General features: G+C 63.1%; 52 protein-coding genes (1 of these 52 running past the window's edge). 23 read left to right on the top strand and 29 right to left on the bottom strand.

The window, feature by feature from the left end:
- From VSR82_RS08610 to VSR82_RS08600, 3 genes are all read right to left on the bottom strand, one after another.
- A protein-coding gene (locus tag VSR82_RS08610; protein WP_368585472.1) for a hypothetical protein crosses the window boundary here: on the bottom strand, positions 1-37 show its 5' portion. The gene continues 269 nt to the left of window position 1, outside the view; the window shows 37 of its 306 coding nt (coding positions 1-37); its start codon is at positions 35-37; its stop codon lies off the left edge, out of view.
- A gap of 9 nt (positions 38-46) precedes the next feature.
- Entirely contained in the window at positions 47-1,231 is a 1,185-nt protein-coding gene (locus tag VSR82_RS08605; RefSeq protein WP_429456002.1) for an acyl-CoA dehydrogenase family protein, read from the bottom strand.
- Positions 1,232-1,314: 83 nt separating this feature from the next.
- Positions 1,315-2,457, bottom strand: coding sequence for a WD40/YVTN/BNR-like repeat-containing protein (locus VSR82_RS08600; protein ID WP_429456003.1), 1,143 nt, complete (start codon positions 2,455-2,457; stop codon positions 1,315-1,317).
- Positions 2,458-2,730: 273 nt separating this feature from the next.
- Here VSR82_RS08600 and VSR82_RS08595 point away from each other — a divergent pair, with 273 nt between their 5' ends.
- The 7 genes from VSR82_RS08595 (at position 2,731) to VSR82_RS08565 (ending at position 8,465) form a co-directional block, all read left to right on the top strand.
- Positions 2,731-3,690 (top strand): PDR/VanB family oxidoreductase, encoded by a 960-nt coding sequence (locus tag VSR82_RS08595; RefSeq protein WP_410853194.1) that lies wholly within the window; start codon positions 2,731-2,733, stop codon positions 3,688-3,690.
- A 58-nt stretch (positions 3,691-3,748) separates the two neighbouring features.
- Positions 3,749-4,762: an amidohydrolase family protein gene (locus VSR82_RS08590; protein WP_368585469.1), complete on the top strand. Its 1,014-nt coding sequence runs from the start codon at positions 3,749-3,751 to the stop codon at positions 4,760-4,762.
- Between the two features lie 28 nt (positions 4,763-4,790).
- Entirely contained in the window at positions 4,791-5,795 is a 1,005-nt protein-coding gene (locus tag VSR82_RS08585; RefSeq protein WP_368585468.1) for a DODA-type extradiol aromatic ring-opening family dioxygenase, read from the top strand.
- A 14-nt stretch (positions 5,796-5,809) separates the two neighbouring features.
- On the top strand, positions 5,810-6,472 hold the full coding sequence (locus tag VSR82_RS08580; protein ID WP_498857628.1) for an RraA family protein: 663 nt from the start codon (positions 5,810-5,812) through the stop codon (positions 6,470-6,472).
- Between the two features lie 2 nt (positions 6,473-6,474).
- Positions 6,475-7,152, top strand: coding sequence for an RraA family protein (locus VSR82_RS08575; protein ID WP_176106756.1), 678 nt, complete (start codon positions 6,475-6,477; stop codon positions 7,150-7,152).
- A complete protein-coding gene (locus VSR82_RS08570; protein WP_429456005.1) occupies positions 7,149-7,820 on the top strand; it encodes a 4-carboxy-4-hydroxy-2-oxoadipate aldolase/oxaloacetate decarboxylase in 672 nt (223 codons plus the stop codon). Before VSR82_RS08575 ends, VSR82_RS08570 begins: the two co-directional genes overlap by 4 nt.
- A 99-nt stretch (positions 7,821-7,919) precedes the next feature.
- Complete coding sequence (locus VSR82_RS08565; RefSeq protein ID WP_246391938.1) at positions 7,920-8,465, top strand: flavin reductase family protein; 546 nt, start codon at positions 7,920-7,922, stop codon at positions 8,463-8,465.
- Between the two features lie 106 nt (positions 8,466-8,571).
- Here VSR82_RS08565 and VSR82_RS08560 read toward each other — a convergent pair whose 3' ends face one another.
- From VSR82_RS08560 to VSR82_RS08550, 3 genes are all read right to left on the bottom strand, one after another.
- Entirely contained in the window at positions 8,572-9,273 is a 702-nt protein-coding gene (locus tag VSR82_RS08560) for a GntR family transcriptional regulator (protein WP_368585465.1), read from the bottom strand.
- Positions 9,274-9,798: 525 nt separating this feature from the next.
- A complete protein-coding gene (locus VSR82_RS08555) occupies positions 9,799-10,506 on the bottom strand; it encodes a dienelactone hydrolase family protein (protein ID WP_368585464.1) in 708 nt (235 codons plus the stop codon).
- A gap of 541 nt (positions 10,507-11,047) precedes the next feature.
- Positions 11,048-12,160 (bottom strand): porin, encoded by a 1,113-nt coding sequence (locus VSR82_RS08550; RefSeq protein WP_429456006.1) that lies wholly within the window; start codon positions 12,158-12,160, stop codon positions 11,048-11,050.
- Positions 12,161-12,491: 331 nt separating this feature from the next.
- On the opposite strand from VSR82_RS08550, the gene VSR82_RS08545 reads away from it, so the two are divergent.
- Positions 12,492-14,009, top strand: coding sequence for an MFS transporter (locus VSR82_RS08545; protein ID WP_498857648.1), 1,518 nt, complete (start codon positions 12,492-12,494; stop codon positions 14,007-14,009).
- Between the two features lie 143 nt (positions 14,010-14,152).
- On the opposite strand, the gene VSR82_RS08540 is transcribed toward VSR82_RS08545, so the two are convergent.
- From VSR82_RS08540 to VSR82_RS08525, 4 genes are all read right to left on the bottom strand, one after another.
- Positions 14,153-14,971 carry a peptidylprolyl isomerase gene (locus tag VSR82_RS08540; protein WP_429456007.1) on the bottom strand — a complete coding sequence of 273 codons (819 nt, stop codon included), beginning with the start codon at positions 14,969-14,971 and terminating at the stop codon, positions 14,153-14,155.
- A gap of 84 nt (positions 14,972-15,055) precedes the next feature.
- Positions 15,056-17,329, bottom strand: coding sequence for a beta-glucosidase family protein (locus VSR82_RS08535; protein ID WP_498857627.1), 2,274 nt, complete (start codon positions 17,327-17,329; stop codon positions 15,056-15,058).
- 536 nt (positions 17,330-17,865) lie between these two features.
- Positions 17,866-19,215, bottom strand: a complete 1,350-nt coding sequence (gene gudD, locus VSR82_RS08530; protein WP_429456009.1) for a glucarate dehydratase — start codon at positions 19,213-19,215, stop codon at positions 17,866-17,868.
- 130 nt (positions 19,216-19,345) lie between these two features.
- Entirely contained in the window at positions 19,346-20,677 is a 1,332-nt protein-coding gene (locus tag VSR82_RS08525) for an MFS transporter (protein ID WP_429456010.1), read from the bottom strand.
- Positions 20,678-21,094: 417 nt separating this feature from the next.
- Between VSR82_RS08525 and VSR82_RS08520 the strand changes: the two genes are divergently transcribed.
- Complete coding sequence (locus VSR82_RS08520; protein WP_429456011.1) at positions 21,095-21,805, top strand: FadR/GntR family transcriptional regulator; 711 nt, start codon at positions 21,095-21,097, stop codon at positions 21,803-21,805.
- A gap of 57 nt (positions 21,806-21,862) precedes the next feature.
- Here the strand turns inward: VSR82_RS08520 and VSR82_RS08515 are convergent, their stop codons facing one another.
- The 3 genes from VSR82_RS08515 to VSR82_RS08505 are packed head-to-tail and all read right to left on the bottom strand — an operon-like array spanning position 21,863 to position 24,858.
- Positions 21,863-22,168, bottom strand: a complete 306-nt coding sequence (locus VSR82_RS08515; RefSeq protein ID WP_368585457.1) for an AtuA-related protein — start codon at positions 22,166-22,168, stop codon at positions 21,863-21,865.
- A gap of 1 nt (position 22,169) precedes the next feature.
- Positions 22,170-23,528, bottom strand: a complete 1,359-nt coding sequence (locus tag VSR82_RS08510; RefSeq protein WP_498857626.1) for an acyclic terpene utilization AtuA family protein — start codon at positions 23,526-23,528, stop codon at positions 22,170-22,172.
- Positions 23,529-23,553: 25 nt separating this feature from the next.
- Positions 23,554-24,858 (bottom strand): CitMHS family transporter, encoded by a 1,305-nt coding sequence (locus VSR82_RS08505; protein ID WP_368585455.1) that lies wholly within the window; start codon positions 24,856-24,858, stop codon positions 23,554-23,556.
- A 98-nt stretch (positions 24,859-24,956) separates the two neighbouring features.
- On the opposite strand from VSR82_RS08505, the gene VSR82_RS08500 reads away from it, so the two are divergent.
- Both VSR82_RS08500 and VSR82_RS08495 read left to right on the top strand, forming a co-directional pair.
- Positions 24,957-25,850 (top strand): LysR family transcriptional regulator, encoded by an 894-nt coding sequence (locus VSR82_RS08500; protein WP_429456014.1) that lies wholly within the window; start codon positions 24,957-24,959, stop codon positions 25,848-25,850.
- A gap of 361 nt (positions 25,851-26,211) precedes the next feature.
- Entirely contained in the window at positions 26,212-26,439 is a 228-nt protein-coding gene (locus VSR82_RS08495; RefSeq protein WP_013092475.1) for a hypothetical protein, read from the top strand.
- A 188-nt stretch (positions 26,440-26,627) separates the two neighbouring features.
- On the opposite strand, the gene VSR82_RS08490 is transcribed toward VSR82_RS08495, so the two are convergent.
- The 8 genes from VSR82_RS08490 to VSR82_RS08455 form a co-directional block, all read right to left on the bottom strand.
- Positions 26,628-28,856, bottom strand: a complete 2,229-nt coding sequence (locus VSR82_RS08490) for an NADP-dependent isocitrate dehydrogenase (protein ID WP_429456015.1) — start codon at positions 28,854-28,856, stop codon at positions 26,628-26,630.
- A gap of 354 nt (positions 28,857-29,210) precedes the next feature.
- A complete protein-coding gene (locus tag VSR82_RS08485) occupies positions 29,211-30,095 on the bottom strand; it encodes an alpha/beta fold hydrolase (protein ID WP_429456016.1) in 885 nt (294 codons plus the stop codon).
- An 81-nt stretch (positions 30,096-30,176) separates the two neighbouring features.
- On the bottom strand, positions 30,177-31,439 hold the full coding sequence (mhpT, locus tag VSR82_RS08480; RefSeq protein WP_429457730.1) for a 3-(3-hydroxy-phenyl)propionate transporter MhpT: 1,263 nt from the start codon (positions 31,437-31,439) through the stop codon (positions 30,177-30,179).
- A gap of 101 nt (positions 31,440-31,540) precedes the next feature.
- Entirely contained in the window at positions 31,541-32,572 is a 1,032-nt protein-coding gene (dmpG, locus tag VSR82_RS08475; RefSeq protein WP_429456017.1) for a 4-hydroxy-2-oxovalerate aldolase, read from the bottom strand.
- Between the two features lie 13 nt (positions 32,573-32,585).
- Complete coding sequence (locus VSR82_RS08470) at positions 32,586-33,536, bottom strand: acetaldehyde dehydrogenase (acetylating) (RefSeq protein ID WP_429456018.1); 951 nt, start codon at positions 33,534-33,536, stop codon at positions 32,586-32,588.
- 13 nt (positions 33,537-33,549) lie between these two features.
- On the bottom strand, positions 33,550-34,359 hold the full coding sequence (locus tag VSR82_RS08465) for a 2-keto-4-pentenoate hydratase (protein ID WP_429456019.1): 810 nt from the start codon (positions 34,357-34,359) through the stop codon (positions 33,550-33,552).
- 18 nt (positions 34,360-34,377) lie between these two features.
- Positions 34,378-35,328 carry a 3-carboxyethylcatechol 2,3-dioxygenase gene (locus tag VSR82_RS08460; RefSeq protein ID WP_429456020.1) on the bottom strand — a complete coding sequence of 317 codons (951 nt, stop codon included), beginning with the start codon at positions 35,326-35,328 and terminating at the stop codon, positions 34,378-34,380.
- A 1-nt stretch (position 35,329) separates the two neighbouring features.
- The gene (locus VSR82_RS08455; protein WP_429456021.1) at positions 35,330-37,192 is read right to left on the bottom strand and encodes a bifunctional 3-(3-hydroxy-phenyl)propionate/3-hydroxycinnamic acid hydroxylase; all 1,863 of its coding nucleotides are present in this window, start codon (positions 37,190-37,192) and stop codon (positions 35,330-35,332) included.
- Positions 37,193-37,414: 222 nt separating this feature from the next.
- Between VSR82_RS08455 and VSR82_RS08450 the strand changes: the two genes are divergently transcribed.
- Positions 37,415-38,221 carry a DNA-binding transcriptional regulator gene (locus VSR82_RS08450; RefSeq protein ID WP_429456022.1) on the top strand — a complete coding sequence of 269 codons (807 nt, stop codon included), beginning with the start codon at positions 37,415-37,417 and terminating at the stop codon, positions 38,219-38,221.
- A 147-nt stretch (positions 38,222-38,368) separates the two neighbouring features.
- Here the strand turns inward: VSR82_RS08450 and VSR82_RS08445 are convergent, their stop codons facing one another.
- The 5 genes from VSR82_RS08445 to VSR82_RS08425 all read right to left on the bottom strand — a co-directional run bounded on the left by VSR82_RS08445 (position 38,369) and on the right by VSR82_RS08425 (position 43,761).
- On the bottom strand, positions 38,369-39,064 hold the full coding sequence (locus tag VSR82_RS08445; RefSeq protein ID WP_429456023.1) for a response regulator: 696 nt from the start codon (positions 39,062-39,064) through the stop codon (positions 38,369-38,371).
- Between the two features lie 31 nt (positions 39,065-39,095).
- Positions 39,096-40,478 carry a sensor histidine kinase gene (locus VSR82_RS08440; protein ID WP_429456024.1) on the bottom strand — a complete coding sequence of 461 codons (1,383 nt, stop codon included), beginning with the start codon at positions 40,476-40,478 and terminating at the stop codon, positions 39,096-39,098.
- Between the two features lie 50 nt (positions 40,479-40,528).
- The gene (locus tag VSR82_RS08435) at positions 40,529-41,569 is read right to left on the bottom strand and encodes an ABC transporter substrate-binding protein (RefSeq protein ID WP_429456025.1); all 1,041 of its coding nucleotides are present in this window, start codon (positions 41,567-41,569) and stop codon (positions 40,529-40,531) included.
- 126 nt (positions 41,570-41,695) lie between these two features.
- Positions 41,696-43,081 carry a sensor histidine kinase gene (locus tag VSR82_RS08430; RefSeq protein ID WP_498857625.1) on the bottom strand — a complete coding sequence of 462 codons (1,386 nt, stop codon included), beginning with the start codon at positions 43,079-43,081 and terminating at the stop codon, positions 41,696-41,698.
- A gap of 2 nt (positions 43,082-43,083) precedes the next feature.
- On the bottom strand, positions 43,084-43,761 hold the full coding sequence (locus tag VSR82_RS08425) for a response regulator (RefSeq protein WP_013092490.1): 678 nt from the start codon (positions 43,759-43,761) through the stop codon (positions 43,084-43,086).
- Positions 43,762-44,049: 288 nt separating this feature from the next.
- Between VSR82_RS08425 and VSR82_RS08420 the strand changes: the two genes are divergently transcribed.
- The 8 genes from VSR82_RS08420 (at position 44,050) to VSR82_RS08385 (ending at position 51,993) form a co-directional block, all read left to right on the top strand.
- Positions 44,050-45,069 carry an ABC transporter substrate-binding protein gene (locus VSR82_RS08420; protein ID WP_368582930.1) on the top strand — a complete coding sequence of 340 codons (1,020 nt, stop codon included), beginning with the start codon at positions 44,050-44,052 and terminating at the stop codon, positions 45,067-45,069.
- Between the two features lie 39 nt (positions 45,070-45,108).
- Positions 45,109-45,903 (top strand): ABC transporter ATP-binding protein, encoded by a 795-nt coding sequence (locus VSR82_RS08415; protein ID WP_026228638.1) that lies wholly within the window; start codon positions 45,109-45,111, stop codon positions 45,901-45,903.
- A 16-nt stretch (positions 45,904-45,919) separates the two neighbouring features.
- The gene (locus tag VSR82_RS08410; protein ID WP_429456027.1) at positions 45,920-46,783 is read left to right on the top strand and encodes an ABC transporter permease; all 864 of its coding nucleotides are present in this window, start codon (positions 45,920-45,922) and stop codon (positions 46,781-46,783) included.
- Between the two features lie 285 nt (positions 46,784-47,068).
- Positions 47,069-48,544, top strand: coding sequence for a tetratricopeptide repeat protein (locus VSR82_RS08405; protein ID WP_498857624.1), 1,476 nt, complete (start codon positions 47,069-47,071; stop codon positions 48,542-48,544).
- Between the two features lie 53 nt (positions 48,545-48,597).
- On the top strand, positions 48,598-49,080 hold the full coding sequence (locus VSR82_RS08400) for a glycoside hydrolase family 108 protein (RefSeq protein WP_013092495.1): 483 nt from the start codon (positions 48,598-48,600) through the stop codon (positions 49,078-49,080).
- Complete coding sequence (locus VSR82_RS08395) at positions 49,080-49,772, top strand: hypothetical protein (RefSeq protein WP_368582933.1); 693 nt, start codon at positions 49,080-49,082, stop codon at positions 49,770-49,772. Before VSR82_RS08400 ends, VSR82_RS08395 begins: the two co-directional genes overlap by 1 nt.
- A 150-nt stretch (positions 49,773-49,922) precedes the next feature.
- Positions 49,923-51,479 (top strand): alkaline phosphatase family protein, encoded by a 1,557-nt coding sequence (locus VSR82_RS08390; RefSeq protein WP_429456029.1) that lies wholly within the window; start codon positions 49,923-49,925, stop codon positions 51,477-51,479.
- 199 nt (positions 51,480-51,678) lie between these two features.
- Positions 51,679-51,993, top strand: a complete 315-nt coding sequence (locus VSR82_RS08385; RefSeq protein WP_368583207.1) for a DUF4148 domain-containing protein — start codon at positions 51,679-51,681, stop codon at positions 51,991-51,993.
- Positions 51,994-52,188: 195 nt separating this feature from the next.
- Here the strand turns inward: VSR82_RS08385 and VSR82_RS08380 are convergent, their stop codons facing one another.
- Both VSR82_RS08380 and VSR82_RS08375 read right to left on the bottom strand, forming a co-directional pair.
- Entirely contained in the window at positions 52,189-52,437 is a 249-nt protein-coding gene (locus tag VSR82_RS08380; protein WP_410851140.1) for a hypothetical protein, read from the bottom strand.
- Positions 52,438-52,535: 98 nt separating this feature from the next.
- Positions 52,536-53,588, bottom strand: coding sequence for a phytoene/squalene synthase family protein (locus tag VSR82_RS08375; protein ID WP_498857623.1), 1,053 nt, complete (start codon positions 53,586-53,588; stop codon positions 52,536-52,538).
- 214 nt (positions 53,589-53,802) lie between these two features.
- Here VSR82_RS08375 and VSR82_RS08370 point away from each other — a divergent pair, with 214 nt between their 5' ends.
- The 3 genes from VSR82_RS08370 (at position 53,803) to tehA (ending at position 56,868) form a co-directional block, all read left to right on the top strand.
- Positions 53,803-55,308: an ATPase domain-containing protein gene (locus VSR82_RS08370; RefSeq protein ID WP_429456032.1), complete on the top strand. Its 1,506-nt coding sequence runs from the start codon at positions 53,803-53,805 to the stop codon at positions 55,306-55,308.
- Positions 55,309-55,313: 5 nt separating this feature from the next.
- Positions 55,314-55,664, top strand: coding sequence for a response regulator (locus tag VSR82_RS08365; RefSeq protein WP_429456033.1), 351 nt, complete (start codon positions 55,314-55,316; stop codon positions 55,662-55,664).
- A gap of 178 nt (positions 55,665-55,842) precedes the next feature.
- Positions 55,843-56,868: a dicarboxylate transporter/tellurite-resistance protein TehA gene (gene tehA / locus VSR82_RS08360; protein ID WP_429456034.1), complete on the top strand. Its 1,026-nt coding sequence runs from the start codon at positions 55,843-55,845 to the stop codon at positions 56,866-56,868.
- A 72-nt stretch (positions 56,869-56,940) separates the two neighbouring features.
- On the opposite strand, the gene VSR82_RS08355 is transcribed toward tehA, so the two are convergent.
- Entirely contained in the window at positions 56,941-57,432 is a 492-nt protein-coding gene (locus VSR82_RS08355; protein WP_368582943.1) for a DUF4126 family protein, read from the bottom strand.
- Between the last annotated feature and the right edge of the window lie 239 nt (positions 57,433-57,671).

The raw sequence follows: 57,671 nt of genomic DNA, 5'->3' as shown, positions 1-57,671 counted from the left end.
AGTAATCCTCGATTGAATGAAGATCATCCACGTTCATTGCTAACTCCTATTTCTTAGGACCAGGGCCGAAGTTCGAAGGCGGCAGATCGAGTGCCTGACGTCCGTAACTCGTCAGTGCGCTGTCCCACGTGAATGCGAAGTGCTGCGCGGCCGAATTGACGTCGCGCCAGATGCGCTGGAGGTCCGACGCGTTGTAGATGCTGGTGCCGCCCGCGGCTTCGAACAGACTGTTGGCCGCGCGACGAGCCGTTTGCGCCGAATATGCCCAATCGCGGGAAATGCGCGACCATTCGAGCGGCGTCAACGACTTTGCGCTTTCGGCTGTGTCAATGCGGCGAGTGTCTTCGAGAATCAACGCATAGGCAGCGTCGAGATCCGCCGTCGCGTGTGCAAGACGTTCGATCGTTGCCGACTGCTCTGCCATCTGGTCAGCCGGCATTGCCTTCAGACGTGGCGCCAGACCTTCGGTGAACGATTTGATTGCCGCGCGTGCCATGCCCAGGGGCGCACCGATCAGCGAGAACGGCGTGACGTTATGGAACGGCATGCGGTAGATCGGAGCGCGCAGGGCATCGGCGCCTTCGACGCTGCCCGTCATCATTTCCTTCACGGACACCGAACGGTGTGCCGGGATGAACGCTTCGGCGACCTTGATCGTGCGGCTACCGGTGCCACGCAGGCCCGCGGTGTGCCAGTCATCGACGATCTGGATATCCGAGCGCGGGATCACGAAGAAGCGCGGTTCGGGCGGCCCGTCTTCGCGCTGCACGGCATTGCCGACGATGACCCACTCCACGTGATCGATACCGGAGCAGAAGCGCCCTTCACCGCTCACGAGTTTGTAGCCACCGTCGACTTCGGTAATCGTGCCGCCGAGGCGGAACACCGTGGCCGTCAGGGCGTGGCCTTTGCCCAGCACGTCTTGCTGTGCTTTCAACGGGAACAGGTTCAGCATCCAGCTGTGACCGGCGAGCACGCCGAACACCCAACCGGTCGAACCGCAAGCCGACGCGATTTCGGCCGTGACTTCGACGAGCGTCGTGAAGCCCAGCTCGGAACCACCAAACGACTTCGGCGTGATGATGTTGAAAAGACCCGACTCACGTAGTGCGTCGATGGTTTCTTTCGGCACCACGCGATCGCTTTCGGTCTGTTTGACACGTGAACGAATCACGTTGTGCAAACCGCGAGCGATAGCGAGGGCGTCCTCGTGACTAGCAATACGACTCAAGGCGTTCTCCTGTTAGGGCTTGCTGCGCCGCGCTCGAGGAACCGGCGCGCAGAATAGCTTTTTGTTTGGCTGCTGTGGCCGGGTCAGTGTTCGTTGCGGCCGTAACGACCTTCGACGTTCATGCGTTCCTTGGCATCGAGGAACCAGCGGTAGTGACCACCCTTCGAGATCGGCGGCACGTCTTCCGAGATCGCGTACCAGCTATCGCCGTCGTTCTCGGTCGCGTAAATCTCGCCCGTCGCGGTACCAGCGATGAGCATGATCCTGTCGCCCCAGTGATACAGACCCATGCCCTCGATGTTGCCGATGATTTCCTTGGGCAAACCATTACGCATATGGTCCCAGGTGACGCCACCATCGGTGCTCTTGAGAACCGTGGCATCCGCCGACTTCCGTGTACCCCAGTCACGCGGCGCGTTGCCCGGGCCACCGAGATACAGCACGTTTTCGTTGCGGGGATCGATGAACATCGCGTCGGGATAACCGATCAGGTCTTGACGCGTCATCAGGTGCACCCACGTCTCGCCTGCGTCTGCGCTGTAGTGCAGGCCTTCGCCGCCGCACATGAACATCTGCCTGGGGTTGGACGGACGAATCAGCACGCGGTGGTTGTCGTGGTAGAACTTGTCGTTTTCCGATTCGTAGCTACGCGGCTCGGTCCACGTCTTGCCGTCATCGACCGTCTTGAGCAGCGCGCCCTGTTCGATACAGATATAGAGCGTCTTCGGCTCGGCCGGATGGAACGCGATGTTCTTCACGTGCGCGATGTGCGGGGGCGGCGGGAACGTCCACTTGTCCTGGTCCGGCACCGTCATCATCTCGGGGATTTCGACCCACGTGGCACCCAGATCGTCGCTGCGATAAAGCGCGGACGGCTCCGTGCCCAGGAACAGAACGGTGCGGCCATCGCGCTCCTGCTGCGCCATCGTGTAGATATGCGTGCTTTTGAGCCCGTTGTTGGCTGGTTCCCACGTCAGCCCGAGGTCCTTGCTGACCGACAGACTGCCTTGGCCGTGTGCGCCCGCGAACAATAGACCCGCTTTCGGCACGTAGAGCAGCGCGCTCACGTGACGATCTTCCAGCGCCTTGCGCGTGAGATTCCACGGCGCATTGGCGTCGGCACGCTCGAACACGAGCATGCCTCGAATAGTGGCGACCAACAGCGTTGTTGCCGCACCCTCACCGTACGTGACGGTTCCACCGTTGGTGGTCAGAACTGCGATCATTTCTCCTCCCTAGGGGAATACCCCGTGTGATCTCGCCTGTTTTCCTCAGAAACGTAGTCGCTACAGCTTCCGCCAGACTCTGCGCCGAAGAGGCTTTGACTTTTTTCTGGTCAGGCCAAATAATATGCAAAAAAGAATTACGCGTCAAACGGCCGACGGAACTTTCGGTGCCCCGTGATTCTGACGTCAGAGGTTCTTAAACAAGGAAGCGTGATGTGTAATTCTTGCGCGCCGTTTGCGCGGTTCTCCGAGTTCTACGATTTTGGAGGTGACATGAGTGAACAACTAAATGAAGTGATGACCCTGCGTTTGACGGCGATCAACTATCTGGCCCGGAACACGCTGGCCTTCACATTCGAAGACCCCGAGGGCAACCTGCTGCCCGGGGCGGAACCGGGCGCTCACGTCGGAGTCGTTTTGCCGAACGGCCTGACCCGTCAGTACTCGCTATTGGAATACAGCAACAGCCTGACACAGCGTTCGTACGTGGTCGGCGTCAAACTCGATCCGCAGTCGCGCGGCGGTTCGCGCTATATGCACGAGACGATGCGGGTCGGCGATCTCATCCAGATCGAAGCACCTCGCAACAATTTCCCGCTCAATGAAGATGCCGGGCACACCGTCCTCGTCGCCGGCGGTATCGGGATTACACCTATTCTGTGTATGGCGCGTCGTCTGAAAGAGCTCGGACAGTCGCCGCGTATCTATTACTCGTGCCGTGAACGCGTCGACGTCGCATTCGCCGAGGAATTGAAAACCTTCGAAGGCGCGCTGGTTCACGTCGATGCCGAGGCCGGCACATTCCTCAACATCGCGGACGTCGTCAAGAAAGAACCGTCCACCGCTCACTTCTACTGCTGCGGTCCCGGCCCGATGCTCGAGGCGTTCGAAGCCGCGTGTGCGTCGCTGCCTCAGGAACAGGTTCACGTCGAATACTTCTCCGCGAAGCAGGAAGCCGCGCTCGATGGGAACTTCGTCATCGAATTGCGCAAGAGCGGAAAAACCCTGACGGTCCCGCAGGGCAAAACGATTCTCAACGTCGTGCGCGACGCGGGAATCCCCATTTCCTATTCCTGTGAAGAAGGCGTGTGCGGCGCGTGTGAAGTCCGCGTGCTCGAAGGCCAACCCGATCACCGCGATGCCATTCTGTCGGAGCCCGAAAAGGCTGCGAACAACACGATGATCATTTGCTGTTCTGGCTGTAAGGGCGACCGTCTCGTCCTCGATCTGTAAGTAGAACACCGGGCGACGACGTCGCCCTCATCTCACGTTAAGTCAAGGAGACAAGTAAGTGATTATCGATTGCCACGGTCACGTCAGCGCGCCCGCCGAACTCTGGGTCTACAAGGCACACATCCTCTCGCATCGCGGCGAACATGGTCGCAGGATGCCGGAAGTGACGGACGAAGAGATCCTGCACTACGCGAACAAGAAGGAAATGGCGCCGGTCGGCCACATCGACATGCTCGATCGCGTGGGCACGAACGTCCAGCTGCTGTCGCCGCGTCCGTTCCAGATGATGCACAGCCAGAAGCCGGGCAAACTCGTCCACTGGTTCACCGAAGAAACGAACAACATCATCTCGCGCACGGTCAAGCTGCTGCCCAAGCGCTTCATCGGTGTGGGCGGCCTGCCGCAAGTTGCGGGTGACCCGATCGAAACCGTGCTGCCGGAACTCGAACGCGGCGTGAAGGAACTCGGCTTCAAGGGCGTGCTGCTCAACCCGGATCCGTTCGAAAACAGCGGCAGCGAAGCTCCGGGGTTGGGTGAGCGCTACTGGTATCCGCTGTACGAAAAGCTGTGCGAACTGGACATTCCGGCGCATATCCACGCTACGGGTTCACACTCGGCTCGCTCGCCCTACACCGTTCACTTCATCAATGAAGAAACGATCGCGGTGTTCAACCTCGTCAATTCGAACGTGTTCAAGGACTTCCCGAAGCTGAAGATCATGATCTCGCACGGCGGCGGCTCGATCCCGTATCAGATCGGTCGCTTCCAGTCGGGTGCGGCACGCGCCGGCCGCAACTTCCTCGAAGGTATGCGCAACCTGTATTACGACACCGTGCTCTATTCGGAAGAGTCGCTGCGCCTGCTGATCAAGACCGTGGGTGCCGATCGCTGCCTGTTCGGCGCCGAGTGCCCGGGCGTCGGCTCGGCTATCAATCCGGATACGGGCCGCACGTTCGACGACATCAAGCCGTACATCCAGGGCTTCGACTGGCTGTCGCAGGAAGAGAAGGACAAGATCTTCTTCGGCAATGCTCGCGACTTCTTCAAGCTCGACCTCGCGGATTACGAATAATTCCCAGCGCCCACAGGACTCGAAAACCATGGCAAAAATCGTACTGGGAATGGGGACATCGCACGGTCCCATGCTCGTGACGCCGCCTGAAACCTGGGGCGCTCGTGTACCCGATGACCGACTGAGTAAGCATCACTTCGAGGGCCGTGAGTGGTCCTTCGATGAACTCGTCGGTTATCGGCGTGCCGAGAACCTCGGGGACCAGATCACGCTCGACGTATGGAAAGCCAGGCACGCCCAGTGTCTCGCGGCTATCGAAGAGATGGCGCGGGTTCTCGCCGAAGCGAAGCCGGACGTCGTTGTGATCGTCGGCAACGATCAGATGGAGATCTTCGATACCGACTGCATCCCCGCACTCAGCGTCATGTGTGGCCCGACGATCGTGAACAACATGATCAGCCACGCGAAACTTCAGACGATGCCCCCGGGCGTGCGTCACGCGATGCCTGGCTATATGCCGGATACCGCGAGTTACTCCGGCGTTCCCGAACTCGCGAAGCACATCATCAAGACCGCGATGAACGATCAGTTCGACGTCGCAGCCCTTCAGCGTCTGTCGGAAACCGAAACGCCGCACGCGTTCGGCTTTGTGTTCCGTCAGTTGATGAAGGATCAGGTGATCCCGACCGTGCCGGTGCTCGTCAACACGTTCTACCCGCCGAATCAACCGACCGTTGCCCGCTGCCACGCGTTCGGCCGCTCGATCGGTCGCGCTATCCAGTCGTGGGACACGGATGCACGCGTTGCCGTCATCGCCTCGGGCGGTCTGACGCACTTCGTGATCGACGAGCGCGTCGATCAGTTGGTCCTGAGCGCAATGAAGAACCATGATTTCTCGCCGGTCTTCGAACTCGATGAAGCGATCTTCCAGGCAGGCACGTCGGAAATCAAGAACTGGATTCCGGTCGCTGGCGTGATGGACGAAATCGGCTTCGACATGACGGTGGTCGATTACGTGCCGTGCTATCGCAGCGAAGCCGGCACCGGCAACGCGATGGGTTTCGTTTACTGGAAGTCGCCGGACCGGCAATAAGGATTAGCAAAGATATGAAAAGCAAAGACGAATACGTCCACCGCCTTCGGCGATTGGACTGCTGCGCCGTCTCGGATGCGCTGGACAAACTCGGTCTGAGCGGCGTCGTCAGCGGTGTGAGGCAGGCTTCGGGCACCAGCCGGATCGCAGGTCGCGTGATCACGATGAAACTCGGTGTTGGCGATCCGCCTCCGGGCCCGCCGCGTCACCTCGGGACCACCGCTATCGAACTCGGCGGCGCCGACGACGTGATCGTTGTCGAACAGCGCACGGGCGTCGAAGCCGGTTCGTGGGGCGGCATCCTCTCGTTGGGCGCCAAGGTTCGCGGCATCGCTGGCGTGATCGCCGACGGCCCGGTCCGTGATATCGACGAATCCCGCGAGATGGATCTGCCGGTGTTCGCGAACGCGTTCACCGCCCGCACTGCCCGCGGTCGCATCGTCGAGAAAGGCGTCAACGTTCCGGTCGAGGTCTTCGGTACCGCCGTCGAAGCTGGTGATTATGTGATCGCCGACAGCAGCGCCGTGATCTTCATCAGCGCCGCCAACGTTGCACGCGTGATCGAAACCGCCGAGTCGATCGTGGCGCGTGAAGCTCTGATGGCGAAGGCTGTACTGGCAGGTACCCCCATTCACGAAGTGATGGGCGGCAACTACGAATTCATGCTTAAGGATTAGTCATGTCCGAAATCGAACAAGACAAGAACGTCGCACGTGCGGCAAAACTCGAAACGGCGACGTTGAGCGACGCTCTCGATCGTCTGGGCCTCAACGGCCAGTGCAGCCGTATCAAGCCCCGTGATCCGTCCTTCCGCATGGCTGGCCGTGCATTCACGATCCTTTACGGCCCGGCTGCTTCTCCCGCAGGCACGGTCGGCGACTTCATCGACGACGTGCCGCCCGGCAGCGTGATCGTTCTCGACAACGGCGGTCGCACCGATGCCACCGTTTGGGGCGACATCCTGACTGAAATCGCACACCGTCGCGGCATTGCCGGCACGGTGATCGACGGCATCAACCGCGACGTCCATCTCTGCCTGTCGCTCGGTTATCCGGTGTTCTCCAAGGACAACTGGATGCGCACGGGCAAGGATCGCGTGCAAGTCGAAGCCACGAATGTGCCGGTCAACATCGGCGACGTACGTGTTGCCCCAGGTGACCTGCTGCGCGGTGATGCCGATGGCGTGATTTCGATTCCCAAAGAACACGAAGAGCGTGTGCTCGCCGCTGCGGAAGAAATCGACGCAGCAGAAAGAGCCATTCGTGCAGCAGTCGCGTCGGGCATGCGCCTCGACGAAGCGCGCAAGCAGTTCAAGTACCATCAATTGCAAACGCGCACCACCGGGAGCAAAGCATGACCGGTCCGCGCTTCAACCCGGCAGAGACGACACGCCTCGATATTCAACGTCCGAATGCCGAACTGATCAAGGCGGCTGGCAAACTGCCGTCTGCCACGCTGCATGAAGCGGCTGGAAAGATCGGTGCGCTGCCGGCTGCAATCCACCCTGTGGCACCGGGTTTCAAGCTGTGTGGCCCTGCTGTGACCGTCCATTCGCCGGGCGGCGACAACCTGTGGTTGCACCGGGCGATCTACGCAGCGCAGCCGGGTGATGTGCTGGTCGTATCGGTCAGCGAAGCGTATGAGCATGGGTACTGGGGCGAGATCATGTCAACGGCCTCAAAGGTTCGCGGGCTTGCAGGTCTCGTCATTAACGGGTGCGTTCGTGATCAGCGACTGCTGTCCGAGATCGGCTTCCCAGTTTTCGCCCGAGGACTCTGCATCCGCGGCACCGGAAAAGACTTTGGCGCACGTGGCTGGATCAACGCACCGATCCGACTCGACGACGTAACCGTTAATGCAGGTGACCTGATCGTCGGCGACGAAGATGGTGTCGTCTGCATTCCGCGCGAGCAAGTCGCAACCGCTATCGCAGCGTCGGAAGCACGCGAGGCCGCCGAAGCACAGCAGTTGAAACGGCTAGAGGCCGGCGAAAGCACGCTCAGTATCTTTGGCTGGGACCAGTAACCAGCTGAGAGGTGCGAGTCTCTCTCACGGGCGGCCGTCTTTGGGACGCCACCCGTGTTTCTTTTAGTGTCACCAAATTTTGATGACCTGGGGGCGCAATTGAGCATCGAAGAATCTGAATTTAGGCGCGCCATGCGCAGTCTCACCGGGCACGTATGTTTGATTACCACCGGTTCTGACGCTGACGGTCCACTCGCTGGCATGACAGCAACCGCCGTGACCTCGGTGAGTGCGGCGCCCCCTATCCTGCTCGTCTGCATCAATCGCGCGAATTCGTCGTTGGCACACGTGCAGGCGACCGGTCATTTCGTCGTCAATGTGCTAGCGCGCAGCGAGCAGGAATTGGCACAACGATTTTCTCGCCCGATCTCGCCTGAGGAGAAATTCCAGGCAGGCACATGGAATCGCATTAGGACCGGCGCCCCGGCGTTGGCCACGGCCATGGTGAATTTCGATTGCAGCGTCGAACGTATCGTCGAAATCGGCACGCATGCCGTAATTTTTGGCCACGTGCTGGGAACCGCCATTAATACGGACGCAAAGACGCCGCTACTGTATTCGCAGGGTTCTTACGGTGAATTTCAAACCAATAAGGCCGTCGATTTCCACGACATGCTTTGGATCTCGAACTGGGGCTCCGACTAATTTAGCAATTCGGCAGGCGTCTTCAAGTCGGCGTCGAACGACAAACACGTTGCGCGAAACGGGCTGTAGATGAAAAAAGGGGCACCGTGGGTGCCCCTTCTATCATTCAGGTCTCTCTGGCCGCAAGCACCGCCATCAATCCGCTCAAAACAATTGATCGGCCCTTTTCGTAGGTCGCGAGCAGCAAGTCCTTATCCTTACTCTGCAACGCCTTCACCAACCGCGCCTCGATATTCGCATTGCGGTGCTCAGGGTTCGCAGAGATATCCGCGGCCAATGCGCGATAGCGATCGGTCAATCGCATCAATCGCAGCACTTCGCGCTTAAGGACCTTGTTCGGTGACAGATCGAAAATCATGTCGTGGAATGCGCGGTGCTGCTCGATCCAGCCTTCGCGATTACCCGCACCGAGCAAATGCTCCAGATCCGCGAGCATTGCCTTGAGTTGCTTCATCTGCGCAGGCGTCGGCCATTCGATGGTCATCAGCAATTCGGCTTCGAGCAGTTGCCGCATCCGATATAGTTGCCGTGCCTCGTCGCTCGACAGTTGGGCGACAAAGAACCCACGATTCGGATCGTGTTCAATGATGCCTTCAGCGGCCAGCAGTTTCAGCGCCTCACGCACGGGCACTCGGCTAATTCCGAAGCGCTCGGCAAGATCGGACTGTCGTAGTTGGAAGCCGGGCGCAAGCACTCCCCGGTTGATCAGTTTGCGCGTCTCTGCCGCCACCTGAGCCGGGAAATCACTGCCGTCCAGTTCCTGAAGTTCGCCGGAAGTCACTCGGCCTAGCATCGCAATCGTATTCATTTTCGTATTATATCTCAGAATATCCCGACGCAACCGTCAACGACACGTCGTGGCCGGCCCTTGGCCACGGACGCCCGCCGCCCTGCGTGTTGCCTCGGACTCGCGAATTTCGCTTGAATATTAGGTAGGTACTTAACTGTATTAGCGGCTGCGCGACCGGTCAGACAATGTCAGCGAAGATGTCGCCCGTTCCCCACGAGAGGAATGACGCTTTCAGGTCCAGAACAGCGAAATGAACTGACACCCGTCTGCCGAGTTAAGTGCTGCTGTCCACAACTTAACCGAGGATTCCAATACCGTTTAGCATTTTATGTTGGCTTTGCTTTCAAATGCAATTCTAGATAGACGCATCCGATAAGGAACACTATGTTTGCGCAAAATCAGGCAGTCCACATCCGCCAGCTTGGCAACGCCATTCAGCACGCAGGGTTTGAAGCGCACCTCGCAAACCCGGTACAGGCTGCATAAGAAAACGGCCGCGCTGCAAATAAACAGCGCGGCCGTCCACTTCCGCCATTCACTAACTCATTTCCACAGCGTGCGGCCAAAGAACGTCAGCGTACGATCCCAGGCCTGTTGTGCCCAGACCGGATCGTATTGCGTCCTCGCAATGCGGCCCGATCCAACCGCCGTTTCGTTCGCGAACGCGTGACGCGCCAGATAACGATGAAACTCGATGTCGACCTTCGCGTCGGTGAGTTTCTTTTCGAGCGCGTCGACGGTATCGGCGGCGAAGAACTCGTCCTGCGTACCCCAGTGGCCCATCACCGGAACCTTGATCTTCGACGCATCGATATAGTCGAGCGGCGGGAAGCCATACCAGACGACGCCGGCCGCCAATTCGGGCACGTTGCACAGCGCGAGGAACGTCAACGCGCCGCCCATGCAATAGCCGGTCACGCCGACCTTCGCAGCGTGCTGCTGCAGATACTGGACCGCGCCGCGCACGTCCTGCGTTGCGGCATCGCCGAAATCGAGGCCGCTCATCAGATGGTGCGCCTCGTCCTCTTCGACCGTCGACTTGCCGCGATACAGATCGGGCACGAGCGCGAAGTAGCCGGCTTTCGCGAGGCGATCGGCGACGCCGCGAATCTGGTCGTTCAATCCCCACCATTCCTGGATCACGACGATCGCGGGCGCGCCCGCGGTTTTTTCCGGCTTCGCGAGATAGCCCTGTAGCTGCTTGCCGTCGGGACGGTTGAACGTGATCATCGAACCTGCGTGTTGGGTCATCGGTCGCTCCTCGAGTAGACGAAACCGCTAGCATAGCGCCACTACCCCGTTTCCTGTTCTATCGGAACCGTGTCAGCGCGCGGGAGTGCTCCGGTTGAATCTGCGCATTATGTAAATCCAACCATACGACGTTAAACATCCGGAAAACCTCATTAACCCATTCGCCGAAGTGCGGTTCCACAAAGTCGATTGGCGACGCTATACTCCACGCCATGCTTTCTGGATCGGCATTCGAACGAAGAGCAATCAGCGGAACGCGCTCTCAATCTTCTCGCGCTGAAAGCTAACGTTAAAGTACGACGCAGATCGACCCGCGTCGCGGCGGCCCGAAATACCGCACTGGGGCTGCTCTGCGGGTCCATGTCTCTCAGGTTCTGGCCATCATCCTCGGATGCCAGAATCTTTAGGCCGACACACTGTGTCGGCTTTTTTTTATTCGCGACGCTTTTGCAATTCCGACTCGCGCGACTCTCTCGTCAATTCGCAGTCGCATCTAAAGTGCATTCGACATATACCAATTAATCACGTATTGCGATCCGCGCTAGAAACGCTCGATCACACCGAATTGAACACCCGCCACAGGCGCACCCGGATAGGCGACCGGCAGCCCGGTCACGTTGACGCCGCGCAGCGTGAAGCTCGAGTCGTCGTGATTCGCGAGATACGCGGCGCTGAAGTAGAGCAGCAGCGTCGGCGACATGCTGTATTCGAATGCCGCGCTGAACTGGTCGGCGCTGCCACCGGGCGTCGTGTAGTCGCGCACGTGCGCATAGCCGAGCGACGCGCGCGCGTTGGTCGAGAAGCTGTATTGCGCCGACAGCGAGCCGCCCGCGCCGTGATAGACCGGCGCGCCGCCATCGCCATTGAAGAAGGACAGCCATACGCGCAGTTTGCCGAACGCGTAGTTCGCGCCGCCGAGATTCGCGCGCAGAGCGCCGGCACCGTGGGTCTGCTGGCGCGCGTACAGCAGATGCAATTGGTCGAACCGATACGACGCGGTCACGTAATAGCCGTCGATACCGTTGCCGTCCTTCTCGGACGGATCGCGCATCGCCATCATCAGCGTCGCGCTAAAGCCGGCAATGCGCGGCGACAGATACGCAAGCGCATCGTTCGCATATGGGGTGATTTTCGACAGGTTGTTGAGCCCCGAAGCGATCGTGCCGGCGCCGAACGCGTCGAGATCGCCCTTGAACGGAATATAGATCGGCGAATACTGACGGCCGAAGCGCAGTTCGCCCCAGCCGCCGCTCGCGCCGATCCATGCCTGGCGATTGAAGATCGAGCCGGGCACCTGCAGGCTGCCGTCGGTCGAGCTGAAGCCGTTTTCCAGCGTGAACACGATCGCGTTGCCGCCGCCGAGCGGCTCTGCGCCGTGCAGCCCGACGCGCGAACCGCGATATGCGCCCGAGTCCATGCGCGCGACCCATCCCGAACCGGGGTCGGTGACTTCGACGCTCGTGTCGATCACGCCATACAGCGAGACGAAGCCGGCGTTGATTCCGGAAGCGGAGGCGGCGCCGGTGCCGGTATCGATGTCGGTGACGGCGCCTGCGCCGTGCGCGTAGAGCAGCAGCGCGCCACTTAACCAGGCCGCTGTCACGCCGCCCCTGGTCGTCAAGGCTTCGCGGACTGTGTTCGGCAGGCAAGCCATGACGTGACGCAGGATGAGTCCTCCTCAAACACATCGATCGGATATTCCGCGAGCGAACTTACCACGTTCGGGCGAGAGCATGCGCGCGGCAGCGTCGGTCGCAGTGTGGTTTTCGCGCGATGAACGGCTTTGACTAGGGGAAAACCCGTATAATCCTCAAGACGTCAGACAACTTGCGTACAATCGCCGGGTGCCTGACCGCGATACGCCGTGCAGCGTCCACCCCGAACCGCCTTCTGCCCGATCCGTGAATTCCACCGCCCCCGCCGCCAGTTCCGCCTCCGCCGCTCCCGCCGCCCCCGCCCTGCCGTTTCGCCACGCGCTTTACGCGATGCTCGGCATCGGTCTCGTCAATATGCTGGTCGCACTCGACCAGACCGTCGTCAGCACCGCGCTGCCGTCGATCGTCGCCGAGTTGCATGGCTTCGAATATTTCGCGTGGATCGCGAGCGCGTACCTGCTCGCGTCCGTCGTCACGGTGCCGGTGTTCGGGCGGCTCGGCGACTACTTCGGCCGCAAGCGCTTCGTGATCGCCGCGGTGATCACATTCACGGTCGCGTCGGTGTTGTGCGGCCTCGCCAACAGCATGCTGTTTCTCGCGATCGCGCGCGGACTGCAAGGCATCGGCGGCGGCATGATGGTCGGCACCGCGTTCGCGTCGATTCCCGATCTGTTCCCCGACCCGCGTACCCGTGTGCGCTGGCAGGTCGTGCTGGCCGCGACCTACGGCATCGGCACGGCGACGGGCCCGTCGCTCGGCGGCTGGATGAGCGAGCACCTCGGCTGGCGCTCGACGTTTCTCATCAATCTGCCGGTCGGCGCGGCCGCGCTCTATTTCGTCTGGATCCATCTGCCGAACTTCCGGCGGCCGCAGGACGGCGAAGTCAAGATCGACTGGCTCGGCGCTGGGCTCGTCGCGGGCGTGCTCGGCGGGTTGCAGGCCTTCATCGAAGCGGTGCCGAAGAGTGGCCTCACGGTGGGCAATCTCGTGCTCGGTGCGTGCGTGATGATCGGCGCGGTCGCGCTCTTCAAGTGCGAAAAGCGCGCCACGCATCCGATCATTCCGCTCGATCTGTTCAAGGACGCGCAGCTCGTCACGCTATTCACGCTATTCACGCTCGGCATGCTGTCCGGCTTCGTGATGTTCTCGCTGATCTTCTTCGCGCCTTTGCTGCTGCAAGGCGGCTTCGGTCTGTCGCCGCAGCAGGCCGGCTTGCTCGCGACGCCGATCGCCGCGTGCATCGCGCTCGGCAGTCTGCTGAACACGCGCATCGTGATTCACATGAAGAAGCCCACGCGCATTCTGACCATCGGTTTCGGGCTGCTGATGTTCGCGTCGATCGCGCTCGCTTTCGCGAATCCGGATACGCCGCGCTTGCGCATCGTGCTGCCGATGGGCGCCGTCGGCATCGGCCTCGGCTTCATCCTGAACAATCTGAACGTGTTCGGCCAGGAGATCGCCGGACGCGAGCGCTTCGGCATCACGACCGCGCTGCTGCAATCGACCCGTATGGTCGGCGGCATGCTCGGCACCAGCATCGTCGCGACGGTCGTGCAGCATCACTATCGCGACGTCGTCACGCGCACGATGAGCGTGCTCGGCGAGCCGGCCTCATCGCAATGGCGGCCGCGTTTCGTGGATCTGCGCATCCTGATCGACGATGCGTCGCGCACGCAGCTGATCGCGGACATGAAGACGTCGGGACTCGATACGCTCGCGCTGATCGATAGCGCGCGCGATGCGCTCGTGCAGTCCATTCATATGGGCGTGTGGCTGACGGCGGTGGCATCGCTCGCGGCCGCGCTGCTGGTGCAACGGATCTCGCACGTGGTGTTTCGCAAGAGCTGAGTGCGGGAATATCAGCGGCAAATAAAAAAAGCTCCCCGATCCGAATGAAAGGCCGGGGAGCGAATGGGTTGGACGAAGAGACCCGACGTCGTCACATCAGGCTCGCAATCGCATCCCAAGGATGACGAACGTGATTTGGCCGCTTACTGAATGGTGGCTTTCGCTCTAAGATCCTTCACCATCCTGTCGACGAGTTCCGCTTGCGCCTGCTGGTACAGCATCGGCTTCATGTCTTCGAACGACGGAACCTGCAAAGGGCGAGTGTCATCGACTTCGATCACATGAAAACCGTATCCGGTCTTGACCGGCGTGCGCGTGTATTCGCCCTTGTGCAAGTGCGAAACCGCGTCAGCAAACGGTTTGACCACCTTGCTCGAAGTTATCCAGCCCAGATCTCCGCCGTTGTATCGAGTGTCGGCATCGATCGATTCCTTTGCGAGGTCGCCGAATGACGCTCCCTTGTTCAGCTTCGCAATGATGTCTTTTGCCTGACCTTCATCCTTGACGAGGATATGGCGGACTTTATATTGCGCGCTTCCGCCCTTTGCTTTCATATCGTTGTACATCGCCTTCAATTGATCGTCGCTGACAGGATTCTTTTTCAGAAAGTCCTGCATGTACGCTCTGACGATCTCGATCTCCCACGTCGCCTGCGCCTGCGAGAGAATCCTTTGCCGCGCGGCCTCGGCACGTGCCGCGACTTCCGGGTTGCGGTCGAAGCCAGTTTTCTGCGCCTGCTGGAACAGAACTTCGCGCCGGATCAATTCGTCCCGGACATGGTCGGTCAATTGTGGGGAATCAGAAAATCCTTGCGCATGCGCCTGTCCGACGTACAAATCGGCGTCGGCTTGAGAAACCGGTTTGCCATTGACCGTGACAAAGGGCTTCTCTGTCGCACTCGTCGCCAGCGAGAGCGTTGCACCGAGCACAAGTGCCAACATCCGTAGTGATAGTACTTTCATTAAGCGGACCACTTTGGTTGGTGTGTGTAACGCCAGGTCCGATCAGGGATCGAATCTGATCAGACTCTGGCGCTTTATTCGACTTTATTTGGTAATAGTTCCGGCGAGAGTCAGGCTGCGCGACGAGTTCCCGATATACACCGAGTAGGAACCAGTCGGCGTCGTCCACTGCTGCGCATCCTTACTCCAGGTGCTGAGCGGATGATTCGGCGCGGCGGGATCGATCGTGATCGACACCGTCTGCGTTGCGCCCGCATTCAGACTGACCTTCTGGAATCCCACCAGACGCCTGGGCGGCTCTCCCGCCGACGTCGGCAGCGCAACGTACACCTGCGGAACTTCGGCGCCCGCGACGGAACCCGTATTCTTCACGACCGCGCTAACCGTGTAAGTGCCGTTTGCTCCGGTACTGACGGTCGGATTGGTAATCGTGAAGGTCGTGTACGAAAGTCCATAACCGAACGGGAATGCCGGAGTCTTGCCCATCGCGTCGTACCAGCGGTAGCCGACATTGAGCGCTTCGGAGTAGATGACCGTCGCGCTTCCGTTGATCGACACACCCGGGTATTGGTAAGCCGTAATCGAATCCATGAAGCCCTGGCCGACCTGCGGGAACGTCACAGGTAGCTTGCCGGACGGATTCGCGACACCCCACAGCAGATCCGCCACGATATGCCCGTCTTCCTGACCGGGGAACCACGTTTCGAGAATCGCGCTCGCGGCGGATGTCCCGCCGGTGAGGATCGACGAATCGAGCGCTTCGGCGGCGCTGTCCTTCAGAACGAGCACGGTGTTGCTGTTTGCCGCGACGATGGTCTGCAGCAACGCGAGCGTGTTGCTGTTCTTTGCGGTACTCGAGGTAGTGATCGAGCTCGACTTTGGCGAATACCAGTCGAGCGTATTCAGGTACTTGCCGGTGTCGAGCGTCAGGCCCGTCGAGTCGGTAAAGGTCGCCTGGTCAGCACCTTCCTCCGACATGGAGCCGGCCATGAAGATCACCGCGTCGGCGCCGGTCGCCGCTGACGTGACGTCGGAGATGGTGGCGGCCGCGCCGTCGATCGTGCCGGTCGAATTGTTGTCGTCGACGAGCGCCAGATGAACCTGAGCACCGGTATTGCCGAGGTTCGCAAGCGTGTCCTTGATGCCCTGCACCGGCGTCACGGTGTACAAGGCGACGACGTCGGAGCTGCCGCCGCCCGAACCCATCGGGTGGCCGACCGAGCTGCCGCCGGCAACCGCTTGCTGCGCATAGACCTGTGTCGTCTTGCCGACCACGAGGACGTTTCGGACCGTCTTCTTCAGCGGCAAAGTCCCGTTGTTTTGCAGCAGCACGGCCGACTGTTCACCGATCTGCTTCGCGACCGCACCGTCAGCCGTCGCGTTGATCGCGGTCTGAGCAATAGGCCGATCGAAGATGCCCGCGCGGAACATCTGCGTGTATCGGCGCAGCAGCGCATTGTCGATATCCGAGGTCTGAATCTGTTCCGAAGCCAAAGCTGCATTCAGGTTTGCCGGCGACCAGTTCTGTGGCAGCGGCATTTCGTTGTCCATGCCTGCCAGAAGCGTCGGCGCGGTACTGTGCGCCGCAAAGAAGTCCGACTGCACGTAGCCCTTGAAGCCCCATTGCCCGCGAAGCACATCGGACAGGATGTGCTTCTGCTCGCACATCGAAAAACCGTTCACCGAGTTGTACGAACACATGACGGCGCCGACGTTGCCTGCCTTCACCGCCATTTCGAACGGCAGCATATAGAGTTCGTGCAACGTCTGGTCGTCGATGCTTTCCTGAATCGTCATGCGATTCGTTTCCTGCTCATTCGCCACGAGGTGCTTCGCCATTGCGATCATGCCGTGGGCTTGCACGGCCTGGATTTCGGCGACACCCATCGTGCCGGTGAGATAGGGGTCCTCGCCCATGTACTCGAAGTTGCGTCCGCCCACCGGCAATCTTGCCAAGTTCATACCGGGTGCTTCGAACACGTGCAGAGCCAGGTTTCTTCCTTCGACGCCGACCACGTTGCCAAACTGGGTCGCGACGGAAGGATCGAACGAAGCCGCCATCGCGATGGCTGAAGGCAGAGCGGTCGCCTTGGCGGAGCTGGAATCCGTATAGGCGGCAAAGCCCGATACGGACGGAGAAACGCAGTCGTTCTGGCCGATACCCACCGGCCCATTGGTGATGCGCAAGGTCGGAATAGCGTACTTCGTCAGGCCGAGAATGTGCCGCGCACCGTAGCACTGCGGCAATTCAGGCAGGATGCCGGGATTCGAACCGGCCAATTGCTCTTCCTTATCGGCAAGCGCCATGGCTGGGACAAGCAATGCCGCGCGTGCTTCGGGAGACAGTGACGTATTCATCCATGGCATGGTGGATGTCTGCGTCGGGGCTGCCGTTGAAGCCGCCGTTGTGTTCGGACTGTCACTGCCACCGCACGCCGCCAGAATGAATACGAAACTTGCGGCAGCGGCTGTTCTCCTCTGAGTGAATTTCACAGACATGTCTTTCCTCAATTGTTATATGCACAAACGCGAGACGCGCATCGGTCGTTTTAATGTGAAGGACTGCGATTCGATTTATTGCCAGTTTTCCGCTTGCTGCTGCTCCGGGCCCGAGTCTAAAAGACGTGCAAGCCTGGCTGGAAACTTCTCGTCCCCGACGCTCACCTCAACGTGGACATGATTCGCTCTCCAGTGAAGCCATCGTAATGATTTAATCGTCATCAGACGACTAGGGTTTACGTTACGCCAATGAAAACAAACACTTATACTGCATGCACGGACGTCTGATGAGTGAAGAGAAGCGAACGAGAAAGGCCACGGCCGGAAAACAAAAAAGCCTGGCGGACCGCACCGTTGGTGCAGGCCGCCAGGCTTTCGATTGAGTTAAATCGTCGTTAACGCACGAGACACGGACGCTTGTTATCGAACTTCCAGTTCGGAATCAGATATTGCATGGCAACGCCGTCGTCGCGCGCGCCGAGGCCGTGCTGCTGATACAGCGCGTGCGCCTTTTCGAGTTCGTCCATATCGAGCTCGATGCCGAGACCCGGCTTCTGCGGCACCTTGACCTTGCCGCCGACGATCTGCAGCGCATCGCGCGTCAGGAACTGACCGTCCTGCCAGATCCAGTGCGTATCGATCGCGGTGATCTTGCCCGGCGCCGCGGCCGCGACGTGCGTGAACATCGCGAGCGAAATGTCGAAGTGGTTGTTCGAATGCGAACCCCACGTGAGGCCCCAGTCGTTGCACATCTGCGCGACGCGCACCGAGCCCTGCATGGTCCAGAAATGCGGATCGGCGAGCGGAATGTCGACCGATTGCAGCTGGATCGCGTGACCCATCTGGCGCCAGTCGGTCGCGATCATGTTGGTCGCTGTCGGCAGGCCGGTCGCGCGGCGGAACTCGGCCATCACTTCGCGGCCCGAATAGCCGTTCTCCGCGCCGCACGGATCTTCCGCATAAGCGAGCACGTCGTGCTTGTCACGGCACAGGCGCACCGCTTCGGCGAGCGACCACGCGCCGTTCGGGTCGAGCGTCACGCGCGCTTCGGGGAAGCGCTCGGCCAGCGCCGTCACCGCTTCGATTTCCGCGTCGCCTTGCAGCACGCCGCCCTTCAGCTTGAAGTCGTTGAAACCGTAGCGCGCCTTCGCGGCCTCGGCGAGACGCACGACCGTTTCCGGCGTCATCGCTTCTTCGGTGCGCACACGCTCCCAGTCATCGCGCGCACCCGAGTTGTTCGCGTACGGCAAATCGGTCTTGTTGCGATCGCCGATATAGAACAGATAGCCGAGCATTTCCACCTCGTCGCGCTGCTGGCCTTCGCCGAGCAGTGCCGCGACGGGCACGCCGAGATGCTGACCGAGCAGGTCGAGCAGCGCCGCTTCGAGCGCGGTGACCGCGTGAATCGTCGTGCGCAGGTCGAAGGTCTGCAGGCCGCGGCCGCCCGCGTCGCGATCGGCGAATTGCGTGCGCACCTTGTTCAGGATCGCCTGCAGATTTCCGATCGACTGACCGACCACGAACGGCCGCGCGTCGTCGATCGTCTTGCGGATGTTCTCGCCGCCCGGCACTTCGCCGACACCAGTATGGCCCGCACTGTCGCGCAGGATCACGACGTTGCGCGTGAAGAACGGACCATGCGCGCCGCTCAGATTCATCAGCATGCTGTCGCGGCCAGCGACGGGCACGACGCGCAGTTCGGTGACGACCGGCGTGGCGTTCGATTCGGTAGGTTTGGTGGACATGGGGAAAGCACCTGTGTGATGAAGTAAGCCGGCCGGCGGAAGCCGCCGCGCGCTGCGTGAGCGTTCGACCGGACCGGATGAAAACGCGAATACAGAAGAACTGACGGCCGCATACGAGCCGTCAGTGTAGTCAATGCGCGTTGCCGCGCAACGACTCGGGCGAAGGCTCGCGATTGCCGGGCTTGTTGCGCGTCAGGAAGCCGGCCGCTGCCGCGAGCAGCGACGCGACGCCGAGGCCGTACAAGCCGCCCGTGATCGAGCCCGTGTGCTGCTGCAGATAGCCGAACGTGGCCGGCGCGAAGAAGCCGCCGAGGTTGCCGAGCGAGTTGATCAGCGCAAGCACGCCGGCGGCGACGCGCGCGTCGAGGTAGCCCTGCGGAATCGGCCAGAACAGCGAAGACGCGGCCTTGAAGCCGATCGCCGAGAAACAGATCGCGACGAACGAGAACACCGGGTTGCCCGACGTCGACGCAAACAGGCCAACCGCGGCGATGACGAGCGCGACCGCGAGCCAGCCCTGTTGATGACGCCATTTCGCCGACACCACAGCGAAGCCATACATCGCGACCATCGCGATCAGCCACGGAATCGCGTTGAACATGCCGACCTCGAAGTCGGACAGGCCGCCCATCTTGCGGATGATCGTCGGCAGCCAGAAAGTGGCCGCGTAGATCGTCAGTTGGATCGCGAAGTACAGGAAGCAGAACAGCGCGATCTGCGGGTCCTTCAGCAGCTTCACCGTCGGCAGATGCGCGCCGCCCTGCGCTTCGCGTTCAGCCTGTTCGGCCGCGATCGATCGTTCGAGCACGCGCTGCTGTTCGGCGGTGAGCCAGTGTGCGTCGCGGATGTGCGACTTCAGCAGCAACCAGCTGACGACGCACAGCACGATCGAGAACCCGCCTTCGATCAGGAACATCCACTGCCAGCCCTGCAGGCCGAGGCCGCGAATCGACAGCAGCGAACCGGTGATCGGACCGGACAGCACCGACGCGAGCGCCGAACCCGACAGAAAGATCGCCATCGCCTTGCCGCGCTCTTTTTGCGGCAGCCACTGCGTGAAGTAAAAGACGACGCCGGGAAAGAAGCCCGCCTCGGCGACGCCGAGCAGGAACCGCAGCACGTAAAACGACGTGTCGTTCCAGACGAACGCCATCGCGCCCGCCACCAGCCCCCACGTGCCCATGATGCGCGTGAGCCACGCGCGCGCGCCGAACTTCTGCATCAGCACGTTCGACGGCACTTCGAACAGCGCGTAGCCGATGAAGAACAGCCCGCTGCCGAGCCCGTAGGCCGCCGCGCCGATGCCGAGATCGGTCTTCATGTGCGCGTTGACGAAGCCGATGTTCACGCGGTCGATGTAGTTCGCGATGAACATGATCAGGAAAAGCGGCAACACGTTGCGCTTCACCTTCGCGACCGCTGATTGCAGCGGGTCGAGCGCGGTAGTGAGAACTGATGTCAAGTTTTGTCTCCCCTGTGGGCCATGTGGCCTGGTGGAACGCAGCGCGACGCAACGGTTCGATACGAGACCCGCCGATGCGCCTGATACGTTGTCTGACGACAGTCTACCGCGTTATTTTTCCCAGATCCAGTTGGGTGTTTACCCTGCGCGCGTTGATTGATTCCCTTGGGATATCGGCCGATTCAGGGCTTTAAAGGCTACAACCACTTCTGAAATCTAGCTCGGACTAAGACGTCCGATGTCTTTAAATGGCGGCTCCCTACCAGCAGCTCATGCGCTTGCGCAACCGCCCGCCTCATCCTCGCTCCACCCCGCGTCCGGCGCGGAAAAAATAGCCCGCACCGAGGCCGCCGAACCCGGCAGAATCGAGTACAGTCCTGTGCAATACTCTGTTGGATCAGTCAACCAGCCACAAAAATGAGCAGCCTAACTGAAAAGGTGGTGGCCACCCTTTCCGATGAAATTCGCCGCGGGGCGCTGAGGCCAGGCGATCGCATCCCCACCGAAGTCGCGATGATGAAGCAGTTGTCCGTGAGCCGCTCCGTGGTGCGCGAGGCGATTTCGCGTCTTCAGGCAGCGAGGATCGTCGAGACACGCCACGGCATCGGCACGTTCGTGCTCGCGCCCGCCGCGGAAAAGCCGATGCAGCTTCCCGCCGCCGATCTCACCAGCATGCTCGACGTAATGGCGATCATCGAGTTCCGGATCGACGTCGAAGCGGCCGCGGCCGCGCTCGCGGCATCGCGGCGCACCGAGCAGAACCTGAAGCAGATTCGCATCGCGCTCGACCGCTTCGAGTCGGAACTCGAGCGCGGCAGCACCGACACGCTCGCGCACGACATCGAGTTCCATCTGCAGATCGCACGCGCGAGCGGCAACCGCTACTTCTTCGACGTGCTGAGCCAACTCGGCCGCTCGGTCAGCCCGCGCACGCGGCTCGGTTCGGCCGAGATCGCCGAGCTCGACCATATCGAGATACTGCGCAGCGTGCTCGGCGAGCACTTGATGATCTATCGCGCGATCGAGCGTCAGGACGCCGACGACGCGCGCGCCGCGATGCGCATGCATCTGAGCAACAGCCGCGAACGTCTGCGCCGCGCGCATGACTTGACGAAGGCTGGCGTGTGACCGCATGCGGGGCCGATCGACCGCCCCGCAATACGACACACCGCCAGCAGCACCCGCTCACTCCCCCACGTCCAGATCCATCAACGCCGAACTCAGCGATTTGCCATGCGCATCGAGCGCGAGCGAACGCGTAACGCCGCCGCCGAGCGCATCGCCGAGCACGAAGTTGAACGCGGCAAGGCCCGGCAACTCGTGCCGCACCACGTCACCGCGCACCACATCCCGCAGATGCGCGCTGACGCGCTGGGGCGTCAACACATCGCGTAACCGCTCGTAGTGCCGCGCGTCGTAGCAGATCACCGAGATGTTGAGCGTATTGCCCTTGTCGCCGGTGCGCGAATGAGCCAGTTCACGGAGTTTCATCTCAAGCCTCCACTAGCGAGAAAGCCGGCGTCGCATGCTCGCGCGGCAGCAGCACCGATTGCACGGCGACCACCTCGCGCGCCGCCTTCGTCACTCCGCCCCCGCCCGCCGGTCCGTTCGTGTACAGCGTCTCGACCTCGTTGCCGATGCGCACCGCTTCCGCGAGCGACGCCGTGCGCCCCGCCACCCGCGCGCGCACTTCGTACGGCTCGCCATGGCCAGCCGCGACCGTCTCGCCATGCAGTGCGTTCACGCCGATGAGATCGAAGCGCAGTTCGCGCGCCTCTACACCGGTCAGCGCGAGCCGTTCTCGCACGATATCGAGAGCGAGCCGCGCCCGCGCCAGCGCGCCCGGTCCGCCGTACGAAATCTGCCCTTCGCCGATATAGCCGTCGAAATACGCAACCGACACTTTCAGCGTCGCGGTGCGCTCCGTGCCGCCACCGCCAGTGACGCGCACACGGTCCGGGGCTTCCTGTTCGACGCGCACCTGCGAGAAATCGGCGACCACGTCGGGTTGCAGATAGCGACGAGGATCGTGAATCTCGTACAGCAACTGCTCCTTGCACGTCGCTTCGGTCACGAGCCCGCCACTTCGCGCGAGCTTCGTGATCGCCACCGAACCGTCCCGCGCAACTTCGGCGATCGGAAAGCCGAGCCGCGCGAGATTCGGCACGTCCTTGAAGCCGGGGTCTGCGAAATAGCCGCCGGTGATCTGCCCTGCGCATTCGAGCAGATGGCCGATTACCGTCGCCTGGCCGAGCATCGGCCAGTCGTCCATGCGCCAGCCGAATTCGTGGACCAGCGGCGCGACGAACAGCGACGGATCGGCGACGCGCCCGGTCAGTACGATCTGCGCGCCGGCCGCGAGCGCGTCGACGATGCCGCTCGCGCCGAGATACGCATTCGCCGATATCAGCCGGTCCTCGTACGCGGCCACCGCGTCGCCCGATTCGACGAAATGGAACTCGCCCGCACGCACGACGTCGAGCACGTCGTCGCCGGTGACGGCGGCAATCCTCAGCCCGCCGAGACCGAGCTCGCGCGCGATCTGTGCGGTCCTGCGCGCCGCCGCGCGAGGATTGGCCGCGCCCATGTTCGACACGATACGCACGCCGTTGCGCGCCGCGACGGGCAGCACCGCGCGCATGCGCGCTTCGAGCAGCGGGTCGTAGCCGAGCTCCGCGTCCTTGCTGCGCGCCTGCTGCGCGATCGCGATCGTGCGTTCGGCGAGGCATTCGAAGACCAGATAGTCGAGCTGGCCGTGTTCCGCGAGTTCGAGCGCGGGTTCGATGCGGTCGCCCGAGTAGCCCGCGCCCGCGCCGATGCGCACGACGCGTTCAGATTCAATGGCTGTCATGGTGCTGCCGTCCGTTCAATGAAACTCACAGTGGAAAGATCCCGAGCGCGACGCACGCGATCGTCATCACGACCGACGCGCCGAACAGCAGGGGAAACGTGAATCTTTGATGATCGGCCAGCTCGATGCCGCATAGGCCGACCACGAGGAACGTCGCGGGCGTGAGCGGGCTGACCGGAAAACCGGTGGTCATTTGTCCGAGCAACGCGGCCTGTCCGACGTGCACTGCTGGCACGCCGAGCTGGCCCGCCACTTCCGCGATCACCGGCAGTACGCCGAAATAAAATGAATCGGGATCGAACAGCATGCTGAGCGGCATCGACAGCAGGCCGAGCACGATCGGAATATGGCTCGCCATCGCCGGCGGCACGAAGCCGACCGCCGCCTGCGCCATCGCCTTCAGCATCCCGCTGCCCTGCATCACGCCGGTGAACACGCCGGCCGCGAGCAAGATGCCGGCCATCATCAGCGCGGCGCGCGCATGCGCGTCGATCCGTTTGCGCTGCATGTCGACGTTCGGATAGTTGACCATCAACGCGATGCACAGGCCCACCATGAACATGACGGCCGGCGGAATCTTCTCGCCCATCACGACCATCGTGCCCAGCACGACAAGCGTCAACACGATGTTGAACCAGAAGTTTTGCGGGCGGCGCAGCGCCTGTTGTTCTGGCGTCAGTTCGCGTTGCGGCATCGGCACGGAACCGCTCGCGGCAGTGAGGCCGAGGCGCTTTTCCTCGCGCCGCCCGAGCCAGTACGCCATCGAGAACACGAATACGAGGCCGATCGCCTGCACCGGAATCAGCGGATTGAATAGCGCCGAAATCGGCAGATGCAACGACGCCGACGCGCGAATCATCGGCCCTGTCCACGGCAGGAAGTTGATGCCGGCCGCCATCGATACCGCCGCGGCGAGCACGCGCCGGTCCATCTTCAGGCGATCGTAAAGCGGCAGCATCGCGGGAATCGTGACGAGGAAACAGACGGCGCCGGAGCCGTCGAGGTGGATCAGCAGCGCGAGCAGCGTGGTGCCCATCACGATACGCGTGGGCCGCGTGCCGACCGCGCGCAGGATACGCTCGATGATCGGGTCGAGCGTGCCGGCGTCAGTGATCGTGCCGAAGTACAGGATCGCGAATACGAACATGCAGACGACCGGCGCGAGGCTTTTCAGACCGTCGACCACGAACTTGCTGGTCTGCAGGCCGAAGCCGCCGAGCAGCGAGGCCGCGAGCGGCACGATGATCAACGCGACGAGCGGCGACATGCGTTTGGACAGGATCGCGCCGAGCAGCACGACGATGGTAGCCAGCCCCAGCAATGGCAGCATGAGCTTGTCTCCAGGTTGTTTTTTAGTGTGATCGAGCGTAAGTTCTGCACAGCAATAAAACAATTGAAATGAATTGATTGCAGCAATCACAAATCATCATGGATCTGAATCTGCGGGACATCCGCGCGTTTATCGCGGTCGCCCAAACGGGCAGCTTCACGCGCGCGGCCGCGCGGCTGCATCTGTCGCAACCGGCGTTGACGGTGCAGATTCGCCGGCTCGAGGAAACGGTCGGCCTGCGCCTGTTCGATCGCAACAGCCGCAATGTCGCGCTGACGCCGACCGGCCGGGAGCTGCTGCCCGTGCTGCAGAAATCGCTGCACGACATGGAGCACGTGCTACTCGATGCACGCGCGCTCGGCGAAGGCGCGAGCGGTACGGTGCGCATCGCCTGCCTGCCGACCTTCGCGGCGAGCGTGCTGCCCGAGCTCGTGCAGGCGCTGAGAAAAGCCGTGCCGCGCGTCGGCTTCGAGGTGCGCGACGTCGTCGCGAGCATGGTCAACACGCTGGTGCGCAACGAGGAAGTCGATATCGGGCTGACCGGCGGCGAGCTGAACGACAGCGGGCTCGAGGTGCTGCACGAGGGTATCGACCGGCTCGTCGCCGTGTTGCCGAAGCAGCACGCACTCGCGCGGCGGCGCCGGCCCGTCACGCTCGGCGATCTGGCCAACGAGCCGCTCGTGCTGACCGCGCAGGGCACGAGCGTACGTGCGGTGGTCGACAGCGCGTTCGCCGACGCGCAATGTGAGCCGCGCATCGCCTGCGAGCCGACCTACATGATGAGCGCGGTCGCGATGGCGCGCGCCGGGCTCGGCATCACGATCCTGCCGGCGTCGGCGCGCGAGGTGCGCGCTGAGCCCGAGTTGGTCGCGCGGCCGATCGACGAAGCCGCGTTCACGCGCCGCGTCGCGCTGATCCGAAAGCGCGGCCGAACCTTGCCGCCGGTGACCGAGACCTTCGTCGCGATGTTGATCGAGCGGATCGACGCGTGACAGGGGCGCATGGCGTCGATTTATACGTCGCGAGAGCCCTAATTTTCACGATCTGAAACGATGCCGCGCGTCGTAAAAAACCATGGTGCGCGGCACAAAGCGGGCATTTCACGATGTCCGGCAGCGTTGCACATCGCAAAATGAAACGCCTAAGCCATTGTTTTTGCGAGAATATTTTTAATATAAAGAACGGTTTGACGCCCGCTTGCGAGCCGACTCGCTGACGTAGACTCTTTCACAAGAGCATGCGCTTCACGCAGTCGGATTCGAGGGGCCTCACGACATGGCCACCCAAATCCCAGAGATTGCGCAGAAGCCGTCACGAATCGCGGCTTTTTTATTGGTAACTGGGAGACTAAAAATGAAAGGCTTTCGCTTTGGTTCGACGCAGGGAGCGTTCTACATTCTGCCGGGTCAGGACGGCTGGGAAGCCACCTACGGCAACGAAACGCTCGGAGAATTCTCGAGCCCGCAACAGGCCGCCGACGACCTCGCGCGCGGCCTGAGCTGCGAGCATCTGTCCGAGCTCGACACGTCGACGCTCGAAATTCCGGAGAAACTCGCTGATTGGGAAATCGTTCACGTATAAGGACGGATATGACCGACGGCGACGTAGCAGTGAAAGCAGAAACGACAATGGCGCCCGAAGGCGCCATTGTCGTATTTGCGGTCCTGCTTGCGGCTTTGTGCGCGGTTGCGCTGCGTACTTACCGCGTGGCTTTCCGGTGCAGCGCAGTTGCGGCCGCGATGCTTACCGCATCAGCAGCCCGCGCGGCTTCAAGCCACCGAATCGACGATCGCGTTCAGCGTCGCGCTCGGGCGCATCGCCTTGCTGGTCAGCTCGACGTTCGGACGGTAGTAGCCGCCGATATCCACCGGCTTGCCCTGCGCCGCGCCGAGTTCCGCGACGATCTTCGCCTCGTTGTCGGCCATCGCCTTCGCGACGCCCGCGAACTGCGCCTGCAGCGCCGCGTCGTCGGTTTGCGCGGCCAGTGCTTCGGCCCAGTACATCGCGAGGTAGAAGTGGCTGCCGCGATTGTCGATGCCGCCGACCTTGCGCGCCGGCGACTTGTCGTTGTCGAGGAACTTGCCGGTCGCCTGATCGAGCGTCTTCGCGAGAACCTGCGCCTTCGGGTTGTGATACGCGGTGCTCAGATGTTCGAGCGATGCCGCCAGCGCCAGGAATTCACCGAGCGAATCCCAGCGCAGGAAGCCTTCTTCGACCAGCTGCTGCACGTGCTTCGGCGCCGAACCGCCCGCGCCGGTTTCGAACATGCCGCCACCGGCCATCAGCGGAACGATCGACAGCATCTTCGCGCTGGTGCCCAGTTCCATGATCGGGAACAGGTCGGTCAGGTAGTCGCGCAGCACGTTGCCGGTGACCGAGATCGTGTCCTTGCCCGCGCGGATGCGCTCGACCGAGAACTTCGTCGCATCGACCGGCGTCATCACGCGGATGTCGAGACCATTGGTGTCGTGATCCTTCAGGTACTGTTCGACCTTCTTGATGATCTGCGCATCGTGCGCGCGCACCGGGTCGAGCCAGAACACTGCCGGCGTGTTGGTCGCGCGGGCGCGGTTCACCGCGAGCTTGACCCAGTCGCGGATCGGCGCGTCCTTGGTCTGGCACATACGGAAGATGTCGCCTTCCTCGACCGGCTGCTCCAGCAGCACCGCGCCGGCTTCGTCGGTCACGCGGACCACGCCGTTCGCCGCGATCTGGAACGTCTTGTCGTGTGAACCGTATTCTTCCGCGGCTTGCGCCATCAGGCCGACGTTCGGCACCGTGCCCATCGTGACCGGATCGAACGCGCCGTGCTTCTTGCAGTCTTCGATCACAGCCTGGTACACGCCGGCGTAGCAACGGTCCGGAATCACCGCCTTCGCGTCGTGCAGCGCGCCGTCGGCGCCCCACATCTTGCCCGACTCGCGGATCATCGCCGGCATCGACGCGTCGACGATCACGTCGCTCGGCACGTGCAGGCTCGTGATGCCCTTGTCCGAGTTGACCATCGCGAGCGGCGGACGCTGTTCGTACTGCGCCTTGATGTCGGCTTCGATCGCCGCGGCCGTTTCAGCCGGCAGATCCTTCAGACGCGCGTACAGGTCGCCGATACCGTTGTTCGGGTTGAAGCCGACCTTGGCCAGCGCTTCCGCGTGCTTCGCGAGCACGTCCTTGTAGAACACCGACACCACGTGGCCGAAGATGATCGGGTCCGAGACCTTCATCATCGTGGCCTTCAGGTGCACCGAGAACAGCACGCCGTTCGCCTTCGCGTCGGCGATCTGCGCTTCGATGAAGCTGCGCAGCGCCTTCTTGCTCAGCACCGACGCGTCGATGATTTCGCCTGCCAGCACCGGCGTTTTCGCCTTCAGGACCGTGGTCGTGCCGTCCGCGGCGGCCAGCTCGATCTTCACGCTACCGGCTTGCGCGATCAGCGTCGACTTTTCGCTGCCGTAGAAATCGCCGCCGCTCATGTGCGAGACGTGCGACTTCGAGTCCGCGCTCCATGCGCCCATCTTGTGCGGATGCTTGCGCGCGTAGTTCTTCACCGACAGCGGCGCGCGGCGGTCCGAGTTGCCTTCGCGCAGCACCGGGTTCACCGCGCTGCCCTTGATCTTGTCGTAGCGGGCCTTGACGTCCTTCTCGGCGTCGGTCGTCGCGACGTCCGGGTACGACGGCAGCTTGTAGCCCTGATCGCGCAACTCGGCGATCGCGGCCTTCAGTTGCGGCACCGACGCGCTGATGTTCGGCAGCTTGATGATGTTCGCTTCCGGGCGCGTGGTGAGTCCACCGAGCTCCGCCAGATCGTCGGAAGCCTTCTGTTCTGCGCTCAGGTAGTCGGGAAATGCGGCAATGATCCGGCCGGCGAGCGAGATGTCACGCGTTTCGACGAGCACGTCGGACGAGCGCGTGAACGCCTTGACGATCGGCAGCAGCGAGTACGTCGCCAGTGCGGGCGCTTCGTCGGTCAGGGTGTAGATGATCTTCGGCGGTGTGGACATGATTAATGCTTTGCTAGGAAGTGATAGACAGAGCGTTGGCAGTCGAGGCCAGCGCAAATCGCGGCGCGATGGCGACGGCGCCGGTTCGGCACGACGCAACCCCGCGACCTTCGTTTTGCGATACGACCGAGAGTATATGCGCGTTTTCCACTAAATGTGGGTAAACAAACAGGTCGCAAGACCCTGCCGAAAAGGGTCGAGCCCCGACTGGCAAGGGTTTGCGGCCGATTAACCCGGTCTTAAGACAGATATCTTATAGATGACTTGCGACGTATTATTTTTGGCTAAATGCGAATGGATCGCATTAGCCCGCCGCCGCAACGGCGCGCCAGTCGCCCGCAACAACAACCCGCCTTACCCCTCGCGCCCGAGGAACTCGACCACCATCCGGTTGAACTTGTCCGCATGCTCCCACTGCGCCCAATGCCCGCAGCGGCCGAACACATGCAGATCGGCGTTCGGCATCCCGGCAACGAGTCGCAGGCCGACGTCCATCGGCACGAAGCGATCGTCGCGGCCCCAGATCACCAGCGTCGGCGCGGCCACTTCGCCGAGGCGCGGCCCGTAGTCGTTGAACTGCTTCGGATTCGCGGCGAGGCTCGCGACGAAGTTCTCGAGATGGTCGCGCCGTGCCAGCATATTCGCGAGACGCGCCTGCATCAGATCCTCGGTCAACGCCTTCGTGTCGAACACGAAGACGCTCATCATGCGCTGCAGGTTCTCGATGGTCGGGTTACGGTACAGGCCTTGCAGCAGCTTGATGCCTTCGGTCGGCATCGGCACGAACTGGCTCGGGCCGCCGGTGCCGCCGCCCATCAGCACGAGCTTGCCGACGCGCTTCGGTTCCAAGAGCGCGAACGCGACCGCGCTATGCCCGCCCATCGAGTTGCCGATGAGATGCGCGCGTTCGATATCGAGCGCATCGAGCAACGCCTTCAGGCAGCGCGCGTTGAGTTCCGAGCGCGAACCCTTGCAGACGATCGGATCGCTCTTGCCCCACCCGAGGCAGTCCATCAGGATCACGCGATAGCCCGCCGCGACGAGCGGCTCGACGTTGCGATTGAAGTTGGCCCAGCCGGTCGCACCCGGTCCCGAGCCGTGCAGCATCACGACCGTTTCCGCGCCCTGCTCCACGTCGTTGTAGTGCAGTTGCACCTCGCGGCCATCTTCAGTGATCCGGACGAATTTGCTGGTCGCTTCTTCACTGATCGCCACTGCTTGTGTATTTGTATTGCTCATGTCGGATTCCTGTGTTTCACGAGTTGAGTGACTGCGGGCCGCCGCTGACGGCAAGCCCGCTCCATATTTCAGGCCGCAAAACTACTGCGCGGCCGCCGCGGTATATCGAAGTGTCGAGCGATTCACGACGAGCCACGCACCGATCGCGGCGACTGCGATCAGCGGAATGCTCGCGCCGAGCAGCACGCTCGCGCCCTGACCGATCGCGAGCAGTTGCCCCGCGATCAACGGTCCGAGGATCGAGCCGAGACGGCCAACCGCCACGGCCGCGCCGACGCCGGTGCCACGCACTTCGGTCGGGTACAGGCTGCTTGCCAGCGCATACAGCACCGACTGGCCGCCGACCAGGAACAGGCCCGCGAGCAGACCGCCCCACGCCATCGACGCGCCGCCGTTCGCGCTCAGCAACGCACCGAGCGCAACGACGATGCCGACATACATGCCCGCGACCGTGCGGCGCCGGCCCATCCGGTCCATCATGCCGGCGATCACGATCGCGCCGATGCCGCCGCCGATGTTGAACATCATCTGCACGACACCCGACTGCACGCGCGTCAGACCGCGCGTCAATACGAGCGACGGCAGCCAGTTGATCAGGAAATACAGCACGATCAGCGTGCCGAGATAGCTGATCCACAACGCGATCGTCGTGCCCGCGCGCCCTTCCTGCCACAGCGCGCGCGTCACGCTGGCGGCCGCATCGCGGCGCGCGCCCGTGGTTGCGCGCGCCGCGACGAACTGCGCCGACTCGCGCATGAACAGCGCAAGCAGCGGCAGCACCAGCAACGGCCCGAACCCGCCGACGTAGAAGATATGCCGCCAGCCCGCATCGCCCGGGCTGATGATGCCGACCACCGCCGCGAGCGCCGCGCCGAACGGCATGCCGCAATACATCGCGCCGACCGCGGTGTTGCGCTGATGCGGCGGCGCCGCTTCCGAGCACAGCGCGATCAGATTCGGCATCGCCGCACCGAGACCGAGGCCAGTCAGAAAGCGCGCGGCGAGCAGGCTGTTCAGATCCCATACCTGCGCGGTCGCGAGCGAAAAGAGGCCGAACAGCGCGACCGACCACATCAGCACGCGCTTGCGCCCGAGCCGGTCGGCGAGACGTCCGCCGATCGCGGCTCCGGGCAGCAGCCCGAGTGCGCCGATGCTGAACGCCCAGCCCATCTGCGCGACCGCGAGATGAAATTCGCGCGCCATGCGCGGTGCGGCGAGGCCGGTCGATTGCAGGTCGACGCCTTCGAGCAGCGCGACGATCAGGCAGAGCCCGATCGTCAGCGCGCCGCTGGCAAGAGGTTTCGTCGACTGCGTTGTTGGTGTTGCTCGTGTTGACTGCCGCATGAATGTCTCCAATGTTGAATCAGCATCGCTCTTGCGGCGACCTTGCTGGATGAAATGAACGCTGCGCGCGCGGCATGCGGCGCCGCCGAGCAGCGTCTGGGTCATGAAGCCACTGCGTCGGTTGCGCGTGCGCGCTTCAGATCCAGTGCGACGTCGACGATCATGTCTTCCTGACCGCCGACCATGCGGCGCTTGCCCAGTTCGACCAGAATGTCGACGGTCTTCAGGCCGTACTTGTTCGCGGCCACTTCCGAATGACGCAGGAAGCTCGAATACACACCCGCATAACCGAGCGCGAGCGTTTCGCGATCGACGCGCACCGGGCGGTCCTGCAGCGGACGCACGATGTCATCGGCGGCGTCCATCAGCGTGTAGAGATCGGTGCCGTGATTCCAGCCCATGCGCTCCGCTGCCGCGATGAACACTTCGAGTGGCGCATTGCCCGCGCCCGCGCCCATTCCCGCAAGTGAGGCGTCGATCCGGTCGCAACCTTCTTCCACTGCGACGATCGAGTTCGCCACGCCCAGCGACAGGTTGTGGTGCGCGTGCATGCCCGTTTGCGTTTCGGGTTTCAGCACGGCCTTCACCGCGCGGAAGCGGTCGCGCACGTCGTTCATCGTCAGCGCGCCGCCCGAATCGACCACGTAAATGCAGGTCGCGCCGTAGCTTTCCATCTTCTTCGCTTCGACTGCCAGGTTCTCCGGCGTGCTCATGTGGCTCATCATCAGGAAGCCGACGGTGTCCATGCCGAGTTCGCGTGCGTATTCGATGTGCTGCTTCGAGATATCGGCTTCGGTGCAGTGGGTCGCCACGCGCACCACGCGTGCGCCCGCGCGGTACGCAGCCTTCAGGTCGTGGATCGTGCCGATGCCGGGCAGCAGCAGCGTCGCGATCTGTGCGTGCTCGACGACGTCGGCGACCGCTTCGATCCATTCAAGGTCGCTATGCGCGCCGAAGCCGTAGTTGAAGCTCGACCCTTGCAGGCCGTCGCCGTGCGCCACTTCAATCGAATCGACTTTCGCCTTGTCCAATGCGCGCGCGATGTCCTGCACGTTCTGGATCGAGTACTGGTGACGAATCGCGTGGCTGCCGTCGCGCAGCGTCACGTCGGAGATATAGAGTTTTTTGTCCATGCGGGAAGTCTCCTTAAGCCTCTGATGCCTGCACGAGCGCCTGCGCCATGCGCTCGGCGGTCGCGAGCGCGGCCGAAGTCATGATGTCGAGATTGCCGGCATAGGCAGGGAGGTAGTGCGCGGCGCCTTCCACTTCGAGAAACACCGAGCTCTTCAAACCGCTGAACATGCCGAGGCCCGGAATATTGAGCGGCGCGTTCGCCGGGATTACATCGAACTGCACCTTCTGCTTCAGGCGATAGCCGGGCACGTACGCGTGAACCTTCGCGACCATCTCCTCGATCGACTGCTCGAGCTTGTCGAGGTCGGCCATTTCCGACAGCGTATAGACGGTGTCGCGCATCATCACCGGCGGTTCGGCCGGATTGAGCACGATGATCGCCTTGCCTTTCGCCGCGCCGCCGACCACTTCGATCGCCTTCGAGGTCGTCTCGGTGAATTCGTCGATATTCGCGCGCGTGCCGGGACCGGCCGACTTGCTGCTGATCGACGCGACGATCTCCGCGTAGTGGACCTTGGCGACGCGCGACACGGCCGCGACCATCGGAATGGTCGCCTGACCACCGCACGTCACCATGTTCACGTTGGGTGCGTCGATATGCGCGTCGAGATTGACGACCGGCACGCAGTACGGCCCGATTGCGGCCGGCGTCAGGTCGATCAGGCGAATGCCAGGCTTGCGAGCACGCAGGAACGCATCGTTCTTCACGTGCGCGCCGGCCGAAGTCGCGTCGAACACGAAATCGATGTCTTCGAACACCGGCAGACGCGTCAGACCTTCGACACCTTCATGCGTGGTCGCGACGCCAAGCCGCGCGGCGCGCGCGAGACCGTCGGAGTTCGGATCGATGCCGACCATCGCCGCCATCTCCAGATGCCGGCCGTTGCGCATGATCTTGATCATCAGATCCGTGCCGATATTGCCGGAGCCGATGATCGCGACTTTCAGTTTTTCGGAAGCCATATTGAGTCCTGATTCAAGCGGTAAACGTCGCGCGGACGCTGCCGAGACCGTCGATCTGCGCGCTGAAGCTGCCCGGCTGCTTGACCGCGACCATCGGGCCCAAAGCGCCCGTCATCAGCACGTCGCCGGCACGCAGCGGCGTGCCGAGCCGGACCATGCGATCCGCGAGCCAGGCAGCGGCATTCAGCGGATTGCCGAGACACGCGGCGCCATTGCCGCGCGACAGGACTTCGGCATCGTTCGACAGCGTCATCGCGCAGGCCGCGAGATCGATATCGCGCAGCAACACCGGGCGGCTGCCGAGCACGAAGCGCGCGCTCGACGCGTTGTCCGCGACCGTATCGACGAAGCGGATGTTCCAGCCTTCGATGCGGCTGTCCACCACTTCGATCGCCGCGACCGCATACGCGGTTGCGCGCATCAGATCGGCATACGTGTGGCGCTCGTGCAGCAGATCGTGCTCGAGCACGAGCGCGATCTCCGCCTCGACTTTCGGCTGAATCAGTTCGCAGAATGGAATCGGCTGGCTGTCGCCATACGCCATCGATGCGAACAGCGCGCCAAAATCCGGCTGATCGACACCGAGTTGACGCTGCACCGCCGGCGACGTGAGTCCGATCTTGCGGCCGACGATGCGCTCTCCCGCCGCGACGCGCGCAGCCACGTTGGCCTGCTGCACCGCGTACGCGAGTTGCTCGGTGTCGGCGGGGTTCGAAAGTTCGGTGAAACGCGCGTCGTCGCGCAACGGCGCGATGGTCACGCGCGCACGTTCCGATTCGCGCAGGCGCAGGGCCAGCGCGTCGACATTGCTTTGAGTGCTCATAGCGGGTTCCTGATTGAGTTAGACGTGGGCCGTCACGGGTCGCGCGTGCATTGCGCCGAAGCCCGCGATCCATTCGGGGATCGGACGGTAGTAATCGAGCGACGCGCGATACGGTCCGCTCGCGTTCAGTGCGCCGAACGCGGCGATCCACGTGCGGATTTCATGCGCGGACTTCCCGCCATCGCGCGTGATTGCGTTGTTGGTCAGGCCGTCGAGCGCGGCCAGCTCGCCGTCCTCGAGCAGCTTCAGGAACGCGCGGTCCCATTCGGGATTGAGCGGATGCAGATGGCTGTCGCCCGCGGTGAACGCGCGCGCCGCCGCGATCGTGCGTGCCTGCCGCGCCGCGCGCGACTCGGCCGACGGATTGCGGCCCGCGATCAGACGCTCGGCGACTTCGTCGCTCGCACCCGCGAGCTCCGGCACCGGCGGTTCGTGCGAAATGCCGCCCGAGCCGATCACGAGCACGCGTTGGTTCGAGCGTGCGAGCGCGCGGCCCAACGCATCGCCGAGCAGACGCGCGCGGCGGCATGAAGCCATCGGCGCGGCCACCGAATTGATGAACACCGGCACGACCGGATATCGATCGAGTCCGCCGGTCAGAATCTCCAGCGCTTGCGCGCAACCGTGATCGACCTGCATGCGGTAGGAGACCGCGACATCGACATCGCTCGCGAGCACCGCTTCGGCCAGTTCGAGCGCGGTATCGGCGGGCACGTTCAGCGGACCAGCGAGGCTCTTGAAATCGCCGACCGCGCTCGCCGATGCGCCGATGCAGAACGGCGGCATCACGTCATAGAAGAAACCGTTGTAATGATCGGGCGCGAACACGACGACCAGTTGAGGATCGAACTCGACGACGCGCGCACGCGCCGCCGCATGCACACGCTCGACTTCGGCGACGACTTCGGGCGCGGGATCGTAATAGCCGTGCAACGGCGTGTGCGACAGGCATTCGAGCAGCATCGGCATGTCAGGCTCCGGCGGTTGCAGCGGTTGCGAGAGTGGCACCGGCATCGCGCGCGAACGCTGCTTCGGTGCAGGCATCCGTCACATCAGCACGCGTTGCCGCGGCGAGATGCAGCTTCTGCGCGAGTTCGACGACCAGTTGCGACACCTGCTGCGGCGAGCCCATGCCCGCGACGAAACGATCCGGACGCAACAGCACGACCGATTCCGGCACTCGCGTGAACCAGTCCTTCAGCCGCGTGTTCACATCGCCGATCGCGATCACGTCTTCTGGCACGTCGTCATGGAAAGACAGTTGCGTGTCCGGCTTCGCGACCACGAAGCAGCCGCCGAGCCGCTGCCAGATCGCGCGCGCTTCATCAGACAAACCAAACGTCGGTTCCGCGCCCCAGCCGACGATCGCGAACCGGTTGCCGAGCACATCGTCGAGTCGCACGATCTCGCCGCTCGCCGTACGCACGCGCGGCTGAATGAACATGCGGCCGACCGGCGAATGACAATGCGGGGCGCGTCCATACACGAGACGGCCGAGCCGCGACTCGCGCTTCTCGCTCATCAGACCGAGCAGGCGGCCCGGCGCGGAATGGCCCGAGCGTTCGAGCACGCGCGCGAGCCAGCCACGCTTGCGCGGCGTGTGCGCGAGCAACACGACGCCGCTTTCATAGCGCGGCATCGGCTTGAAACGCATTTCGACGAAGTAGCGCTTGACCGCCGGAAACCAGTTGAACGTACGCACGAACGCGTCGCGGAACTTGATGCCGAAGCGGCTCGTCGGCGCGAAGATGTCGCCCGCCACTTCGGAGAGGTGGATCATCGAGCGCGCATGCGAACGGCGCTCGGCGGTATAGGTATCGAGCAGCGCATCGCCGGCGACTCCCTTGACCACCATCGCGAGTTTCCAGCCGAGGTTGCTCGCGTCGCGAATGCCGCTGTTGTAGCCCTGGCCCTGCCACACCGGCATGATGTGCGCGGCGTCGCCGGCCAGCAGCACGCGGTTCACGCGAAAGCTGCTCGCAAGGCGTGCGTTGTGCGTATAGACGCGCTTGCGGATGTAGTCGACCTTGTCCGGCTCGGCGACGACCTTGCGGATCAGCGCGGCCATGTTCTCCGGCTTCGACAGCTCTTCCTCGGTCTCACCGGGCATCACCATGAATTCGAAGCGTCGAATGCCGTGCGGCAGCGCGGCCGACACATACGGGCGCCGTGGATCGCAGTGCATGTACACGTGCGGCGAGCCGATCGGGTCGTTGCGTACGTCGACGACGATCCACTGATTCGGCTTCGTGCGGCCCTCGAACGGCACGTCGAGCGTGCGGCGCACGAAGCTGTTGCCGCCGTCCGCGGCGACCATGTACGACGCGCGGATCGTGCGGCGGCCGCTCTGCGCGTGTTGCGCTTCGATCGTGACGCCGCTGCCGTCCTGCGTGAACGAGTTGACGGTGTGACCGAACAGCGCCTCGACGTGCGGGAAGCGTTGCAGACCGTCGTACAGCACGCGATCGGCCAGCGGTTGGATGAACGCATTGCGGCGCGACCAGCCGAATTCGTCGGTGCGCGGTTCGATCGATGCGAAGCAGTGACCGTTGCTGGTGACGAAACGCATCCAGTGATCGGGAGTGGTGTGCGGCAGCAACGCATCGGCGAGGCCGACGGACTGGAACACGCGCAGTGCTTCGTCATCGAGGCCAATTGCGCGCGGATAGTCGATGATCCTGTCGAGCTTTTCGATCAGCACGACGCGTACGCCTTGCAGGCCGAGATAATTGGCGATCATCAAACCGACCGGGCCGGCGCCGATGATCGCGACGTCGGTGGTGACGGTTCCGCTGTGGCCTTGCGCGGCCACCGGGTCGAGCGGTTGGGGCATGTTGTCTCCGTATGTCGACCGAAGTGACCAGGTCGAGCTATTCACGGAGCGCGGCGGCGGGAACCAGCGGTAACCACGGCGAAAAAAGTCGCCTGCGGGCAACAGCTCGCGTCTCCATGAATTCGTTGATTTGTTGGCAGTCTAGGACTGGCCACTTACCCGCTCAACAAAATCTGGAAAATGTGCATAGAATGCACATAGTTGATTTTATTGAGGTTTTAAGTGACCAAATACACGAATGTGCGAGGTCTGTCGCGCGGCTTGCAGGTGCTGCAAGCACTCAACTCGATGGACAGCGGCCGCGCGACCAGCCAGCAGATCAGCGAGCTGACCGGCCTGCATCGCACCACCGCGCGGCGGCTTCTGGAGACGTTGATGGAAGAAGGCTTCGTGCGGCGCAGCGCGTCGGACGACAGCTTCCGGCTTACGCTGAAAGTGCGCGCACTGAGCGAAGGCTTCACGGACGACGAACGCATCGCGACCATCGCGCCGCCGGTCATGGGGCGTCTGCTGCAACGCGTTGCGTGGCCTTCCGATCTGACCACGCCCGACGGCGACGCGATGATCATCCGCGAGACCACCCACCGCTTCAGTACGCTGTCGTTTCATCGCGCGATGGTCGGCCGCCGCTTGCCGATGCTGCTGACCGCGGCGGGCCGCGCGTACTTCGCGATGTGCCCCGATGAAGAGCGCGAGGACATTCTCGATCTGCTGCGCGCGGGTGCGGGCGGCGAGGAGCAGAAGGCGCTCGCGTCGAACGACGCGTTGATCCGCAATCTCGTAAGACGCGTGCGCGCGGATGGGTTCGGTTCGAATCACGGCGACTGGGTGGACCAGGGGAAGATCGGCGCGGTCGCCGTCGCGATCGTGTTCGAGGAGCGAGTGCTCGCGAGCTTGAACGTGGTGTTTCTGTCGCGCGCGGTGTCGCTCGCGGAAGCGAAGCGGCGCTACGTGCCCGAGTTGCAAACGGCCGCGCGTGAGATGGTCGGGGAACTCGCGGCGCAGAGCAACGCGAGAGCCAAACCGTAACAGCCACTTACGGCCACGAGCAGTTCATCATCGGCAGGTTCGACGAGCGGTGCGACGTCGTCGTCATACACCGTCAGCATCAGCAGCGCGGCGCGCGCACTGCTCGCCGAAGCCAGCGAAACCTCGGTTCAAGAACGCGCTGTCGTCTCAGCCAGACACAAACGCCTCGCGCGGCTCTTCTTCGCGCAAGATATAGCCGAGTCCGCGCAGCGTCATGATCTTCGCCGTCGATGCCGCGAGATGCTTGCGCAGCCGGTGAATATAGATATCGATCGCGTCGGCGCTCGGCTCTTCGTCGAGCGTGAAGATCTTGTCCATCAGCGTGGCTTTGGAGACGGTCTTGCCCTGCTTCAGAATCAGCGCTTCGAGGATCGCGTGTTCGCGGCGGCGCAACGGCAGGCGTTCGTCCCGCAGCACGAATTCGCGCGAATCGAACAGATAACGCAGATCGCCGCATTCGGTCGACTGCCCTCTGTCTCCCGCGGCCTGACGGCGAATCAGCGCCTTGATGCGCGCCACCAGTTCGCGCGCATCGAAGGGCTTGACGACATAGTCGTCGGCACCGGCCGAAAAGCAGGCCACCTTGTCGTCGGTCGAGCCATTCGCGGTCAGCATCAGCACCGGCACGTTGTCGCGCTTGCGGCGCAACCTCGCGAGCACCTCCTTGCCGCTCATGCCGGGCAGGCGCAGATCGAGCAGCACCGCGTCATAGCATTGCAGACCGAGCAGCGTCTCCGCGCATTCGCCGTTTTGCGCCCAGTCGATCGCGAATTGCTCGACTTGCATCAGGTTCATCACCCAGCGCGCGAGGTCCGCGTCGTCTTCCACGAGCAGCAGTTTCATCGTTGTCCTCTCATTGGTGAGTCGCGCGAGCTCAGGTTGCGCCGAGCCATAAGCGCATCTCGACGGTCGCGACGAGGCCCGCGCCGCCTGCGTTCGATTCGAGCGTCACGCTGCCGCCCTGGCGATGCGCAATCTCGCGCACGATCGGCAAGCCCAGACCAGTCCCTTCCGCATGACTCGACGCACGATAGAAGCGCTCGAAAACGCGCTCGCGCGCATCGGCCTTGATGCCGGGTCCGTTGTCGATTACGCGCACGATCGCCATCGCGTCGCGCCGCTGCGTCTGCACCGTGACGCGCCCGCCCGCCTGCGTATAGCGCAGCGCGTTGTCGACCAGATTGGTCACGAGGGCCGCGGTCAATGCTTCGTCGCCGGTCACGTACAGGCCGTCTTCCAGCTCCGCGCCCAGATCGATTTCTCGCGACTGCGCAAACGCGATCAGTTCCTCCAGCACGCCCGCGATCAACGCGCTCAGATCGATCCGCTCCGGCACGCTCAGCGGCGCCGCCGACTCGGCCTGTGCCAGCAACAACAGCTTGTTGGTCAGCGTGGTCAGCTTGCGGCTGCTCTTGTGCATGCCCGCGAGCGCTTCGTCGAGCCGGGCGTCGCGGCTATCGCGTTGCCGCGCGAACTGGATCTGCGCGACCAGGAGCGCGAGCGGCGTGCGCAGCTGATGTGCTGCATCGGAGATGAATTGACGCTGCGTCGCGGCCTGCTGGCCCATTCGCGCGATGCACTGGTTGATCGCATCGACGATCGGCCTCAGCTCGACGTGCAGACGCGCGACGCGAATCGGTTCGAGTTGCGACGCATTGCGATCGGCGACGTCGTCCTTCACCTTCATCAGCGGCAGCAGTTCGAAGGTCAGGCCGAGGTAGACGAACACCATCGCCAGCACCAGCGTCAGGACTTCGCCGGACAATTGCGGCCGCAGCAGACGCCACACCATCGCGTCGCGCGAGCCCTCCGTCTTCGCGACCGCGACGATCACTTCCTCGGTATGTCCCGAGTCGTATAGCTGCCGCGCGTAGGCGACCGCGCGCGCCGCGCGGCCGTCGGTGAAATGGGTGGCATAAAGCGTGGGCTTGTCGCTCACATGCGGCGGCAGCGGCAACTCCGGGATGCCCGCGAGCAGACGATGGCCGCTCGCCTCGACGCGATAGAAAACCGTGTCCTGTTCCGGCGATTCGAACAGTTCGAGCGCGGCCGGCGGAATCTGGATCGACACCGAACCGTTGTCCCAGTCGACATCCTCGCCGATGATCCGCATCGACGACAGCAGCGCATGGTCCTGCACCAGGTCCGCGGTGTTCTGCGCGAACCGGTATGAAATGACGACCGAAATGGAGACGAACGCCGCCAGCGGCAACAGCAGCCACCACAACAAGCGTCCGCGCAAACTGCCTGAAAACACGATGTGCCGATCCTCTTGTGCTCGATGCGACCCACGCGGTCAGCCCGCTTTCAAGGCTTGACCTCAGAGACGAACTGGTTGGTGAAGGTGCGCGACAGATCGATATACCGCCCCTTCACCGCCGGATTGAAACTCGACAGTACCTTCAGCACCGTCTGCGGACCGTCGGGGGGCATCTTGCCGTCGACGGTGTACATCGGCAGCGAAGCCTGCAACGCGCTGATATACAGCGCCTTGTCGTTGCCGATGTCTTCTTTTGGCATCTGCGCGGCGATCTGTTCCGCGCTGTGGGTATGCATATAGCGCAGTGTCCTGACGAATGCGCGCGCGAGTTTCGCGGCTTCGTCCGGATGCGCGTCGAGCCACGTGCTTTGCACGTAGAGGCTCGACGCCGGATACATGCCGCCGAGCGCGGCGCGCGTGCCGTCGACGTTGCGCATATCGACGAGTACTTTGGCGTCGCCCGCCTTCAATAGCTGCGTGACGGTCGGCTCGGTCGTCATACCCGCGTGAATGCGTCCTTCCCGCATCGCCGCGATGAAACTGCTGTCCGCGCCGACCGGCAGCAGCGTGTATTGCGTGGACGGCACGCCCGCGCGCTGTGCGAGGTATTGCGTGAGGAAGCTCGTCGACGAACCGAGCCCGGTCACGCCGAGCGTCTTGCCGCGCACGTCGGCCATGCTGCGGATCGAAGCGGCCGATTTCGCCGCGACCAGTTGCACTTCGCCCGGCACCTGGCTGAACACGACGATCGTCTTCACTTCCTTGCCGCGTGTCTGCAGATCGATCGTGTGATCGTAAAAGCCGACCACGCCCTGCACCGCGCCGGCGAGCATTTCGTTTTCGCCCTCTATTCCAGTCGGCTGCGACAGCAGTTCGACGTCGAGCCCTTCCGCCTTGAAATAGCCGAGCTGTTCGGCAAGACGCGCCGGCAGATAGATGAGCTTGTTGGTGCCGCCCACCATGATCGCGAGTTTCTCCGGCTCGGCGGCTTGCGCAGGTGTCGCCACCCTCGCGAGCGCGCACCATGCGAGCGACGCCGCCACGGCGGCATAGGCCGCGCGCGAAAAACGCGTCGGGGAAAGCTTCATTTGCGAGTGTCTCCGTTATCTTGCTCCAGGCGCCGCGCGGGTCGCCCGCCCGTGATTCTGAAGGGGCGAACCCTTCCCGATGCTTTCAGGGCCGTATCTGTTGCGTGAACCTCGGGTTTATCCCGATCACTGCGGCGTCGCGCGCGGAAACGTCACGGCGATATCCACGCCCTTGCCGCCCTCGCCCGCCTTCAGCGCGATCTCGCCGTGATGCGCGTCCGCGATTTCGCGCACGATCGCCAGACCGAGGCCCGTGCCTTCCGTATCCGTCGACGCGCGAAAGAACGGCTCGAACACGCGGCTGCGCGCTTCGGCCGGAATGCCCGGGCCGTTGTCGGTCACCCTGACCGTCACCGTATTGGCCTCGGTAGCCGCACTCACGGCGACCGTCACATGGCCACCGCTGCCCGTATAGCGAATCGCGTTCTCGGCGAGATTCGCGATCAGTGCCTGCAACATGCCGCGATGTCCGAGCACCGGCGCCACGCCGTGCAATTCCGCGCCAAGATCGATTTCACGCGCCTGCGCGAGCAGCCCGAGATCTTCGACGACCTCCATTGCGAGCGGCACCAGATCGACGCGTTCCATCGCCAGTTGCGAGTTGTCGGCGGCCTCGGCCTGCGCGAGCAACAGCAGCTTGTTGGTGAGACCGACCATCGAACGATTGCTTCTATGCATCGCGGCAAGCGCTTCGTCGAGCGCGGGATTGAGGCCTTCCTGCTGCCGCGCGAATTGCAGTTGCGTGCCGAGCAGCGTAAGCGGCGTGCGCAACTGATGCGCGGCATCCGCGATGAAGCGCCGCTGCGCCGCCACCTGCACGCCTAGCCGCGCGATGCACTGATTGATCGCATCGACGATGGGCCGCAGTTCCGAATGCAGACGCTCGACGCGGATCGGTTCGAGCTGCATCGGATCGCGGTCGGCCACTTCGTCTTTCACCTTCATCAACGGGCGCAGCTCGAACGTGAGCCCGATGCAAACGAGTGCGACTGCCAGCGCGATCATTTCGAGCTGGCGCACGAGTTGCGGCCGCCACAGTTGTTGCGTCATCGCGTCGCGCGAGCGCACGGTCTTGCCGACCGTCACGCGTACGGGGCGCGTCGCGCCGTTGTCGTACATGAACCGCACGATGTCGACCGCGCGCACCTGCTGGCCGTGCAACTCGGTGTAGTACGAATCCGGCACGTCGGGCGCGCGCAGCGGTCGCGGCGGGAAATCAGGCGTACCGGCGAGCAGCCGCCCATCGTCGACACGCACGCTGTAGAAGACCTGGTCGCGATAGGGCGACGCGAAGATCTCGAGCGCCGCGGGCGGCACATCGACACGCAGAAAGCCGTCGCTCCATTCGACCTCGCCCGCGATCATTCGCGCCGACGCGACCAGCTGGTTGTCCTGCACCAGATTCGCGGTGTGCCGCGCGTTGTCGTACTCGGTCTTGCCGGTCACGAACACATAGAGCGCGAGCGGCACCAGCAGCCACCACAGCAGGCGTATGCGCAGACTATTGGACATCGTTACTGGTCGTCTTCCCGCTTGCGCAGCAGATAGCCGAGCCCGCGCAGCGTGACGATCGCGGCCGAGCTGCCATCGAGCTTCTTGCGCAGACGGGAAATGTAGATTTCGACCGCGTCTTCGCTCGGCTCGTCGGCGAGCGTGAAGATCGCATCGACGAGCGCGGGCTTCGTCACCGTCTTGCCCAGGCGCAGGATCAGCGCTTCGAGCACCGAACGCTCGCGCGGCGTCACGTTCAGCGGCGCGCCCTTCAGCGTGAACTGCCGTGTGTCGATGTCGAACGACAGGTCGCCGCACACCACCTCGCTCGCTTTGGACGGCGACTGCCGCCGGATCGCCACCTTGATGCGCGCGATCAGCTCGCGCACTTCGAACGGCTTCACCAGGTAGTCGTCGGCGCCGGCGCCGAGCAGTTCCACCTTCTCGTCGATCGAGCCGCTCGCGGTCAGGATCAGCACCGGCGTCGCGTCGCCGCGCTGACGCAGCCGGCGCAGCACGTTCTTGCCGGACAGCTTCGGCAGGTTCAGGTCGAGCAGGATCACGTCGTAGTGATTGGTGCGCAGCAGGCGGTCGGCTTCGTCGCCGTCCTGCACGGCGTCGAGCGCGAAGGCTTCCTGCTCCAGCATCTTCGCGAGCCAGTGTGCAAGCGTGGGGTTGTCTTCGATCAGCAGCAGCTTCATGGCGGGAACGGCAAAAGTCAGGTCGTCGATTGTGCCTTAAAACAAGGGGTCTGCGCGCGTGAAGTGTGGTTTACAGCATACGTCCAGTGGCTGCCGCGAGTGCGGCGGCGATTCGCGCGAAATTTCGGCGCGGCGTCGGCGCGGCGTCGGCGCGTCGTCGGGTTAACACCCATGTTTTGCGCCAAACCCCGAAAGCTGGCAGAAGGTTTCGCGTTTCTATAATCGCTGCCATTCACCCAGAAAAGCGCCGCGCCCCGATTGCGGCGACCCACCTAAGGAGACTGCTTCATGCGTACCTTGCGCCAGATTGCCGTTGTGTCAGGAGTTGCGTTCGCCCTTGCCGCCGCTTCGGCCGCCGCTCACGCCGAGAAGATCACGATCATGGTCGGCGGCGCCACCAAGATCATCTATCTGCCGGCCAAGCTCACCGAGCAGCTCGGCTACTTCAAGGACGAAGGCCTCGACGTCGAGATCCTGTCGCAGCCGGCCGGTGTCGATGCGGAGAACGAACTGCTCGCGGGCGCGGTGCAAGGCGTGGTCGGCTTCTACGATCACACGATCGATCTGCAGAGCAAGGGCAAGGAAGTGCAGGCGCTGGTCGTCTTCGGCCAGGTGCCGGGCGAAGTCGAAATGGTCTCGACCAAGGCGGCCGATACGCTGAAGAGCATGGCCGACGTCAAAGGCAAGACGCTCGGCGTGACCGGCCTCGGTTCGTCGACGAGCTTCCTCACGCAGTACCTCGCGCAGCGCGCAGGCGTGCCGTCGACGCAATACACGATGTTGCCGGTCGGCGCGGACAACAGCTTCATCGCCGCCGTCAAGCAAAGCCGCATCGACGCCGGCATGACCACGGAGCCGACCGTCTCGCAACTGCTGAAGACCGGCGACGCGAAGGTGCTGGTCGATATGCGCACCGTGGAAGGCACGCGCGCCGCGCTAGGCGGCACCTACCCCGCGTCGAGCTTCTACGTGCAGCGCGCGTGGGCCGAATCGCACAAGGACGACGCGGCGAAGCTGTCGCACGCGTTCGCGAAGACGCTGAACTTCATCGCGACGCATAGCGCCGAGGACATCGCCGCGAAAATGCCGAAGGACTACTACGGCAACAACAAGGACCTGTACGTGGGCGCGCTGAAGGCGTCGCTGCCGATGTTCACGAAGGACGGCAAGATGCCCGCAGACGGCCCGGACACGGTGCTGAAGGTGCTGTCCGCATTCAATCCGTCGGTGAAGGGCAAGCATATCGACCTCGCCAAGACCTACACCAACGACTTCCTGTCGGCGCCGGTCAAGACCGCGTCGAAGTAACGCTTCATTCATATTCACAGAACTGCGAGGCACCCGCCGATGAATCAACCTATGTCACGCGAGACGCCAGCGATCGAAATGCGCAACGTGTCGTGCCGTTTCATTTCCCCGGACGGCAAGGCCACGATCGCGCTGCGCGACTTCAGCATGTCGGTGGCACGCGGCGAGTTCGTCGCGGTGGTCGGCCCGACCGGCTGCGGCAAGTCCACCACGCTCAGCATGATCACCGGCTTGCTGAAGCCGACCACCGGCGAAGTGCGCGTGATGGGCGCGCCGGTGGACGGCATCGATCCGCGCATCGGCTTCGTGTTCCAGGCCGATGCGGTGTTTCCGTGGCGCTCGGTGCTCGACAACGTCGCGGCGGGTCCGCTCTATCGTGGCCGTTCGAAATCGGCCGCCTACGACGAAGCGAACGAATGGCTGCGCCGCGTGGGCCTCGACAAGTTCGGCAAGCACTATCCGCATCAACTGTCCGGCGGCATGCGCAAGCGCGTCGCGCTTGCGCAGACCTTCATCAACAAGCCGGAAATCCTGCTGATGGACGAGCCGTTCTCGGCCCTCGACATGCAGACGCGCACGTTGATGCAGGACGAGCTGCTGCAATTGTGGGGCGGCGTCGGCTCGGTCGTGTTCGTCACGCACGACCTCGAGGAAGCGATTGCGCTCGCCGACCGCGTGTTCGTGCTGACCGCGCGCCCCGCTACGCTGAAGAAAGTCTACGAAATCGATCTGCCGCGACCGCGTGTCACGTCGGAGATCCGCTACGACTCACGTTTCATCGAAATTTCGCGCGATATCTGGCATGACCTGCGCGAAGAAGTGCAGATCGGTTAATCAAGGAACGGCAAACATGTCTACACCCTCTCAACAGATGATGCCCGCGGGCATCGACGCCGCGTCGCTCGCCCACGTCGAGCGTATCGCGCAGAAGAAGATCCGCCAGCGCCACGTTCTGGTGATTTCGCTGCGCATTCTGGTGCTCGTGGTCGTGCTCGGCGGCTGGGAGCTGTCCGCGCGCCTGAAGTGGATCGACCCGTTCTTCTTCTCGATGCCGAGCGCTATCTTCGAACAGATCGTCGACTGGTTCGTGAACGGCACGTCGCAAGGGCCGCTGCTCACGCAGGTGTGGGTCACGCTCGAAGAGACAGGCCTCGGCTTCATCATCGGTTCGGTCGCGGGCATCGTCTGCGGCATCGTGCTGGGCCGCAACAAGCTGCTCTCCGACGTGTTCAGCCTCTACATCAAGATCGCCAACTCGATTCCGCGCGTCGTGCTCGGCTCGGTGTTCGTGATCGCGCTCGGGCTCGGCATGGCGTCGAAAGTCGCGCTCGCGGTCGTGATGGTGTTCTTCGTCGTGTTCGCCAACGCGTTCCAGGGCGTGCGCGAAGCGGACCGCTACATGATCGCGAATGCGCAGATCCTCGGCGCGTCGCGCCGTCAGGTGACGACCTCGGTCGTGATTCCGTCGGCGCTCAGCTGGATTCTCGCGAGCCTGCACGTGAGCTTCGGCTTCGCGCTGGTCGGCGCGGTGGTCGGCGAGTTTCTCGGCTCGAAGCAGGGCATCGGCTTGCTGATCTCCACCGCGCAGGGCGCGTTCAATGCGAGCGGCGTGTTCGCGGCGATGATCGTGCTGGCGGTGGTCGCGCTTGCCGCCGACTACCTGTTGACCGCGGTCGAGCATCGATTGTTGAAATGGCGGCCGAGTTCGGTTTAAGCCACCGCTGCGCAAGTCCTCAAATAGTAGTTCGCTTCACCAATGCCGCTCGGTCTTCTGGACTGAGCGGCATTTTTGTTTGCCAACCTGCATCCTGTCTCCCGCCGGCAAACTGTTTTTGCCGATAGGTTGGCCAGCCCGCGACACTTCTTTCTTTCAATCCCTTTAGCGGAAGCCAACAGCCGCCTGCCAGCCCGTTCCCTGCGGCATGGCACGCTCAATGCATACCCACCGCGCAAGTCGGGCGATCGCCAACATTGATCGCCGATCGAAGCGAGGTGGGTCATGTCGAGTGCACAGGGTCAACGTCGGTCGATGAACGGGTTCAGCGGTGCGGTCCTGCGCGCCAACGCCGCGAATCGCCGCCATCGTCATCATCCCAGCGGATTCGTGCTGTTCGGCTTGCATACCGCCAGTGTGATCGGTCGCGGGCCGAAGCGCCTCTGGCCCTATGTGTTGCCGTGGTTGGTCATCTTGCTGACGATCGGTTCCATCTGCCTCGTCGCGCGCGGCGTGCTCACGCGTCAATTGCTGGTGCCGCCGGTGGAGACGCCGCAAACGTTGACCGAGCGCGGCTATTCGTCGAACTTTCTGGCCGAGCGGATCATGTCGGCGATGAAGGAAATCGGGCGGGACGCCGAATCGATCCCGCACGACACGATGACCAGCAACGACGCGCAGCAGGACATCCAGATCCCGGGTCAGGAGATGTCGTATGCGACGACGGTGCGCTTCATCAAAGGCGTGCTTCAGCGCGAAGATGTCGCCGTGCACGTCGGCATCACGAAGACCAACAACAGCGCGGATTCATATATCGCGCACGTGCAGATAGAACACGGCCCGTTCAACGGCCGCGAAAGCACGGTGCCGTTCGAAGGGCGCGACCTCGAAAAGTTCGTGCACGACATCGCCATCACGGCGATGCGCCTCGCCGAACCCAACATCCTCGCCAGTCATCTGTTCACCCAGGTGCAGAAGACCAAATGTTCGCTCGCGCAATGCGACTATCGCGAGATCGTCGGGATCTATGACGAAGTCCTCGCGCTGCCCTCATCCGAGCAGGCCCAATGGGCAGTCGCGGGCAAGGCGTGGTTGCTCGACAGTCAGCAGCGCTCGAAAGAAGCCGAGCAGCAGATCCGCGAAGCATTGACGCAGTACAAAGACTCGGCGGTGCTGCGCGCGAGTCTCGGCATCGCGCTCGAACAGCAGAACCGCATCGACGATGCGCTCAAGGAACTGCGAGCCGGCGCGAACGAAAAGTCGCGCACCGCTGAAAACCTGCGGCTGCTCGGCGATGTGCTGTTGCATACGAACCGGCACGACCGCGAAGCGCTCGACGCATTCAGGCGGGCCGCCGAGATGAACCCGGAATCCGTCGACACGCTGCACGACTGGGCCGAGGCGCTCGTGAAGACCGGCCACTACGACGAAGCAATCGACAAGCTCTCGCGCGCCGTCGCGTTGCGGCCCGATCTCGCGCCGTCCTATGCGGAATGGGGCCGCGCGCTGGAACACAAAGGCGCTCTGCGCGAGGCCGCGCGCAAGTATGCACAGGCATTGCAGCTCGACGCCGGCACGCTGTCGGCGCGCGAACGCGAGCTGGCGCTCTCGACGGACGCATCGCCCGACGAAGCCGACACCCGGACATCGAGGCCTGAGCCGCGCGTCAAGCCCGTTTCGAATCCGATGACGTCGTACTCGCTGCGAGCCTCGCTCGACACGGTACGCGACGCCGTAGGACAGGCGATGCGAGCGGCCTGAGCCGCACGCATCGCCATTTGAGTTGGCAACACAGCCGAACAGGAGACAGTTCGATGGACAGTTTCGAAGATGCATTCAAAGCCTTGATCGGAAACGAAGGCGGGTACAGCTTCAATCCGGCCGATCCGGGCGGCGAAACGATGTGGGGTGTAACGGCGCGCGTCGCGCGCAGCGAGGGCTATAACGGCGCGATGAAAGACCTGCCGCTCGAAACCGCCCATCAGATCGCCAAGCGCAGGTACTGGGACCCGTTGCATCTCGACGAACTCGATCCGCGCGTGGCCTTCCAGATTTTCGATGCGAACTACAACGGCGGCCTCGTCGTGCTGTGGATGCAGAAAGCGTCCGGCGCGAAGGAAGACGGCAAGTTCGGCCCCGACACGCTCGATGCGGTCAAGAACGCCGATCCGATGAAGTTCGTGATGCGCTTCGCCGCGTATCGTCTGCGGTACCTGCGCAACCTGCATTCGTGGCCGAGTTTCAGCCGCGGCTGGACCGAACGCATGGCAGCCAATCTTCTCCTGGGAGCAGCATGATGGACTGGACCAAAGTAGCGACGAACATCAGCAGCACCGCCCCGCTTCTCGCCGGGCTCGTGGGGGGTCCGGTCGGCCTCGGCGTGAGCGCCGCCGCCGCGATCATCTCGCACGCGCTCGGCACGCCGAGCGACCCGGCCTTCGTGGAACCCGCGTTGAACGACCCCGGCGCACTCGAAAAACTTCGCCAGGCCGAAACCGCGAACTCGCTGCAATTGCAGCAGTTGATGGTGACGGCCGCGCAGTCGAGCCTCGCGCACGACGCCGAGATGGCCCGCATCGCCACCAGCGACACCGCGAACGCACGCGCGATGGGTGTCGCCAATCGCGACTGGGTCCCGAAGGTGCTCGCGATGGCCGTCACCACCGGCTTCTTCGGCATTCTGCTGCTGATGGCGTTTCAGCCGCTGCCGGGCACCAACAAGGATCTCGTCAACGTGATCGTCGGTGCGCTGGGAACCGCATGGATCAGCATCATCGGCTATTACTTCGGCACGTCGGTCGGCTCGATGCGCAAGACCGAGCTGCTCGCGAAGCCGAGCGTGCCGATCACGGCCGATAGCGCGTTGACCTTGCGCGAACCGGCATCACAGCCGGGAGCGCATGCACCGGCGGCGGTCGCGCCGTCCGGCGACCACTTCCCGTCGTTCGCGCCGGGCGGGCAAGGTCCGATCTTCTCTGGCGGCAGTTGAGTCGATGCGAGGCTGAACCAATCATGCACGCGACGAGATGCGCCGAGCGTCGCGTGCAGGTCCGTTGCAAACCAGCGCTCTTTCGCCGGTCCGCGTTTTGCGCTAAGTTGGCAACGCGAAATCCATCCTGTCCCGAGTGGAGCGATAAAGATGAGTGACGTCGAGCCGAACGCGCAGAACGATCCGATCGAACACGTCGTGCTGCTGCTGATGGAAAATCACTCGTTCGACCAGATGCTCGGCTGCCTCGACGCCGTGCACGACAAACTGGACGGCGTGCGCAACGCGGCCGGCAAATCGAACGCCGACGGTCAAGGCCATACCTTCTATCCGCGTGCGACGCGCGAGCGGCAGATGAAGCACGATCCGAATCACGAGCACAAGGCCGTGATGGATCAGATCGCCGCCGACAACAGCGGCTTCGTGCGTTCGTTCGTCAACGACTATCCGAAGAGCAGCCTGGTCGCGCGGCAAGACGTGATGGGCTATTACCCGCTCGGCTTTCTGCCCGCGCTGCACACGCTCGGTTCGCAATTCACCGTGTGCGACCGGTGGTTCTCTTCATTGCCGGGGCCGACGTGGCCGAACCGTTTTTTCGCGCTCACGGGTACGTCGAAAGGCGAGATCGACATGCCTTCGGGACTCGACGGACTCAATCCACGCTGGTACACCGAGCAGGATCAGGACACGATTTTCGATCGCTTGAACGGCGCGCGCAAAACATGGAGCGTCTATTTCTACGACTTCCCCGCGTCACTGCTGCTGAAGAACCAGCGACGCGCTGAAAACCTCGCGAATTACCGCTCTTTCGACAAGTTCTTCGAAGACGCAGCGGGACCCGCCAGCCAATTCCCGCAATTCGTGCTGATCGAGCCGAAGTACTTCGGCGAAGCGCAGAACGACGATCATCCGCCGCACAACATCATGAAAGCGGAGAAACTGATCGCCGATACCTACAATGCGCTGCGCTCGAATCAGGCGCTGTGGGAGCGCACGTTATTGGTGGTCCTCTACGATGAGCACGGCGGCTTCTACGACCACGTATCGCCGCCGGCCGACGCAGTCGCACCCGACGGCCATACCACGAGCTTCGATTTCAAACGACTCGGCGTGCGTGTTCCCGCGATCCTCGTGTCGCCGTGGTGCGAAGCCGGGGTATGCAACGAACGATTCGATCATTGCAGCCTGTTGAAGTACCTGTGCGACAAGTGGCAAATGCCGCCGCTCGGCGAGCGCACCGCGGCATCCGCGAACCTCGGTGTGGCGATTCGCCATGACGGCGGCGCGCGCGCCGATACGCCGCCGTTTATTCGCGTGCCCAATCAATCGCTGATTGCCGAGCACGTCGAACTGGAGCGCAAATCGTCGAATGGCAATCAGCATGGCCTGCATCATTTCGCCGACTTTCTGCACGCGGAACTGGACCGGCTCGCCGCCGACGCGGTCGAGGCGGCCGCGCAACTGGCGCGCACCGGCAATGCCTGGGTGCGCTTCAAGAGCGCGTTGGGCTCGCTGATGATGAGTCTCGGCCAGTGGCTCAGCAAAGACTTCTACGACGCACGCGACCAGCGTGATGCGCGCACGAGCCAGGCGTTCACGCGCTTGCGGCAATCGGTGCGTGCCGCGACGCCGGGCAGCGCGCGAAACGATCCGCCGCCACCGGCAACGGCAACGCCCTCGCCCGTCAGTCCTGTGTCGGAGAAGTAGCACTCCGCACCGCGGCGGCGACGCAACGAAAGCCTACGCGTTAACCCTGAAAGTTCCGCACTTTTGTATCAAATCTCGCAACAAACATTACCTGCATCGTGACTTACTCTGCCAAGTTCACCAAATTACAATGCAATCACTGACTACGAACAAGCAAGTTCGCAGCAAGACAAAAAACCCTGAACTGGAGGTAAGTATCATGAAATCGCTGATTCAAGCCGTTGTCATCGCTGTCGCTGTCGCCGCTCCGGTCGCTGCTTTCGCGCAAGCCAACCAGCCCGTGACCCGCGCTCAAGTGCGCGCCGAGCTGGTCCAGCTGGAAAAGGCCGGCTATCAACCCGGTCTCGCCGACCCGCACTACCCGGCTGACATCCAGGCTGCGCAAGCCCGCGTCGACGCGCAAAACGGCGTCGGCCAAGCCGCTACCGGCTTCGGAGGTGTAGTGAGCGGTACGACCCAAACGAGCCGTGCGGCTCCGATGAGTGGCCCGAAGTCGGTCTACTTCGGTCAGTAAGCGATAGCGCGTCCTTGCGACGCGCGCCCCGATTCAAATGAACTGGCCCGCTGCTCGGGTATCTCCGAGCGCGGGCCAGTTCATATGTGTTACCTCCGTCATCGGGCTCCCGATGACTTCGCCCGGGCCTTCACGGTCTGGGCGCTTTTTCGCGGCGCTATGCGTGCGCCGCGACGAATCCTCAGCTGCCGGCGCTCACTCGCGTGCGATCAGATCGCCGACCTGGCCACGCCCGGTCACGAGGCAACTCGACAGGAAGCTCTCGCTCTGCGCGCTCGCGCCAGCGTCGCCAAAGCCCTTTTTCAACGCTTGCGATTTGACGAGCGCCGCGCCCTGGTGACACGTAATCGTGCCGACCTCCCCCGCCTGCGCACGCATCAACGCCCGATCCGCCATCAGATAGCCAAGCAAAAGCACCAACGCAATATTGAACGCTTGTCGCATGGGTTCGTCTCCTTTTCGAAAAGACTAACGCGAAGCGCGAATGCAGTGGCTTAGGGCTTTCCCGATTGTTGACGTTTCAATGATCCAGAATAAATCGTTTATGCCTGCAGCCGAGCCTCGATCCGCGCGATGCGGCTATTGATCGCATTGCGCACCAAAGCATTCGACGGCACCAGCAGCAGCGACGACGCGATGATCCGATATACGTCACCGCGCGTCACCTTCGACACTTTCGCCGGATCGAGCCACGCGTCGTTATCCGCGAGCAGCAGCAAAGTGTCGAGGCCGATCAGGATCGGCCACAGGCAGGCGAGCCGCAAGCGCACCGCGCTCGCCGGAATCGCGAGCATATAGTCGAGCGCCGCGCGGAAATGATCGAGCGTCTTGCGCAGGAGTTCGACGAGCAGCGGCCGCGCGCGCATCGAATTGGCCGGTTGCAGCAGATCGCGCGCGCTTAGAGCGTGACGCTCGAACATGCTCTGCGGCAGATAGCAGCGGCCGATGCGCAAGTCTTTTCCGCAATCGCGCAGCACGTTGGTCATCTGCAGTGCCTTGCCGAAACGCACGCCACGCTGCGTCATCGTGTCGGGCGGTTCCTTCAGCGTGCCCGGCATGTGCGCGTAAGTCATCGTGGTCCAGAACTCGCCGACGCAGCCCGCGACCAGATACGTATAGCGATCGAGTTCGTCGTATTCGCGCAGCGCCGCGATCTGGCCGGAGCGTTCGTCGGGGAACGTGCGCAAATCGAATTCCATGCCTTCGGTCAGCGTCGTGACGATTGCGCGCACCGCGTGGCGGTCGGACTCGCTCAGTTGCGCGAGCACGTCGAGCGCGGGGTTCAACGATTCGAGCAGCAGCTTTTCATCCGACTGCGTCTGCTGACCCGCGACTTCGGCGGCGATGCGCTTGAACGGCGCGCTATCGACGGTCACGCCATTGACCTGATCGCGCAACGCAAGCAGCAATTCGAGGCGTTGGCCCGGCGCGATCAGCGAGGTGTCGGCGATGGTATCGGCGGCGCGCGCGAGCAAATATGCAAGGCCGATTGGATCGCGCATGCCGATGGGCAGCACGCGCAGCGTCAGATAGAAGGAGCGTGAAACGCCTTTAAGGAGCGGGCCGAGAAGAAAGGCCCGGGTCGAATTCGGCATGGGTTGGACTGGTTGGCAAATAGGCGGGTGAAAGCCCGCGGGAATCAGGCGCTGCCGAATTGTATACGTGCTCCCCGTCATGTCGCGTGCAAGGGGCTCTCAGGCCGTGAGGCGTCGCCGCTCGCAAGCGGGAACGGCGATTGCTGCCTCGACGGGGTTCAGCACAGGACCGTCACGACCAGCCGTCGCTTGCACTTTGAAAGACCCTTCGACAATGACTACCGACGCATCCAACACCTCTCGCCTGTCTGACGCGGCCCGGCCTAACCCGGCCCGACGCAATGTCGAAACCGGCGTGCCTGGTTTCGACGAAATCCTCGGCGGCGGTCTGGTGAGCGGCGGCGTCTATCTGCTGGAGGGCATGGCTGGCGCCGGCAAGACGATCCTGTCGAGCCAGATCGGCTTTCACCGGGTACGGCAAGGCGAGAAAGTGCTGTACATGACGCTGATCGCCGAATCGCACGACAAGCTGCTCGGTCACCTGAAAGGCCTGAGCTTCTTCGACGAAACCGCGGTCGCGCAGCAGATGCTGTTCGTGTCCGGCTATCACGAGCTGATGCAGGACGGCCTCGACGGTTTCCTGAAGCTGATCGCGTCGAGCATCTACGACTACCGGCCGAGCCTGATGATCATCGACGGCTTTCGCAGCGCACGCGAATTCAGCGAAACCGAGCTGTCGCTGTCGAAGTTCATCCACGAGCTGAACGCGCTGGTCGCCGCGATGGACTGCACGACGCTGCTGCTCGCGCCGCTGTCGGGTAACGAGCCGCATCCCGAGCACACGCTGGTGGATGGTCTGATCGAGCTGAACCGCTATCACGACGGCATGCGCCGCGCGCGCGAGATCGAAGTGCACAAGATGCGCGCGCGCGATCACCGGATGGGCAAGCACTTCTTTCGCATCGCCGGCAGCGGGCTGCTGATGTTCCCGCGCCTCGAAGCACACTGCGCGCAGCAACCGGGCCCCGTCGATCTGAAAGCACGGCTCGGCTTCGGCTTGCCGCATCTGGACAACCTGCTCGGCGGCGGCTTCGCGCAAGGCTCGACGACCACGCTGATCGGCCCGTCGGGCGTCGGCAAGACGCTGCTGTGCCTGCAGTTCCTCGCGGCCGGGCTCGCACGCGGCGAACGCTGCGTGTATCTCGGCTTCTACGAGGGTCCGCAGCGGCTCGTCGGCAAAGCCGAAGCGGTGTCGATTCCGCTTGCCGATGCGTGGCAGGACGGCCGTCTGATCGTGCATTGGCAGCCGGCGATCGAACTCGCCATCGACGAAATCGCGGCGAAAGCGCTCGCCACCGTCAAGCAGACCGGCGCGACGCGCATCGTGATCGACGGCGTCGAGGGCTTTCGCGATTCGGCGTTGCGCACCGAGCGCTTCGGCCTGTTCCTCAATGCACTGCTGCATCAGTTGCGCGAAGCGGCCGTCACGACGCTCATCACCGAGGAACTGCCGCTGTACAGCGAGCCGGGCCACGCGAAGGCCGTGCGGGTGTCGGCGCTGACCGAAAACCTCGTGCTGCTGCGCTACGCCGAGACAGAAGGAGGACTGCGGCGCATGATTTCGGTGGTCAAGCAACGCGAAAGCGCGCACGACACGTCACTGCGCGAACTGTCGATTTCGTCGCAAGGACTCGACGTGATCGAGGGCTCGCCCGGCGCCGCCGGTATCCAATCGACGCCGGGCCTGTCGGCCACGCTGCAATCGCGGCGAAAAACCTAGCCGCCATGAAAACCATTCTGGTGGTGGACGACGAGTTCGACATCCTCACGGTGTGGCGGCTGCTGCTGGAACGACACGGCTATGCGGTGCGGACCGCGTCGAACGGCGCCGTCGCGCTCGAACTGGTCCGCTCGAGCCGGCCCGGCATCATCGTGTCCGATTGCATGATGCCGGTCATGTCGGGCGTCCAGTTGTGCGCGGCGCTGTATGAGGACCCGGAGTTGCGCGACATTCCGATCATCCTGTGCAGCGCCGCGTCGGACATTCCGGTGCAGCCCAATCCGCATATCGCCTACGCGCGCAAGCCGCTTTCGTTCGACCAGCTGCTGGCGATGCTGGTGCGCATGGGCGGTTGACGGCAGGCTCCCCTGCCTGCCTTCTCTCCCTCTTTTCCCGCTAAAAACACAGCTTGAGACGCTCGCGCCATTTGTCGAGCGTTTGCAGCGTTCTGCGAATCTCCGAGGCCTTTTACAGTACGCCATCGATCGCGCATAGCCAGCAACGCGCAGCGCGACGCAACTTCCGGAGGTCGTCATGAACAGCAATCGTGGGGCGGTTCCCGCTGGCTTCTTCAGTATCGCGGTGGGCTCGTTGGCGCTTGCCAACCTGTGGCGCGTGGCAATCCGCCTGTGGCATTTGCCGGCCATAGCGGGCAGCGTGGTGACGGTGGCGGCGCTCGCCGTCTGGGTCGTGATTCTGTTCGCCTATGCGCACAAGTGGTTCGCGCAGACCGCCGACGCGCGCGCCGAACTGGACCATCCGGTGCAGTCGTCGTTCGTCGCGCTCGCGCCGATCTCGACGCTGCTCGCCGCGCAACTGCTGCAGCCGTACGCGCACACCCTCGCGCTGACGCTATACGGCGTCGCGGCGGTCGCGCAACTGGGGCTCGGTGTCTATCTACATGGCCGGCTGTGGCAAGGCGGCCGCAAGCCCGAACTGACCACGCCGGCGATCTATCTGCCGACGGTCGGTGCGGGTTTCGTCGCGGCGACGAGCTCGGCCGCATTCGGCTTCCATCAACTGGGCGAGCTGTTTTTCGGCGGCGGCATGCTGGCGTGGCTCGCGCTCGAATCGATGATCCTGCATCGCGCCGCGGTGCATGAACCGCTGCCCGAAGCGCTGCGCCCGACCCTCGGCGTGCAACTGGCGCCGCCGGTCGTCGGTGGTGTCGCGTATCTGAGCCTCACGAGCGGCACGCCTGATGTGTTCGCCTTCGCGCTGCTCGGCTACGGCCTGTTTCAAGCGCTGATGCTGCTGCGTTTGCTGCCGTGGATTCGCCAGCAGGCGTTCGTGCCCGGCTACTGGGCGTTCAGCTTCGGCGTAGCGGCATTGCCGACGATGGCGCTGCGTCTGGTCGAACGCGGCGCGACCGGTCCGATCGAGTTCGCGGCGCCGGTCCTGTTCCTGGTGGCAAACGCGATCATCGCGATTCTGGTGGTGAAGACGCTTCAGCTGCTCGTGCAAGGCAAGCTGATCCCGCCGGTGGCGGCAGGTTCGACGGCGGCGACGGCACCGGTCAAGCAAGTCGCGCCGGCCGCGCGAATCGCCCGGGCTCAATAAGCGGCAGGCAGCGACCGAACACGGCGGCGACGCGCAGAGCGTGCCGCCGCGTTCGCGTTTGTGCGTGGAGTATCAGAAGCCGTGCATCGACACGACGATCAACGCAGCGGCGAGAATCGCCACCACGTCCTCGATCAGCGCCGCGGGTGCATCGCGTCCGAACATGTTCGCGAGCGAACTACGCACCTTCGCGCCGCCGAGCGTGCCGATCACCGCGCCTACCGCACCGACCACCGCGCCCAGCACCCCGACGATCATGCCGCCCGCAAGGCCGCCATGCGCGCCGCTGATCGCCGCGCCGCTCAGCGCACCGAGCACGACGCGCGCGCCGAACTGCAGCGGCACCTTGCGGCTCGGCGTTTCGGGCAATTGATCCGTGATCAGTTCGATGACCGCCAGCACGGTGAAGATATACGGCGTGGCCGCGGCACCGAGGAACGCGAGCGACGTGCCTTGCAGCGGCAGCCATCCCAGGCGCGCTGCCCAGCTGACGGCGGTGGGGGCGATCATCGCGCGAAGGCCGGCGACGACGCCGATGAGCAAGGCCAGAACATACACGGACATAGCGGACTCCCGATCGAGGGCACTGATGCAAGGTTGTACGAGCCGACGGCTTACCTGGACGAACGTCGGCAGAACATGTCGAGCATTCCATCTGGACAGTCAACTTCTCACTACCTACATCGAGGCAACCCGCGGCGGCCATTCACCGTTGCTCACAGTTGCCGGCCCTTGATTGCCGACGCGGCGCCGCGCGCCTCGCGCGGCGCCGGGCGTGCGATTGCCCCCGTCGATGTGGCCCT

This window comes from Burkholderia sp. JPY481, assembly GCF_038900515.1.
Lineage (GTDB): Bacteria > Pseudomonadota > Gammaproteobacteria > Burkholderiales > Burkholderiaceae > Paraburkholderia > Paraburkholderia youngii.
Note: the sequence above shows the minus strand (reverse complement) of the source record. Positions and strands in the feature narration are given on the sequence as shown.

Coding starts and splice junctions, on each gene's coding strand:
- VSR82_RS08430 (WP_498857625.1), bottom strand. CDS start 43,081: ATGTCCAATAGTCTGCGCATACGCCTGCTGTGGTGGCTGCTGGTGCCG.
- VSR82_RS08505 (WP_368585455.1), bottom strand. CDS start 24,858: ATGCTGCCATTGCTGGGGCTGGCTACCATCGTCGTGCTGCTCGGCGCG.
- VSR82_RS08555 (WP_368585464.1), bottom strand. CDS start 10,506: ATGACCCAACACGCAGGTTCGATGATCACGTTCAACCGTCCCGACGGC.
- VSR82_RS08490 (WP_429456015.1), bottom strand. CDS start 28,856: ATGTCCACACCGCCGAAGATCATCTACACCCTGACCGACGAAGCGCCC.
- VSR82_RS08355 (WP_368582943.1), bottom strand. CDS start 57,432: ATGTCCGTGTATGTTCTGGCCTTGCTCATCGGCGTCGTCGCCGGCCTT.
- VSR82_RS08460 (WP_429456020.1), bottom strand. CDS start 35,328: ATGCCGATGCTGCTCGAATGCCTGTCGCACACGCCGTTGCACGGCTAT.
- VSR82_RS08535 (WP_498857627.1), bottom strand. CDS start 17,329: ATGAATACGTCACTGTCTCCCGAAGCACGCGCGGCATTGCTTGTCCCA.
- VSR82_RS08520 (WP_429456011.1), top strand. CDS start 21,095: ATGAGCAGCCTAACTGAAAAGGTGGTGGCCACCCTTTCCGATGAAATT.
- VSR82_RS08560 (WP_368585465.1), bottom strand. CDS start 9,273: ATGAATACGATTGCGATGCTAGGCCGAGTGACTTCCGGCGAACTTCAG.
- VSR82_RS08405 (WP_498857624.1), top strand. CDS start 47,069: ATGTCGAGTGCACAGGGTCAACGTCGGTCGATGAACGGGTTCAGCGGT.
- mhpT (WP_429457730.1), bottom strand. CDS start 31,439: ATGCGGCAGTCAACACGAGCAACACCAACAACGCAGTCGACGAAACCT.
- VSR82_RS08470 (WP_429456018.1), bottom strand. CDS start 33,536: ATGGCTTCCGAAAAACTGAAAGTCGCGATCATCGGCTCCGGCAATATC.
- VSR82_RS08395 (WP_368582933.1), top strand. CDS start 49,080: ATGGACTGGACCAAAGTAGCGACGAACATCAGCAGCACCGCCCCGCTT.
- VSR82_RS08575 (WP_176106756.1), top strand. CDS start 6,475: ATGTCCGAAATCGAACAAGACAAGAACGTCGCACGTGCGGCAAAACTC.
- VSR82_RS08390 (WP_429456029.1), top strand. CDS start 49,923: ATGAGTGACGTCGAGCCGAACGCGCAGAACGATCCGATCGAACACGTC.
- VSR82_RS08400 (WP_013092495.1), top strand. CDS start 48,598: ATGGACAGTTTCGAAGATGCATTCAAAGCCTTGATCGGAAACGAAGGC.
- VSR82_RS08385 (WP_368583207.1), top strand. CDS start 51,679: ATGAAATCGCTGATTCAAGCCGTTGTCATCGCTGTCGCTGTCGCCGCT.
- VSR82_RS08570 (WP_429456005.1), top strand. CDS start 7,149: ATGACCGGTCCGCGCTTCAACCCGGCAGAGACGACACGCCTCGATATT.
- gudD (WP_429456009.1), bottom strand. CDS start 19,215: ATGTCCACCAAACCTACCGAATCGAACGCCACGCCGGTCGTCACCGAA.
- VSR82_RS08595 (WP_410853194.1), top strand. CDS start 2,731: ATGAGTGAACAACTAAATGAAGTGATGACCCTGCGTTTGACGGCGATC.
- VSR82_RS08425 (WP_013092490.1), bottom strand. CDS start 43,761: ATGAAGCTGCTGCTGATCGAAGACAACCCCACGCTTGCACACTGGCTC.
- VSR82_RS08410 (WP_429456027.1), top strand. CDS start 45,920: ATGTCTACACCCTCTCAACAGATGATGCCCGCGGGCATCGACGCCGCG.
- VSR82_RS08435 (WP_429456025.1), bottom strand. CDS start 41,569: ATGAAGCTTTCCCCGACGCGTTTTTCGCGCGCGGCCTATGCCGCCGTG.
- VSR82_RS08580 (WP_498857628.1), top strand. CDS start 5,810: ATGAAAAGCAAAGACGAATACGTCCACCGCCTTCGGCGATTGGACTGC.
- VSR82_RS08600 (WP_429456003.1), bottom strand. CDS start 2,457: ATGATCGCAGTTCTGACCACCAACGGTGGAACCGTCACGTACGGTGAG.
- VSR82_RS08455 (WP_429456021.1), bottom strand. CDS start 37,192: ATGCCCCAACCGCTCGACCCGGTGGCCGCGCAAGGCCACAGCGGAACC.
- VSR82_RS08540 (WP_429456007.1), bottom strand. CDS start 14,971: ATGAAAGTACTATCACTACGGATGTTGGCACTTGTGCTCGGTGCAACG.
- tehA (WP_429456034.1), top strand. CDS start 55,843: ATGAACAGCAATCGTGGGGCGGTTCCCGCTGGCTTCTTCAGTATCGCG.
- VSR82_RS08485 (WP_429456016.1), bottom strand. CDS start 30,095: ATGAGCAATACAAATACACAAGCAGTGGCGATCAGTGAAGAAGCGACC.
- VSR82_RS08550 (WP_429456006.1), bottom strand. CDS start 12,160: ATGGCTTGCCTGCCGAACACAGTCCGCGAAGCCTTGACGACCAGGGGC.
- dmpG (WP_429456017.1), bottom strand. CDS start 32,572: ATGGACAAAAAACTCTATATCTCCGACGTGACGCTGCGCGACGGCAGC.
- VSR82_RS08420 (WP_368582930.1), top strand. CDS start 44,050: ATGCGTACCTTGCGCCAGATTGCCGTTGTGTCAGGAGTTGCGTTCGCC.
- VSR82_RS08510 (WP_498857626.1), bottom strand. CDS start 23,528: ATGACAGCCATTGAATCTGAACGCGTCGTGCGCATCGGCGCGGGCGCG.
- VSR82_RS08415 (WP_026228638.1), top strand. CDS start 45,109: ATGAATCAACCTATGTCACGCGAGACGCCAGCGATCGAAATGCGCAAC.
- VSR82_RS08445 (WP_429456023.1), bottom strand. CDS start 39,064: ATGAAACTGCTGCTCGTGGAAGACGACGCGGACCTCGCGCGCTGGGTG.
- VSR82_RS08515 (WP_368585457.1), bottom strand. CDS start 22,168: ATGAAACTCCGTGAACTGGCTCATTCGCGCACCGGCGACAAGGGCAAT.
- VSR82_RS08375 (WP_498857623.1), bottom strand. CDS start 53,588: ATGCCGAATTCGACCCGGGCCTTTCTTCTCGGCCCGCTCCTTAAAGGC.
- VSR82_RS08365 (WP_429456033.1), top strand. CDS start 55,314: ATGAAAACCATTCTGGTGGTGGACGACGAGTTCGACATCCTCACGGTG.
- VSR82_RS08495 (WP_013092475.1), top strand. CDS start 26,212: ATGAAAGGCTTTCGCTTTGGTTCGACGCAGGGAGCGTTCTACATTCTG.
- VSR82_RS08370 (WP_429456032.1), top strand. CDS start 53,803: ATGACTACCGACGCATCCAACACCTCTCGCCTGTCTGACGCGGCCCGG.
- VSR82_RS08465 (WP_429456019.1), bottom strand. CDS start 34,359: ATGAGCACTCAAAGCAATGTCGACGCGCTGGCCCTGCGCCTGCGCGAA.
- VSR82_RS08545 (WP_498857648.1), top strand. CDS start 12,492: ATGCTCGGCATCGGTCTCGTCAATATGCTGGTCGCACTCGACCAGACC.
- VSR82_RS08500 (WP_429456014.1), top strand. CDS start 24,957: ATGGATCTGAATCTGCGGGACATCCGCGCGTTTATCGCGGTCGCCCAA.
- VSR82_RS08380 (WP_410851140.1), bottom strand. CDS start 52,437: ATGCGACAAGCGTTCAATATTGCGTTGGTGCTTTTGCTTGGCTATCTG.
- VSR82_RS08585 (WP_368585468.1), top strand. CDS start 4,791: ATGGCAAAAATCGTACTGGGAATGGGGACATCGCACGGTCCCATGCTC.